This window comes from Synechococcus sp. JA-2-3B'a(2-13), from assembly GCF_000013225.1.
GTDB lineage: Bacteria > Cyanobacteriota > Cyanobacteriia > Thermostichales > Thermostichaceae > Thermostichus.
This window is the reverse complement of sequence record NC_007776.1, coordinates 1796838-1853851: the sequence shown is the minus strand read 5'-3', so window position 1 is coordinate 1853851 and position 57014 is coordinate 1796838. Positions and strand designations below refer to the sequence as shown.

General features: G+C 56.9%; 53 protein-coding genes and 1 tRNA gene. 31 read left to right on the top strand and 23 right to left on the bottom strand.

Annotation, left to right across the window (positions count from 1 at the left end; translation table 11 throughout):
• Positions 1-88 precede the first annotated feature (88 nt).
• Positions 89-319, top strand: coding sequence for a DUF2555 domain-containing protein (locus CYB_RS08425; RefSeq protein ID WP_011433368.1), 231 nt, complete (start codon positions 89-91; stop codon positions 317-319).
• A gap of 35 nt (positions 320-354) precedes the next feature.
• Here the strand turns inward: CYB_RS08425 and CYB_RS08420 are convergent, their stop codons facing one another.
• From CYB_RS08420 to pdxA, 3 genes are all read right to left on the bottom strand, one after another.
• The gene (locus tag CYB_RS08420; protein ID WP_011433367.1) at positions 355-1161 is read right to left on the bottom strand and encodes a hypothetical protein; all 807 of its coding nucleotides are present in this window, start codon (positions 1159-1161) and stop codon (positions 355-357) included.
• Between the two features lie 87 nt (positions 1162-1248).
• Positions 1249-2364, bottom strand: coding sequence for an aldo/keto reductase (locus CYB_RS08415; protein ID WP_011433366.1), 1116 nt, complete (start codon positions 2362-2364; stop codon positions 1249-1251).
• Positions 2365-2454: 90 nt separating this feature from the next.
• A complete protein-coding gene (gene pdxA / locus CYB_RS08410) occupies positions 2455-3477 on the bottom strand; it encodes a 4-hydroxythreonine-4-phosphate dehydrogenase PdxA (protein ID WP_011433365.1) in 1023 nt (340 codons plus the stop codon).
• 183 nt (positions 3478-3660) lie between these two features.
• Here pdxA and CYB_RS08405 point away from each other — a divergent pair, with 183 nt between their 5' ends.
• The 5 genes from CYB_RS08405 (at position 3661) to chlP (ending at position 9055) form a co-directional block, all read left to right on the top strand.
• Positions 3661-4641: an alpha-ketoacid dehydrogenase subunit beta gene (locus tag CYB_RS08405; RefSeq protein WP_011433364.1), complete on the top strand. Its 981-nt coding sequence runs from the start codon at positions 3661-3663 to the stop codon at positions 4639-4641.
• A 105-nt stretch (positions 4642-4746) separates the two neighbouring features.
• Positions 4747-6126: a DUF3084 domain-containing protein gene (locus tag CYB_RS08400; protein WP_011433363.1), complete on the top strand. Its 1380-nt coding sequence runs from the start codon at positions 4747-4749 to the stop codon at positions 6124-6126.
• Positions 6123-6587, top strand: a complete 465-nt coding sequence (ruvX, locus tag CYB_RS08395) for a Holliday junction resolvase RuvX (RefSeq protein WP_011433362.1) — start codon at positions 6123-6125, stop codon at positions 6585-6587. The genes CYB_RS08400 and ruvX (CYB_RS08395) overlap by 4 nt, the downstream gene beginning before the upstream one ends.
• Complete coding sequence (locus tag CYB_RS08390) at positions 6559-7710, top strand: extracellular solute-binding protein (protein ID WP_011433361.1); 1152 nt, start codon at positions 6559-6561, stop codon at positions 7708-7710. The genes ruvX (CYB_RS08395) and CYB_RS08390 overlap by 29 nt, the downstream gene beginning before the upstream one ends.
• Positions 7711-7834: 124 nt before the next feature.
• Positions 7835-9055: a geranylgeranyl reductase gene (gene chlP, locus CYB_RS08385; protein ID WP_011433360.1), complete on the top strand. Its 1221-nt coding sequence runs from the start codon at positions 7835-7837 to the stop codon at positions 9053-9055.
• Between the two features lie 7 nt (positions 9056-9062).
• Here chlP and CYB_RS08380 read toward each other — a convergent pair whose 3' ends face one another.
• Complete coding sequence (locus tag CYB_RS08380) at positions 9063-9911, bottom strand: hypothetical protein (RefSeq protein ID WP_041436575.1); 849 nt, start codon at positions 9909-9911, stop codon at positions 9063-9065.
• 391 nt (positions 9912-10302) lie between these two features.
• On the opposite strand from CYB_RS08380, the gene CYB_RS08375 reads away from it, so the two are divergent.
• From CYB_RS08375 to CYB_RS14530, 4 genes are all read left to right on the top strand, one after another.
• A complete protein-coding gene (locus CYB_RS08375; protein ID WP_011433358.1) occupies positions 10303-11529 on the top strand; it encodes an RNA-guided endonuclease InsQ/TnpB family protein in 1227 nt (408 codons plus the stop codon).
• Positions 11530-11607: 78 nt separating this feature from the next.
• Positions 11608-12954: a protein translocase subunit SecD gene (secD, locus tag CYB_RS08370; RefSeq protein ID WP_011433357.1), complete on the top strand. Its 1347-nt coding sequence runs from the start codon at positions 11608-11610 to the stop codon at positions 12952-12954.
• Positions 12951-13952: a protein translocase subunit SecF gene (gene secF / locus CYB_RS08365; protein ID WP_011433356.1), complete on the top strand. Its 1002-nt coding sequence runs from the start codon at positions 12951-12953 to the stop codon at positions 13950-13952. The genes secD and secF overlap by 4 nt, the downstream gene beginning before the upstream one ends.
• A 52-nt stretch (positions 13953-14004) precedes the next feature.
• A protein-coding gene (locus CYB_RS14530) for an IS5-like element ISSoc13 family transposase (RefSeq protein ID WP_148202736.1) occupies positions 14005-14747 on the top strand; the annotation gives its coding sequence in 2 pieces (ribosomal slippage) (positions 14005-14323 and positions 14323-14747; 744 coding nt in all).
• 91 nt (positions 14748-14838) lie between these two features.
• Here CYB_RS14530 and CYB_RS08350 read toward each other — a convergent pair.
• The gene (locus CYB_RS08350; RefSeq protein ID WP_238376728.1) at positions 14839-16767 is read right to left on the bottom strand and encodes an FAD-dependent oxidoreductase; all 1929 of its coding nucleotides are present in this window, start codon (positions 16765-16767) and stop codon (positions 14839-14841) included.
• 140 nt (positions 16768-16907) lie between these two features.
• Here CYB_RS08350 and CYB_RS08345 point away from each other — a divergent pair, with 140 nt between their 5' ends.
• Both CYB_RS08345 and CYB_RS14105 read left to right on the top strand, forming a co-directional pair.
• A complete protein-coding gene (locus CYB_RS08345; RefSeq protein WP_011433352.1) occupies positions 16908-18110 on the top strand; it encodes an argininosuccinate synthase in 1203 nt (400 codons plus the stop codon).
• A 101-nt stretch (positions 18111-18211) separates the two neighbouring features.
• Positions 18212-18691 (top strand): hypothetical protein, encoded by a 480-nt coding sequence (locus CYB_RS14105; protein WP_148202735.1) that lies wholly within the window; start codon positions 18212-18214, stop codon positions 18689-18691.
• Between the two features lie 15 nt (positions 18692-18706).
• On the opposite strand, the gene ahcY is transcribed toward CYB_RS14105, so the two are convergent.
• Positions 18707-19987 (bottom strand): adenosylhomocysteinase, encoded by a 1281-nt coding sequence (gene ahcY / locus CYB_RS08335; protein ID WP_011433351.1) that lies wholly within the window; start codon positions 19985-19987, stop codon positions 18707-18709.
• A gap of 94 nt (positions 19988-20081) precedes the next feature.
• Between ahcY and ruvX (CYB_RS08330) the strand changes: the two genes are divergently transcribed.
• Together ruvX (CYB_RS08330) and CYB_RS08325 are read left to right on the top strand one after the other, a co-directional pair.
• Positions 20082-20594, top strand: a complete 513-nt coding sequence (ruvX, locus tag CYB_RS08330) for a Holliday junction resolvase RuvX (protein WP_011433350.1) — start codon at positions 20082-20084, stop codon at positions 20592-20594.
• 140 nt (positions 20595-20734) lie between these two features.
• Positions 20735-21952: an NAD(P)/FAD-dependent oxidoreductase gene (locus tag CYB_RS08325; protein ID WP_011433349.1), complete on the top strand. Its 1218-nt coding sequence runs from the start codon at positions 20735-20737 to the stop codon at positions 21950-21952.
• Here CYB_RS08325 and proC read toward each other — a convergent pair.
• The 5 genes from proC to speB form a co-directional block, all read right to left on the bottom strand.
• A complete protein-coding gene (proC, locus tag CYB_RS08320) occupies positions 21949-22752 on the bottom strand; it encodes a pyrroline-5-carboxylate reductase (RefSeq protein ID WP_011433348.1) in 804 nt (267 codons plus the stop codon). The genes CYB_RS08325 and proC overlap by 4 nt on opposite strands.
• Before the next feature lie 5 nt (positions 22753-22757).
• On the bottom strand, positions 22758-23333 hold the full coding sequence (locus CYB_RS08315; protein ID WP_011433347.1) for a cell division protein SepF: 576 nt from the start codon (positions 23331-23333) through the stop codon (positions 22758-22760).
• Between the two features lie 578 nt (positions 23334-23911).
• The gene (locus tag CYB_RS08310; protein ID WP_011433346.1) at positions 23912-24595 is read right to left on the bottom strand and encodes a YggS family pyridoxal phosphate-dependent enzyme; all 684 of its coding nucleotides are present in this window, start codon (positions 24593-24595) and stop codon (positions 23912-23914) included.
• Positions 24596-24698: 103 nt separating this feature from the next.
• Entirely contained in the window at positions 24699-25547 is an 849-nt protein-coding gene (locus CYB_RS08305) for a prohibitin family protein (protein WP_011433345.1), read from the bottom strand.
• Positions 25548-25619: 72 nt separating this feature from the next.
• On the bottom strand, positions 25620-26543 hold the full coding sequence (gene speB / locus CYB_RS08300; protein ID WP_011433344.1) for an agmatinase: 924 nt from the start codon (positions 26541-26543) through the stop codon (positions 25620-25622).
• Positions 26544-26737: 194 nt separating this feature from the next.
• On the opposite strand from speB, the gene CYB_RS08295 reads away from it, so the two are divergent.
• From CYB_RS08295 to CYB_RS08260, 7 genes are all read left to right on the top strand, one after another.
• Positions 26738-27490: a DUF561 domain-containing protein gene (locus CYB_RS08295; RefSeq protein ID WP_011433343.1), complete on the top strand. Its 753-nt coding sequence runs from the start codon at positions 26738-26740 to the stop codon at positions 27488-27490.
• A gap of 255 nt (positions 27491-27745) precedes the next feature.
• Positions 27746-28900, top strand: coding sequence for an RNA-guided endonuclease InsQ/TnpB family protein (locus CYB_RS08290; RefSeq protein ID WP_011433342.1), 1155 nt, complete (start codon positions 27746-27748; stop codon positions 28898-28900).
• A gap of 223 nt (positions 28901-29123) precedes the next feature.
• Positions 29124-29858, top strand: coding sequence for a ribonuclease PH (gene rph, locus CYB_RS08285; RefSeq protein ID WP_011433341.1), 735 nt, complete (start codon positions 29124-29126; stop codon positions 29856-29858).
• Positions 29859-30104: 246 nt separating this feature from the next.
• Complete coding sequence (locus CYB_RS08280) at positions 30105-31346, top strand: response regulator (protein ID WP_011433340.1); 1242 nt, start codon at positions 30105-30107, stop codon at positions 31344-31346.
• Positions 31347-31950: 604 nt separating this feature from the next.
• Complete coding sequence (locus tag CYB_RS08270; RefSeq protein WP_011433339.1) at positions 31951-33648, top strand: ABC transporter ATP-binding protein; 1698 nt, start codon at positions 31951-31953, stop codon at positions 33646-33648.
• 12 nt (positions 33649-33660) lie between these two features.
• The gene (locus CYB_RS08265) at positions 33661-34299 is read left to right on the top strand and encodes a riboflavin synthase (RefSeq protein ID WP_011433338.1); all 639 of its coding nucleotides are present in this window, start codon (positions 33661-33663) and stop codon (positions 34297-34299) included.
• An 11-nt stretch (positions 34300-34310) separates the two neighbouring features.
• A complete protein-coding gene (locus CYB_RS08260) occupies positions 34311-34874 on the top strand; it encodes a shikimate kinase (RefSeq protein WP_011433337.1) in 564 nt (187 codons plus the stop codon).
• A 119-nt stretch (positions 34875-34993) separates the two neighbouring features.
• Here CYB_RS08260 and psbD read toward each other — a convergent pair whose 3' ends face one another.
• Positions 34994-36052, bottom strand: a complete 1059-nt coding sequence (psbD, locus tag CYB_RS08255; RefSeq protein ID WP_011432491.1) for a photosystem II D2 protein (photosystem q(a) protein) — start codon at positions 36050-36052, stop codon at positions 34994-34996.
• A gap of 255 nt (positions 36053-36307) precedes the next feature.
• Between psbD and glgA the strand changes: the two genes are divergently transcribed.
• Positions 36308-37849, top strand: coding sequence for a glycogen synthase GlgA (gene glgA, locus CYB_RS08250; RefSeq protein WP_011433335.1), 1542 nt, complete (start codon positions 36308-36310; stop codon positions 37847-37849).
• 45 nt (positions 37850-37894) lie between these two features.
• Positions 37895-38515: a hypothetical protein gene (locus CYB_RS08245; RefSeq protein ID WP_011433334.1), complete on the top strand. Its 621-nt coding sequence runs from the start codon at positions 37895-37897 to the stop codon at positions 38513-38515.
• On the opposite strand, the gene rsmD is transcribed toward CYB_RS08245, so the two are convergent.
• From rsmD to CYB_RS08230, 3 genes are read right to left on the bottom strand one after another with little or no spacing between them, the layout of a single operon-like run.
• Positions 38512-39063, bottom strand: a complete 552-nt coding sequence (gene rsmD / locus CYB_RS08240; protein ID WP_011433333.1) for a 16S rRNA (guanine(966)-N(2))-methyltransferase RsmD — start codon at positions 39061-39063, stop codon at positions 38512-38514. The genes CYB_RS08245 and rsmD overlap by 4 nt on opposite strands.
• A gap of 9 nt (positions 39064-39072) precedes the next feature.
• Positions 39073-39960: a Sll0314/Alr1548 family TPR repeat-containing protein gene (locus CYB_RS08235; protein WP_148202734.1), complete on the bottom strand. Its 888-nt coding sequence runs from the start codon at positions 39958-39960 to the stop codon at positions 39073-39075.
• Between the two features lie 39 nt (positions 39961-39999).
• The gene (locus CYB_RS08230; protein ID WP_238376727.1) at positions 40000-40761 is read right to left on the bottom strand and encodes a HEAT repeat domain-containing protein; all 762 of its coding nucleotides are present in this window, start codon (positions 40759-40761) and stop codon (positions 40000-40002) included.
• A 362-nt stretch (positions 40762-41123) separates the two neighbouring features.
• Between CYB_RS08230 and CYB_RS08225 the strand changes: the two genes are divergently transcribed.
• Both CYB_RS08225 and CYB_RS08220 read left to right on the top strand, forming a co-directional pair.
• Positions 41124-41738, top strand: coding sequence for a Uma2 family endonuclease (locus tag CYB_RS08225; protein ID WP_011433330.1), 615 nt, complete (start codon positions 41124-41126; stop codon positions 41736-41738).
• Between the two features lie 194 nt (positions 41739-41932).
• The gene (locus CYB_RS08220; RefSeq protein ID WP_011433329.1) at positions 41933-42547 is read left to right on the top strand and encodes a Uma2 family endonuclease; all 615 of its coding nucleotides are present in this window, start codon (positions 41933-41935) and stop codon (positions 42545-42547) included.
• A gap of 94 nt (positions 42548-42641) precedes the next feature.
• Here the strand turns inward: CYB_RS08220 and CYB_RS08215 are convergent, their stop codons facing one another.
• On the bottom strand, positions 42642-45353 hold the full coding sequence (locus CYB_RS08215; protein ID WP_011433328.1) for a phospholipase D-like domain-containing anti-phage protein: 2712 nt from the start codon (positions 45351-45353) through the stop codon (positions 42642-42644).
• Positions 45354-45455: 102 nt separating this feature from the next.
• Here CYB_RS08215 and CYB_RS08210 point away from each other — a divergent pair, with 102 nt between their 5' ends.
• Positions 45456-45971, top strand: coding sequence for a nucleotidyltransferase domain-containing protein (locus tag CYB_RS08210; RefSeq protein WP_041436565.1), 516 nt, complete (start codon positions 45456-45458; stop codon positions 45969-45971).
• Positions 45931-46380, top strand: a complete 450-nt coding sequence (locus CYB_RS08205; RefSeq protein WP_011433327.1) for a HEPN domain-containing protein — start codon at positions 45931-45933, stop codon at positions 46378-46380. Before CYB_RS08210 ends, CYB_RS08205 begins: the two co-directional genes overlap by 41 nt.
• 21 nt (positions 46381-46401) lie before the next feature.
• On the opposite strand, the gene CYB_RS08200 is transcribed toward CYB_RS08205, so the two are convergent.
• A complete protein-coding gene (locus tag CYB_RS08200) occupies positions 46402-49200 on the bottom strand; it encodes an anti-phage-associated DUF1156 domain-containing protein (protein ID WP_011433326.1) in 2799 nt (932 codons plus the stop codon).
• A gap of 52 nt (positions 49201-49252) precedes the next feature.
• Here CYB_RS08200 and CYB_RS14370 point away from each other — a divergent pair, with 52 nt between their 5' ends.
• The 3 genes from CYB_RS14370 to CYB_RS15160 all read left to right on the top strand — a co-directional run bounded on the left by CYB_RS14370 (position 49253) and on the right by CYB_RS15160 (position 50958).
• Positions 49253-49492, top strand: a complete 240-nt coding sequence (locus tag CYB_RS14370) for a DUF433 domain-containing protein (RefSeq protein ID WP_011433325.1) — start codon at positions 49253-49255, stop codon at positions 49490-49492.
• Positions 49493-49568: 76 nt separating this feature from the next.
• Positions 49569-50762 (top strand): RNA-guided endonuclease InsQ/TnpB family protein, encoded by a 1194-nt coding sequence (locus CYB_RS08195; protein ID WP_011433324.1) that lies wholly within the window; start codon positions 49569-49571, stop codon positions 50760-50762.
• A 25-nt stretch (positions 50763-50787) separates the two neighbouring features.
• Positions 50788-50958 carry a DUF5615 family PIN-like protein gene (locus CYB_RS15160; RefSeq protein ID WP_187147225.1) on the top strand — a complete coding sequence of 57 codons (171 nt, stop codon included), beginning with the start codon at positions 50788-50790 and terminating at the stop codon, positions 50956-50958.
• Positions 50959-51047: 89 nt separating this feature from the next.
• Here the strand turns inward: CYB_RS15160 and CYB_RS08190 are convergent, their stop codons facing one another.
• From CYB_RS08190 to CYB_RS08165, 6 genes are all read right to left on the bottom strand, one after another.
• Positions 51048-51269 (bottom strand): hypothetical protein, encoded by a 222-nt coding sequence (locus CYB_RS08190; RefSeq protein WP_011433323.1) that lies wholly within the window; start codon positions 51267-51269, stop codon positions 51048-51050.
• 38 nt (positions 51270-51307) lie between these two features.
• Positions 51308-51985 carry an anti-phage-associated DUF3780 domain-containing protein gene (locus CYB_RS08185; RefSeq protein ID WP_083757646.1) on the bottom strand — a complete coding sequence of 226 codons (678 nt, stop codon included), beginning with the start codon at positions 51983-51985 and terminating at the stop codon, positions 51308-51310.
• Positions 51982-55062 carry an anti-phage-associated DUF499 domain-containing protein gene (locus CYB_RS08180; RefSeq protein WP_011433321.1) on the bottom strand — a complete coding sequence of 1027 codons (3081 nt, stop codon included), beginning with the start codon at positions 55060-55062 and terminating at the stop codon, positions 51982-51984. Before CYB_RS08180 ends, CYB_RS08185 begins: the two co-directional genes overlap by 4 nt.
• 145 nt (positions 55063-55207) lie before the next feature.
• Positions 55208-55402 carry a hypothetical protein gene (locus CYB_RS08175; protein WP_011433320.1) on the bottom strand — a complete coding sequence of 65 codons (195 nt, stop codon included), beginning with the start codon at positions 55400-55402 and terminating at the stop codon, positions 55208-55210.
• A 70-nt stretch (positions 55403-55472) separates the two neighbouring features.
• Positions 55473-55557, bottom strand: a tRNA-Ser gene (locus CYB_RS08170).
• Between the two features lie 86 nt (positions 55558-55643).
• A complete protein-coding gene (locus CYB_RS08165) occupies positions 55644-56114 on the bottom strand; it encodes a tetratricopeptide repeat protein (RefSeq protein ID WP_238376725.1) in 471 nt (156 codons plus the stop codon).
• Positions 56115-56351: 237 nt separating this feature from the next.
• On the opposite strand from CYB_RS08165, the gene CYB_RS08160 reads away from it, so the two are divergent.
• On the top strand, positions 56352-56984 hold the full coding sequence (locus tag CYB_RS08160) for a DUF4384 domain-containing protein (protein ID WP_011433318.1): 633 nt from the start codon (positions 56352-56354) through the stop codon (positions 56982-56984).
• Positions 56985-57014: the final 30 nt, after the last annotated feature.

Sequence of the window (57014 nt, the reverse complement as noted above, 5' to 3'; positions counted from 1 at the left end):
TTTTCTCCCTTTGGGACAGGGAGTATTCAAGTTTTTGGCCAGCGAAAAGAAGAGGCTAAGATCGGCTTGTAGCGTGTTCAGGCTGCCTATGTCTGCCCGATCCAAGTCCAAAGTGGAGGCCCCTACCAAGGGGATGGATCCCCGCCAGTTTACTGAAGCTGATGTGGCGGCAATTGCAGAGCGGTTGGAGCGCAATGAGTATCCGACCGTCTTTGGCTGCTTGGAAGACTGGCATGCCCTTCGAGCCGTTGCCTTTTATGCTCCCCACTTAGTGGCTCCCTATGCACACCTGTTGGAGTGGGAAGTGGATGAAGATTAGGGCTGTCCTTGCAGTTCTTAAAGGGATCCCAGTGCTCAGGGCAACGAGGGGGGAGGATTTCCGTCAGAGCCTTGCCGGCGAATCAGGTAGCGCACTTCTTCAAGGAGAACGTTGAACCTCTGATCCGTTTCCGCCTGCCGTTGGTTGATGGCCTGGATGGCGCGTTCGTGCTCTCGTTGTAGAGCGGTGAGGGTAACCAGAGCTTGAGTCACTTCCTCTGCCCACTCGGCAAGGTGAGCTAAGTCAGAGCGGGTCTCGCTGACAACTTGCTGTAGCTCTCGCAGGCCTTGAGCTTGGGCAGCAGCTTGTTCGGCAAATTCGGCGCGGCTTTCTTGGATGGACTGACGCAGCTCCTCGATTTCCCGCAGACGGGCGGCGTTCTCCTCGGCAGACTGGGTGCGGCTTTCTTGGATGGACTGACGCAGCTCCTCGATTTCCCGCAGACGGGCGGCGTTCTCCTCGGCAGACTGGGCGCGGCTTTCTTGGATGGACTGACGCAGCTCCTCGATTTCCCGCAGACGGGCGGCGTTCTCCTCGGCAGACTGGGCGCGGCTTTCTTGGATGGACTGACGCAGCTCCTCGATTTCCCGCAGACGGGCGGCGTTCTCCTCGGCAGACTGGGCGCGGCTTTCTTGGATGGACTGACGCAGCTCCTCGATTTCCCGCAGACGGGCGGCGTTCTCCTCGGCAGACTGGGCGCGGCTTTCTTGGATGGACTGACGCAGCTCCTGGATGGATTGGCAGAGCTCCCGGATTTCTCGGCTGTTGGCAGCAGTCTGTTCAGCCGTCCAAGCCAGCAGTTGTTCCACCCGGTCTAAGCGGTCTTGGCTCTGACTATTCACTCCGATGCCTCGCCTTGTGAGTCTCTTGACAAACTGCAACCGATCATAAACGAAGTAGAGCTCTGCCAAACAGGATAGGGGGAATGGTCATTCCCAGAGCCGCCGGATTGGAGAGCGATGCAGCAACTGGTGGGCTTCGGCCAGCAACTCCGGGATAGGCAGATGTTCTGGGCAGCGGGGTAAGCAGTCACCGCATTCGGTACAGCGGTCGGCAAGTGACCCCGGAAACCAATGCCCAGCTTGGCCGAACATGTTGTAGCGGTACTGGGCAAACTCCGTCATCTCGTGGGCAATGGCCAAGTTGCGCAAACGCAGCACTTCGGGAATGTGGATCCCTTCTGGGCAGGGCAGGCAGGCGTAGCACTGGGTGCAGCGGCTGGATCCCAAGCGTTCCTGCTCGGCTTGGCGCAACCGCTCCTGAATCTGAGGGCCATCCACCCACCAACGGTCGGGATCCTGTAAAGCCGACAAGGCCACCTGTAGCTCCTCAGGATGAGTGATGCCCAGGCTGAGGGTGTGAACACGGGGATCCGCCAGCAAAAAACGATAGGCAAACTCCAAGGGGCTGAAAGGTGCACAGCACTCCTGCAGGTGTTGGGGCGGGCGATAGAGCATTCCCCCTTTATCGGCAGGAGAAATGATGAACACGCCCATATCTTGCTGGGCAGCCGCTTCTAGGGCCGGTGCATTGCGCTGTTGGAAAAAGTGATGGTGCAAATTAACAAAGTCAAAGCATCCTGTCTGGATGGCCTGCAAAATTAACTCCAGGGATCCATGGGTGGAAAACCCAATGTGGCGCACCCAGCCTTCCTGCTGGAGCTGCTGGAGAATCGGCAGCCCTTTCTGCAGCACCCACTCCAGGTGTTCCGGCAGGTTGATGCCATGAAAGGCAAATTGATCCAAGTAATCCACCCGCAGACGGCGCAGGGATCCCTGAAGCCGCTCTCGCAACCCATCTGTGGGAGTGAGTTTGCTGGTCAGAATCAACCGATGGCGTGAAAAGGGCAGGGTTTGCAAAATCTCGCCCAAGAGCACCTCGGCATGGCCATAAGCCTGAGCCGTTTCGATGTGGTTGATCCCTGCGGCTAGGGCTGCCTCAACGGTTGCCTGAGCTTGATCCCTGGGCACATTGACCAAGCGCATGCTGCCCAGAGAAAAAACCGAGACCAGCTGTTGGGTGCGCCCAAAGCGACGGTAAAGCATTCCGGTTGAGGTGATGCCAGCAACTCCCATCAAATCACCCCCCAGAGGCGGGAGACAGCTTCAGATGGCCGGGCACAGGCATGGTTTCCCTCAGGAGGGGTTTTTGCCCAGCAGTTCTGCCGCCAGCAGGATCGCCTGCTTGAGGCTCTCGCATCGGGCCACCCCTTGGCCGGCAATGTCGAAGGCGGTGCCATGATCGGGAGAGGTGCGAACAAAAGGCAACCCAGTTGTCAGGTTGACTGCCCGGTCAAAAGCCAGCATCTTCACCGGGATCAAACCTTGATCATGATAGAGAGCCAAGTAGGCATCTGCCACGGCTGGAGATCCCTGGCCATGCCAGGCTTGCGCGGGAGCCAGCCACATGGTGTCGGGGGGAAGCGGCCCCCAAATTTGGGCGTGGGCATAGGTGCGCAGCAGCTCGGTCAGCCATTCTTTTTCCTCCGATCCCAGTTGCCCCTGTTCGCCGGCATGGGGATTCAGGCCGGCTACTGCAATCACAGGATCCGGGATCCCAAAGGTGTGGCGCAGGGATCCCACCAGCAAATCCAGCGCTGTCCGCACCCGCTCTGGGGTCAGCACGGTGGGCACCTGGCCGAGGGGAATATGGGTGGTGGCCAGCAAAACCCGCATCTGCCAACCGCTGTGGGGGGAACGGGCAACAAACATCATCCCGTAGTGCTCAGACCGACTCAGCTGGGCCAAAACTTCTGTTTGACCAGGGAACCGATGGCCGGCTCGATGCCAGAGATACTTGGCGATGGGCGCTGTCACGATCCCCTGAAACTCCCCCTGCAACGTCCGTTCGACCGCCGTTCTCAGGTAAGCAAAACTAACCGCACCACTGTCGGCATCCCCTTGACCAATACAGCCAGGCTGTAACCGAAAGCCTGTGTCGCATTCCAGCATCGGGATCCCTGCCGGATGGGCCAATGGAGCCGGCGACCGATCTCTCAGCAGGCGATAGGTGGCTTCTAGAACCTGCCGATCCCCTACAACCGTGATGTGGGCGCAAGACTGCACCTCAGGATCCGCCAGCGCCTTGAGCACAATTTCCGGCCCAATTCCCGCGGGATCCCCCAAGGTCAGGGCCAGTTTGGGCCGTGGAATGCTCATGGTGTCTTTTCTTGAGAAGACGGACGATCCCCATGTTCCAGGGGAAAGAGAGTGCTGAGGAAAGCTGTGGGGAAGGTCGCCATCCCTTTGAGCAAGAATTCTGAGCTCAGCCTATCAAGTCAGCTGCAAGGGGATCCATGCCGGCAAAATGGTTTAATGAGGGTTTAGCGATATTGAACCTCTATGGCCGAGACATTCCTTTACAACGCCTTGCGTGCTGCCCTCGACGAAGAAATGGCCCGGGATCCCAACGTATTTGTTTTGGGAGAAGATGTCGGCCATTACGGCGGCTCCTACAAAGTCACCAAAGACCTGTATCGCAAGTACGGGGAGATGCGCCTGCTGGATACCCCCATTTGCGAGAACAGCTTCACCGGCCTGGCCATCGGGGCAGCCATGACCGGCTTGCGCCCGGTGGTGGAAGGGATGAACATGGGCTTTCTGCTGCTGGCCTTCAACCAAATTGCCAACAATGCCGGTATGCTGCGCTACACTTCCGGGGGCAATTTCAAGATCCCGATGGTCATCCGCGGGCCGGGCGGGGTGGGTCGTCAGTTGGGAGCAGAACACTCGCAGCGGCTAGAGGCCTACTTCCAAGCGGTGCCCGGGCTTAAGATCGTGGCCTGTTCAACTCCCTATAATGCCAAGGGCTTGCTCAAGTCCGCCATCCGCGACGACAACCCCGTTCTCTTTTTCGAGCATGTGCTCCTGTACAACTTGAAAGAAGATCTGCCAGAAGAGGAATACCTTTTGCCTCTGGACAAAGCCGAAATCGTCCGATCCGGCTCCGATGTTACCCTGCTCACCTACTCCCGCATGCGCTACCACGTGCTCAAGGCCGTGGACACTTTGGTGCAGCAGGAGATCGACCCTGAGGTGATCGATTTAATCTCGCTGAAACCTTTAGATATGGGAACCATTGCCGCTTCGGTGCGCAAAACCCATCGGGTGATCATTGTTGAGGAAGACATGAAATCGGGTGGCATTGGGGCGGAACTGACAGCTCGCATCATGGAAGAACTGTTCGATGAGCTGGATGCGCCGGTGATACGTTTGGCTTCGCAGGACATTCCCACCCCCTACAACGGCACGCTGGAGGCGGCCACCATCGTGCAACCTGCAGATATTGTGGCGGCGGTGGAGCGGCTCCTCTACGCGGATTAGAACCCCCAAAAATCCCTACAAAACAGCGCCGAAATCTATCTCCCAGCAACTTGCAAAATCCTCAGGGCAACCTTGCTAAGATTTCCATGGCAGGGATCCGCGAATATGCAAGGCGTACTGCTGATCCTCTACATGTTGGTTGTCAGTGGCCTGATTGCCGTTGTTGGGGATCGGGTGGGCTACCGCATTGGCAAAAAGCGCCTTACCTGGTTTAACCTGCGCCCCCGCCATACCGCCATTCTGGTGGCCGTGGTGACCGGCGTGAGCATCTCCGCCCTGACTTTGGGCACACTGCTGCTCCTCAACCGCTCTCTGTCGGAGGCCCTGTTCAGCTACACCAACCAAATTGCCCAGGCGGAGCAAGAGCTGCGGGCCCTCAACCGCCAAAAAGCCCTCTTGGAAGCGGAAAATGCCGCTCTCAGGGTTGAGCGAGACCACCTCAAGATGGATCTCGACCAATTTCGCAGCCAGCAGTCGGCAGCCCAAACCCGCCTGAGCGAAGTGCGCGATCAGCTGGCAGTGGCGCTGCAGGAGCGGCAGGAGGCGGAGGCCAAGCTGGCGGCAGCCAACGAGCAACTGGCCAAGGTGCAGCCCAGTTTGGATCGAGCCCATGCCGAGTTGGAGGCAGTGAAGGCAGAGGTGGAGTCGGCCCGCCAGGTGATCGCCACCCTGGAGTCGCAAAAACAAGCCCTGCAACTGGATCGGGATCAGCTGGAGCGCTCCCTGGATGTGGTGCAGGCGGCCTTAACCCAACTGGAGAACCAGAAAAACCAGCTTGAGCAGGAGATCGAGCAGCTCAACCAATTGGCGGTGCGGCTGCGGCGGGGGGAACTGGCCATCTTGGCGGGGGAAGTTTTGGCAACAGGAGTTGTGGAGGCTCCAAGAGGGGCAAAACCAGAGGCGATCCGGCGGCAGTTTGAGCACCTTTTGGCCCAGGCGGAACAGCGGGCCCTTGCCCTTGGATCCCAGCCCATGCCCCCTCTGGAAAACGCGATCTTGATCCGCCGCGAGGATGCCGATCAAGCCTTGGAGAAGTTGCAAGAGCCCGGTAGCTGGGCGGTGCGCATTCTCTCTGTTACCAACCGGCTCAAGGGGGAGCCTGTGCCTGTGCTCGTGCAGATTTACCCCAACCAGCGGATTTTCGCCAAGGGATCCGTGCTGGCCCACGGGGTGATTCAACCGGGTTTGAGCGAAAATCAGATCCAACAGCAACTGCTGGGGCTGCTGAACCAGGCCAATCAGCGCTCGCAAGAGGAGGGGCTTCTCTCCGATCCCATCACCGGCACTGTGGGGGAGTTCTCCCAGGTCAAGTTTCTGGAGGTTGTGCAGCATCTCCGCCAGAGCACCACCCCTCTGGATGTGAAGCTAGTTGCCGACACCGACATCTACACGGCAGGACCGTTGCGGGTGAGTTTTCTGATGGCGGAAGCTTCTGGTCAACCCGGCTCTTCTGGGGCTCAGCAGGCGGGGCGTCCTGAGGGATGACGGATTCACTCCATTCGGCAAGGCTGAAGAGCGAACGAGTGCTGATCGGTTTCGACCCAGGGCGCGACAAATGCGGCATTGCTGTGGTGCAGGTGTTTACGCAAACGGAGCTGAAGGTTTTACACCGGGAGGTGGTCCCTTCCGCGGCAGCGCTGTCTAGACTACAAACGCTCCGGCAACAGTTTCAGGCGGAGCAAGTGATCCTGGGCAATCAGACGACGGCCCAAGCCTGGAAGTCTCAACTGGAATCCATTCTCCCCCCGCAGCAGATTGTCCTGGTGGATGAGCGGCACAGCTCCCAAGAGGCCCGTCAGCGCTACTGGGATTTTCACCCACCGCAGGGATGGGAGCGGCTGTTGCCCAAGGGGATGCGGGTGCCCGCCAAGGCTTACGATGATCTGGTGGCTCTCATTCTGGTGGAGCGGTACTGTCGTGGGCGAGATACGGCTGAGCCGACGTGAGCTTCTACAGGGGATCCTGCTGGGGCTAATGGCGGCAGGATGTGGGGGGCCGGATGCACACCTGCCTCTTGTCGTGGCGCTCAAGCAAGGGATCCCCGCCAGTTTGCTCAACGAGTTTCGCCGCCGCACCCAGGCCCGCTTTCGGCTGCAACTGTTGGATGAGCGGGATCAGTTGTTGGCCTATCTGCAGCAAAGCGTCCAGCCGGCTGATGCAGCCTGGTGGGATCCGGGGGGATGGTTCCGGCGGCGGCTGCCGGTGGCGGCTTTGAGTTTGTTGGGGGCCGACGCTTTGGATCGGGCCATAGCTGCCGGTTGGCTGGCTCCTCTGCCGGCAAGCCTGTTGGGAGAACGATGGCAGAATCTGGATCCCCGTTGGCAAGCTGCGGCACTCCGGGAGGGGCAGATTTGGGGTGTGCCCTGGCGCTGGGGGGTAACGGCCATTGCCTACCGCCGGGATCGGGTGAGGGAGCCCATCCGGGACTGGGCGGATCTGTGGCGGCCTGAGCTGGCCGGCAAACTGACTCTGCCGGATCATCCGCGGGAGGTGATTGGGCTAACCCTAAAGAAAATGGGCCGCTCCTACAACGATCCCCTCAACCCTGAGGATGTGGAATTACGGCAAGAGCTGGGATCCCTGCACCGCCAGGTTTTAACTTACACCTCTTCCGACTACCTGCCCATCTTGCGCTTGGCCGATAGCTGGGTGGCCGTGGGCTGGTCGCAGGATCTCTACGCCACCCAAGCCAACTACCCTGAGCTGGCAGTGGTGATCCCGGCCTCCGGATCCGCCATCTGGTGGGATGTCTGGGTGCGACCCCACGTCGAAGACCATGCCCACGAAGACAATGCCCACACAGAATCAACCCAGACAGATTCCGGATCCCTGTTGGCTGACTGGCTTGATTTTGTCTTGAATCCTGAATTTGCCCCCCGCTTGGTCAATCTGAGCGGGATCCCTTCGGTTTTGCCGCTGGATTTGGCTCAACTTGCCCCACGCCTGCAACGCAGAGCCGACTTGCAAATCTCCACTTGGCAACGCTCGGAGATCTGGCGCCCCCTGAGCTCAGCCGAAGCCGAGTCCTATCTCAACCTCTGGGATCAAATGCGGCGGGGCCTTTTGTAGAAACACAGCGAGCGCGAGCCCTCCACTCTGCAACACTTCGTCAAGGTCCGCAATGCTTCTGAGGAGCTGTGGTAGGATGCCTGCTGTCTGATGAGCCAGTCGCATTTGCATCGAGGAGAGCACCTTGAGTCTGAGAGTTGCTGTTGTGGGGGGCGGCCCAGCCGGAGCCTCTGCTGCCGAAGTTCTGGCCCAAGCTGGAATCGAGACCTTTTTGTTTGAGCGGAAGCTCGACAACGCCAAGCCCTGCGGGGGCGCCATTCCCCTCTGTATGGTCTCCGAGTTCGACCTCCCCGAGGGGATCATCGACCGCAAAGTGCGCAAGATGAAGATGATCTCCCCTTCCAACTATGAGGTGGATATCGCCCTCGAAAAAGAAAACGAGTACATCGGCATGTGTCGCCGCGAGATCTTGGATGCCTTCTTGCGCAATCGTGCCCACCAAAAAGGGGCGGAGCTGATCAACGGCAAGGTAATGCATCTGGAAATCCCCCAGAATGGCCGGGATCCCTACATCCTGCACTACAACGATTTCTCTGACGGATCGAGGCAAGGGGTGCCGCGTTCTTTGGCTGTGGATGTGGTGATCGGGGCGGATGGGTTCCACTCCAAGGTGGCAGAAGCCATTGGTGCTGGCGACTACAACTATGCGCTGGCCTTTCAGGAGCGCATCCGGCTCCCGGACGACAAAATGGCCTACTACGCAGAGCGGGCAGAAATGTATGTGGGGGACGATGTTTCTCCAGACTTTTATGCCTGGGTGTTTCCCAAGTCCAACCATGTAGCCGTGGGCACCGGCACCATGAGGGCAAACCAAGCCCACATCCAAAAGTTGCAAGCTGGGATCCGCGCCCGTGCTGCCGAGCGGATTCGAGGAGGCCAGGTGATCAAGGTGGAAGCCCATCCGATCCCAGAGCATCCCCGCCCGCGCCGCGTGGTGGGCCGTGCTGCTTTGGTGGGAGATGCGGCGGGATACGTAACCAAATCCAGCGGCGAAGGGATCTATTTTGCCGCCAAGTCAGGCCGCATGTGCGCCGAGACCATCGTCGAGACCTCCAACGGCGGCAAGCGCATTCCCACAGAGGAGGATCTAAAACTGTATCTCAAGCGCTGGGATCGCCAATACGGCCTGACCTACAAGGTCTTGGACATCCTGCAGCGGGTGTTCTACCGTTCCAATGCCACCCGCGAAGCCTTTGTGGAGATGTGCGCCGACCGGGACGTGCAGAGGATGACCTTTGACAGCTACCTCTACAAGACGGTAGTGCCCATGAGCCCTTGGGTGCAGTTCAAGATCACGGTCAAAACCCTGGGCAGCCTGATTCGCGGCAACGCTTTAGCCCCCTGAGACAACCCTACTGCCACTGGAAGGTCACCGTGACGCGATCCCAATTGGCCTCGGTTTTCAGCACACTGGCGGAGGCCCTTTGTCCGGGGGGCACGTCGCTGGGCTCAAATGCTGCCACTCGCGTATCGACAACTTCTTCTCCCCGATAGAAGGTGAAACGAGCACGGGCGTTGAGAACCGTGCGGGTGCTGCGGTTGATCGCTTCCACGCTTAGGCGGCTACCGGCCCCCACTCGTTCTTCCCGAATGGATCCCACGATTACAAAATCTCCTGGGCTAGCGGCAGACTCGGCTGGGGTGGCGGTCGGAACTGGGGTGCCAGGCTGTGGGGCCGTCTCGCTTTGCTTGGGATCCGACTGCCTCAGCAGCTCCAAAACACGGGCCAACTCCTGCTGAAAGAAAACAAAGGCTTCCCGCGATTGGTTGGCCACCTGGGCCAAGATCAGTCGATCCGACTCCTCTACCGGAATTTCCAGGAGGGGAGCTGGCCCTTTTAGGGTGACTCGGATGCTGGCGACTTCTTGGTTGATGAACTTATCCAGGTAGGGAAAGATGTTGAGAATGCAATCTTGGAAGGATCCCATCGGCATGATGCGATTGTTGGTCAGCACTAAGTCGGCCCGCTCACAGCTAGTCCGATCCTCCATATCAATTTCCAAGGGCACCCGAAAGGAGCCGAGGCTGGTGTTGGTGATGGTAACCCCAATGCCGTACACCTCCTGCCGCCAGCCGTGAATGATCTCCAGGCTGGGGCTGGTGACTTCCTCGGTGAAATACTCTCCGGCCCAGGTCGGGGATCCCCACAGAGGCAGGGCCAATAGCAGCACAGGGAAATGGCAGGTCAGTCTCCCCTTCACCTCAACCTTCCTTGACTCAACTCGCCGACTTCGGGGCAGAGCAGCGGTGTTTCCTGCTCTCCCGAGATGGCAATAGCCTAACCTAGGGCCGGCGAAACCAGCGGGGGCAGTCTTTAGCCACAGAGCGATCTTTTCAACTGCAACACCGACAGCTTGGAACCTCATCCGCTCTGCCCAAAGCGATAATCCGGTGCCTATCTTCATCAAGCTGGGGGTTGCCTTGGCGGTGGATCCCAAGGGCCATTTTGTCGGGGCAGCGCCACGGGCTCTGCTGTTTTCCGCTGGGATCCCGTCTGCGATAGGATCAGAAAGTTCAGCTTACTAGCGCAGGAGCCCCGCCCTCTGTCCGTAGGACGAGGGTCGGGAGGAATGCGGAAGTTACGATAGAACCATGACCCAAGTCCTGACCGTCTCCTGCAAGCTCAAGGTGTCCCAGTCGCAAGCCGCAAAGTTGGATGCGACCTTGGATGCCTTTGTGCAGGCGTTGAACTGGGTCAACCAAAACACACCAGAGAAGGTAGTTAACGCCGTTAAACTTCAATCTCTGTGCTACCGCCAAATCCGGGCCCGGTTCGGCTTGTCCAGTAACTTGGCTCAGCAGGTCTGCAGATGGCTGGCCGGTGCCCGTAAAGTTGCCCGACAGAAAAACCGTCCGGTCAAAGCGTTCAAGAGAGGCTTTGCGACCTACGATGCCCGTATCTTTTCGTTTCGCGAGAAAGACTGGACGGTGTCGCTGAACACCGTTGGGGGTCGAGAGCGCTTTGAGCTGGCGATTGGCCGTTACCAGAGAGAACAGTTGGCAGGCTCCAATCCCAAATCGGCCACTCTGGTCAAGCGCAAAGACGGTTCCTACTCCATTCAAATCTGTGTGGAAACGGAACCGTGCCCACTGCAAGGCACGGATAGAGTGCTGGGCGTGGATTTGGGAAGGACGGATATTGCTCATACATCGGAAGGAGATAACTGGAATGGACAGCAGTTGAACAAAGTCCGAGACCATCACTCGCGGTTGAGGGCGGTACTCCAACGCAAAGCCAGTAAGGGCACCCGCAGTTCGCGGCGCAGATGCAGAGAACTGTTGCAACGGCTGTCTGGCAAGGAAAGACGCTTTCAGTCGCGTCAGCGTTGCGTAGCAAAAACGTGGGTCAATCATCGCATCTCCAAAGCTATTGTCTCTAGGGCAAAGGCGACAAACAGCGCTATTGCTCTGGAAGACTTGACAGGGATTCGGGAAAGGGTCAATCAACAGCCACGCAGCAAAGCCGAACGGCGCAGGGCCAACAGTTGGGCGTTTTATCAACTCCGTCAATTTTTGGAGTACAAGGCTCTGCGTGCGGGGGTTGCTCTGATTCTTGTTCCGCCTGCCTACACGTCGCAGACCTGCCACCGGTGTTTGCACATTCATCCCGACCCTGCGCAATCCTACCGCAGTGGAAAGAAGTTTAAGTGTGGACACTGTGGATGGAAAGGGGATGCGGATTTGAATGGTGCGAATGTGATTGCGCTTTTGGGGGCTGCTGTAAACCAGCCTAGAGGTTCGGGCTTGTTTTGTTCTCTGGTAGAGCATAACAGGCTCAGGGCTACTGAAAGCCCGCGCTACACTGCTAAGGCGGTGTAGGGTCGGGTAGTTTACAAAGTGCCAAAATCCTAAGAGCCTCAGATCGAGTGCGACCGTGTTCCTCACCTTCTCAGCAGTATGGCTAGATCCTCAGCGTCGTGGCTCAGTCGGCTCTCCTTTTTGCGAGGGCTGATCTTCATCTTGGCCGTGGTGGTTGCCCTCGTTTACTTGGGCTTCAGCCGGGAGGTTCGCCTTGGCCTTGACCTCAAGGGAGGAACCCAGCTCACGCTACAAGCTGTGCCCACCGAGGAGGTGCCTGAAATCACCCCCGAAGTGATGCAGGGGGTAGAGGCCGTCATCCAGCAGCGGATCAACGGGTTGGGGGTGGCTGAGCCTCTGGTGCAGATCAGCGGCCAAGACCGCCTGTTCGTGCAGTTGCCGGGGGTGGCGGATCCGGATCGGGCCATTGCTCTCCTTGGAGATACAGCCCAACTGGAGTTTCGCAAGGGCTTGGTTCCCGTCGGCGCGCTGCCCCGCAACGAGCGGGGAGAGATAACAGCGGGGGAGGATCCGGATACTCTGTTTGAGCGGGTCGGCCTCACCGGGGATCTGCTGCGCAATGCCTATCCCCAAGCCCCCCGCCGCGGATCCCAGAGTTGGGAGGTGCTGCTGGAGTTCAAGCCGGAGGGGGCAGAAAAATTTACTCAGCTCACCCGAGATCTGGCCGGAACAGAACGTCCATTGGGCATTTTTCTGGACGACGTGTTGATCAGTGCCCCGATCGTGGGGCCGGAGTTTGCCCGCACCGGCATCACCGGCGGGACGGCGGTGATCACGGGCAATTTTACGGTGGAAACCGCCACTGACTTGGCGGTCAAGCTCAGGGCAGGAGCGCTGCCGGTTCCCATTCAGGTGATTGAAAATCGCACTGTCGGGGCCACTTTGGGGGAAGTGAGCGTGCGCCGCAGCCTCTATGCCGGGATCGGGGGCCTGGTGCTGGTTTTCCTCTTTATGGTGGCCTACTATCGCCTGCCAGGGCTGATTGCGGACATTGCTCTGCTTATCTACGCCCTCTGTACCTTTGCTCTCTTCCAACTGCTGGGGGTAACCATGACTCTGCCGGGGATCGCCGGCTTTATCCTCAGCATCGGCATGGCGGTGGATGCCAATGTGCTGATCTTCGAGCGCATCAAAGAAGAGTTGCGGGCCGGCAAATCCATCTACAAGTCCATTTCGGAAGGGTTTAACCGCGCCTTCAGCAGCATCCTGGACAGCAATGTGACTACCCTTTTGGTCTGTGGCGTGCTTTTCTGGCTGGGGATGGGACTGGTGAAAGGGTTTGCGGTAACCCTGGGCATTGGCATTCTGGTGAGCTTCTTTACGGCCATCACCTGCACCCGTAGCCTGCTCTTGGCGGCAATGGGGATCCCCAGCTTGCGCAAACCTGAGTTTTACGGCGTTCGGATGGAGACAGCTCAATCATGACGGCTCAAGAGCTATCCCCCGTAGATCCCGCCTCTCGGTTGCTCGACTATCGCTTCGACATTGTTGGACGGAGCAAGCTGTGGTTCAGCTTGTCCTTGGCGGTGCTGCTGGTGGGGCTGGTCAGCATGGCCTTTTCCCTAGCTTCTCTGGGAACCCCCCTGCGGCTGGGGTTGGATTTTTCCGGCGGCACTTTGCTGGATCTGAGCTTTGAGCGGCCTGTCACCACCGAGGAGCTGCGGCGGGCGCTGCAGGAACACAACCTGGGGAGCAGCATCATTCAACTGGACACCCAGACGGGCCAGGAAGCCCTGATCCGCATGCCCCCTTTGTCGGAGACGGAGCGCTTGGCCGTGGAAGCCACCCTGCGGCAGGAGGTTGCCCCCTTCCAGCGCAACCTGGTGGAGACAGTGGGCCCGACGGTGGGTCGTCTGCTCCTGCGTTCCGGCATCGTGGCCGTGCTCATCTCTTTCGGGCTCATCGTGCTGTACCTGGCCCTGCGCTTCCAGTGGGATTACGCGGTGTTTGCCATTGTGGCGCTGCTGCACGATGTAGTGTTGACGATAGGGCTATTTGCCCTTTTGGGCCTGACGGTGGGTATGGAGGCGGACAGCCTGTTTGTGGTGGCGCTGCTGACCATCATCGGCTTTTCCGTCAACGACACCGTGGTCATCTACGACCGCATCCGCGAGAATCTGCGTCTGGTGAGCCGCAAGGTCAGCCTGGCCGAGGTGGTAAACCTATCTCTGAACCAGACCTTTGCCCGCTCCCTGAACACCACTCTGACGACGATGCTGCCCCTAGTTGCCATCGCCATTTTCGGGGGAGCTACCTTGAAGGGGTTTGCCATTGCCCTGCTCATTGGCTTTACTTTGGGGGTGTATTCCAGCATTTTTATCGCCAGCCCCCTGTTGGTGTGGTGGCGGCAGCAGCGCTATGGCAAAAGTAGCGAAGATGCCCGCGCAGGCAGGGATCCCGATTCACTTCCCTCTGAGGGCTAGGTCGTGTTGATCTTATGTTAGGATAGAGAGAATAATTTATAGAGGAAAGAGGATGAAGTTGGTTTTTTTAGATGAAAACAAATGGCAGAAGATATTGGCTTTTTTACAGACAGAAGAGAGAGTTAACATTGGGAAAGAAGCAAACTGCAAACAGTTTATTGAAGCAGTTCTTTGGATAGCCCGTTCCGGTGCTCCTTGGCGCTACCTCCCAGAAGGATATGGCAAATGGTACACCATCTATCAAAGATTCCACCGGTGGAGTCGTTTTGGAGTGTGGGAACGGATGTTCAAGTATTTTATTGACGACCCTGATTTAGAGCATCTCATTATTGATTCAACCATGGTTCGAGCGCACTCCTGTGCTGCCGGAAAAAAGGGGAGCAAGCTTTGGGGAGAAGCCGAGGCGGATACAGCACCAAGATTCATGTGAGTGTAGATGGGTTGGGAAATCCGCTGGAATTGAGAATAACTGGCGGGGAAAAGAGCGATATTACTCAAGGGGAAGAATTGATAGAGGGCTGGCAGAGAAAGGATACCAAAGTAATTGGGGATAAAGGATATGATGCGGATAAGTTGATTGAGAAGATAGGGGAAGCTCAAGCGGTTATTCCGCCTAAAAGGAATAGAAAGACGCAGCGGCATTATGACAAGCATCTGTATCAAGAGAGGCATTTAATCGAATGCTTTTTTCATAAGTTAAAGCAGTACCGGCATCTATTTTCTCGTTTTGACAAATTGGCCAGGAACTTCTTGAGTTTTCTCTATCTCGTCAGTGCTCCCTTTTGGCTCAAATGAAAGATCAACACAACCTAGGGCCCCGATATCGGAAAAATTGGGTCGATTGGGTGGGGATCTGTCGTTCGCGCTGAGACGGTGTCCTCTGGGTTCACCATTGCAGTCTTTGCCCATGGGAGATCAGGTAGCGTTGTAAATCGGCCATTTTGCCTTGCGGCACGATCTGAGCTGGGGTCAAGCTGGGATCCTGGCTGTGCAGCCAAGCCACGGTCAGCCCTACCGCCGAGCCGATGGTCCATTCACCGTAATGCACGCGGGTGGCGGCGTTGACAATGTGGCTGACGGCGATCCCTTTGCCGCCGATGAGCAGGTTATCCACCTTCTGCGGGATCAGGGCTTCCAAGGGAATGAGAATGGGACGGACGGAAAACTCGTTGACTGGCGCGGAGCTGGCCGAAAGAGAGGGCTCCCAGTTGCGGTAGCGACAGCCGTGGATATCGATGGCGTAGTGGGTAACCCCCACCACGGTAGGTCTGAAGTCCCGCCCCCCGGCGGTGCCGACGCGAATATCCTGCTCCAACATCAGGAACTCTGCTTGGCCGTAGGCAGCTCGCCCCAGGATGCGCCGACCTTCGCGGATGTAGGGGTAGAGGCTAAGGCCGGAGCGGGTGCCCAGCAAGGACTCTTCGGCAAACACCAAGGACAGGGGATAGCCGCTGCGGGATTGGGTTTCCATCAGCCACTCGGCAAACAGCAGGGCGTGGTTTTCTCCATCTTTGATGGCCGAGACATCCAGGCCCCCCAGCCAGTTGTGGCGCTGCCCCGAGGCCACCAGCCGCTCTTCCGTCAGGATCAGGGGCGGGTTCATGATCCCCCAGTCGTTGCCGCGGTTCCAGTTCACCAGCGTCAGGTCGCCTGGAACAGGCGTGCTGTAGAAGGGATCCCGGCGACCCTTGCTGACGATGCGGCGGTAATTGAAAAAGCTCTGGCCGCTGAAGGTGGGGAAACCTTCCATGTCGAACTCGCGGCGGTGTTCGGCGCGGGAATAGCCTGGTTGCAGTTGGGCCAGCTCGGCGCGGGAGCGACCGCCATCGTCGTGGATGGCCAGCACGAAGGGAAAGGTAAAGGCTTGAGTGCACTCCGGGTTGCTGGCGGGGGCGGCATTGGGCTCGCCGGTCACATCGTGCCCTTCCGAACCCAGCCGATAGGGGATCCCGGCCCAGCCCACCAGCTCTCCGGTATCGGTGGCATCGATCACGAAGAATGGGCGGCCCGGCGGCGCTTGTAGACGCAGCACTCGCTTGGCGAACACCTCCGTTTCCTGCCAACTGTACCAGCTCACCAGCTCCCGCCACAGCCGTCCCGGCGGCACAAAGTTGGGATCCCGGGGTTGCCGCTGCACAGCGTAAATGCTTTCAATCTGGGATCCATCGGCGCTGAAGGTGGCCCCCTTAAAAGCCGTTTGGGTAGCCCAGCGGCTGTTGGGGGCATTTTGAGCTGCCTGTTGCAGCCAGGTTTCCACCGCCTGCAGCCCCGCCTGAGGCGGAAAACACAGCCCTCCCACCCAGCAGCTGTTGATCTCGGATACGCGGGTTCCCGGCGGGATCCCTGTCCAGGCCGGCAGATGCACCGGCTGGCTTTCGATCAAGGCCTTGAACTCCAGCCAGTGGCGGGAAAAATTGCCCCGTTGCCGCATTGGCAGCGATTCATCAATGGCCGATACCCCCTGGGAGGTGATCTGCCCCCCCAGCCAAGGGGTGAGCTCGATGAGACAGGTCTGCACCCCCCCTCGCATGGCATGGCCTGCCGCTGCCACCCCTCCCAGGGATCCGCCCACCACCACCAGCTCGCACTCCCAAATCTCGTCCGGCTGCGGCAAGGGATCCAACAAGGGCCAACCGTGGGCGGTAAAACGGGGCACCTCCGGCTCGGAGACGGCAACAGGGGATCCCACCTCTGGCTGGGAGAGGGCGGCAAACCCCATCCCGGCCACAAAGCTCAGCAGCGACAGGATCCCCAGCCCCACAGTTCGCTTGGGCTCAGATCCCCGGCACGCCGCAGCCGTCTTTTTGCCAGCCATGCTCACTCACACCCCCGGCCTTTCCCCGGCAGGAGAAATCCCCTTGAGAATAGCTGAGGAAACCGACATTGAGGCCAGCCAGGATCCCTGCCACAGGGCATAATGGGCTAGCAACTTTTTAACGGCAACGGCGGGATCCCATGGGACGGGCAAAGAAGGTGGTATTGGCCTATTCAGGCGGGGTGGATACTTCCGTCTGCATTCCCTATCTCAAGCACGAGTGGGGGGTGGAATCGGTGGTGGCCCTGGCAGTCGACTTGGGGCAGGGGGCGGAGCTGGAGGCCATTCAGGCCAAAGCCCTTAGGGCGGGGGCAGAGCAATCTCTGGTGCGGGAGGCTGTCCAGGCCCTCATTACCGACTATGCCTTCCCGGCCATCCAGGCCAACGCCCTCTACGAGCAGCGCTACCCCCTTTCCACGGCCCTGGCCCGACCCCTGATTGCCAAGCTGCTGGTGGAAGTGGCGGAAGAGGTGGGCGCCGATGCGGTGGCCCACGGCTGCACCGGCAAAGGCAACGACCAGGTGCGCTTTGATCTGGCTATTGCTGCTTTAAATCCCCAGCTCAAAGTGTTGGCCCCTGCCCGCGAGTGGGGGATGACCCGCGAGGAGACCATTGCCTATGGGGAGCGCTACGGGATCCCCATGCCCGTGCAGAAGTCCAGCCCCTACAGCATCGACCTCAACATTTTGGGCCGCAGCGCTGAAGCCGGCATCCTAGAAGATGCCGACCGGGAGCCGCCGGAGGAAGTGTATGCCCTCACCCGGCCTATTTCCCAGACACCCGACGAGCCCGCCTACGTGGAGATTGAGTTCGAGCAAGGGATCCCTGTCGGGCTGGATGGGCAGCGCCTTGGCCCCAAAGCCCTCTTCGAGCAGCTCAACTCCTTAGCTGGCCTGCATGGGGTGGGCCGCATCGACATGATTGAAAACCGCCTGGTGGGGATCAAGTCGCGGGAGATCTACGAGTGCCCTGCTCTAATGGTCTTGATCCAAGCCCACCGCGAGCTGGAAAGCCTCACCCTCACCCGCGATGTCATCCATTACAAGTACGGCATCGAGACCACCTACAGCCAGTTGATCTACAACGGCCTTTGGTACTCGCCGCTGCGGGAGGCTCTGGACGCCTTTATCCGCGCCACCCAGAAAAGCGTCACCGGTGTCGTGCGGATGCGGTTGCACAAGGGCCAGGCAGTCTGTGTGGGTCGTCGCTCTCCCTACTCTCTTTACAACCCAGAGCTGGCCACCTACGGGGAAGGGGATCAATTCGACCACCGCGCCGCCGAAGGCTTTATCTACATCTGGGGCCTGCCCACCCGTGTCTGGGCCCAGGTGCACCGGGGCTAGGCTGAAGTGGTGATCCCACTCTCATTCCATTGGATGGATCTCTGGACAACCTGTTGGAGTTACCCAAACGCGCCTCGGCGGAGACAATGAGAGGGGCAGCTATGCCTGAAGCCAACATCCTCATTGACTTCGCCAAGGTTGGGGGGCTGGAATCCTTAGCGAGGTTGGCAAGTCTGGAGGTGCTTGACGTGGTACTGGCAGAAGTCGATGACCCTTGCAAGTCCCAGGTTCTTGCTTTGGGCGTGCAGGTTGTCCAGGTGCAGGAAACGTGGCTTCCAGAGGCAATGGTTCTGAAGAAAAGTGGGTTGTCGATAGCTGACGCATTGTGTCTTCACTACTGCCGTACCAGCAGCTCTACGCTCCTCTCCAACGATGGCCGGTTGCGCAGAGCTTGCGCGGAGAGCGGCGTTGTCGTCCACGGCAGCCTTTGGGTAGTGTGTGAGCTCCATAACCAAAAGGTTTGTCTGTCGGAGGTACTGTGCAACTGGCTGGATCGCTGGGAGAAGGAGTTGAAAGCTCGCCTCCCTGCTGACGAGTTGGCCCAGGTGCGACAGGTTTTAGGATGTATCTCAGGTTCGTAGCGCCAGCACCCACCCTCAAGTCCCGGCAGTCCAGGTGTTGCCGTACTCGATCTGCTCGGGGGTGAGGCTGTCGATTTGGATCCCCATGGCCTTGAGCTTGAGGCGGGCGATGGCCTCGTCCACCTCGAGAGGAATGGGGTGAAGCCCTGGGGCCAAGCGGCCCCGGTTTTTCACCAGGTATTCGCAGGCCAGGGCCTGGTTGGCAAAGCTCATGTCCATGACGCTGGCGGGGTGCCCTTCGGCAGCAGCCAAGTTAATCAGGCGGCCTTCCCCCAGCACCACCACTGACTTGCCCGACTGCAGACGGTATTCTTCCACAAAGGGGCGCACCGTCTGTCGGGAGACGGCCCGCTCCTGCAGCGCCACCAGGTCGATTTCAATGTCAAAGTGGCCGGCGTTGCAGACCATCGCCCCATCCTTCATGCGGTCGAAGTGCTCGCCGCGAATCACGTGCTTGTTGCCGGTGACGGTGATGAAGATGTCCCCCAGAGCAGCGGCTTCTTCCATCGGCATCACCCGGAAGCCGTCCATCACCGCCTCCAGAGCCCGCACCGGGTTGACTTCCGTGACAATCACCTGGGATCCCATGCCGCGGGCCCGCATGGCCACTCCCTTGGCGCACCAGCCGTAGCCAGCCACCACCACCGTCTTCCCGGCCAGAAGGATGTTGGTACAGCGCAGGATCCCGTCCAGGGTGGATTGGCCGGTGCCGTAGCGGTTGTCGAACAGGTGTTTGGTCTCGGCGTCGTTGACGGTCATCACCGGGAAGCTGAGCACCCCCGCCTTGAGCATGGCCCTAAGGCGCACCAGGCCAGTGGTGGTCTCTTCCGTGGTGCCGATGAGCTCCGACAGTTGCTCCTGACGGTGCTGCACCAGCTCCGCCGTCACATCTCCGCCATCGTCGATAATCAGGTTGGGGCGGTGATCTAGGGCAATCTGGACATGGCGGCGGTAGGTGGCCACATCTTCTCCTTTGAGGGCAAACACCGAAATGCCATGGTCCGCCACCAGGCTGGCGGCCACATCGTCTTGGGTGGAAAGGGGATTGCTGGCAATGAGAACGCTATCCGCCCCCCCTGCTTGTAGAGCCAGGGCCAGGTTGGCCGTTTCGGTCGTAATGTGGCAGCAGGCCACCAAGCGCAGCCCGGCAAAGGGCTTTTCTTGAGCAAAGCGCTCCCGGATCTGGGCCAGCACCGGCATCTCCCGCGCCGCCCACTGGATCCGTTGCTTGCCCAGGGGGGCGAGGTTCAGATCTTTCACTTCATGCTTCGGGAGAGACAGGGTAGCGCTGGTCATCGAGTGTTGCTCCAAACAGGGTCATCGAGAGAGGATAGGGGAACGGAAACTGCAAGCCCCAAAGGGGGCCAGGCAGCCATAAAGATCAGCAAGGATGTCGATAAGCCTGAACTATTCTGCCACAAGGGATCCCCTTTCAGCGCTGGGGCTGGATGTAGGCAACCGCCGCATTGGCGTGGCCGGCTCCGACCGGCTGGGGCTGCTGGCTACTGGCCTGGGGGTGATCCAGCGCCGTTCCCTCTCAGAGGATATTGCCCAAGTGCAGGAGTGGATCCGCCGCCGCCAGGCCACCGTGGTGGTGGTGGGGATCCCCCTTCTGGCGGATGGGTCGGTGGGATCCCAGGCCCGCAAAGTCCAGCGGTTCGTGCGCGCTTTGCAGGTGGCCGTGGATCTTCCCATTGTTACCGTCAATGAATACCTGAGCACCGCGCAGGCGGAGTGGGATCTGCGCGAGGCAGGGATCCCGGCCAAAGCCCAGAAGGGCTTAATCGATCAGCAGTCGGCGGCGGTAATTCTCCAAACTTGGCTGGACGAGCGACGGGCTTCCCTGTCAGAAGTGCCGGCTTGGCAAAGCTGGGGCAACAAAGACTACGCTGGAGAAGTCTAGCCGGGAAAGTTTAAATCAATTCAAGCCCAAGGTGGGCCATCCCTCGTTGCCCCTTCTGCATCAGCAGGGTGTGATTGTTAAGTCGGGGCCTTTCGCGCAACTTTGATAACGTCTGATAACGTCACGTGAACCATCCGAGCATGAATCGCATTTGCATTCTTGGGGGCGGCTTTGGCGGGTTGTACACAGCTTTGGAACTGAGCCGGCAACCCTGGCCAGAACCACCCCAGATCACCTTGGTCGATCGGCAGGAGCGGTTCGTCTTTGCCCCCCTGCTTTATGAGCTGCTCACCGGAGAAATGGAAGACTGGGAGGTGGCCCCCCGTTTTCAAGATCTGCTGCCCCCGGGATCGGTGCAGTTTCGCCGCGGATCTGTCCAGGCCATTGACCCTCAAGCCCGCCGCGTGGAGCTGGAAGATGGGCAGAGCTTGGAGTACGACGCGCTGGTGCTGGCGCTGGGGGGAGAAACCCCTCTGGAGAGCGTTCCGGGAGCGGCGGAGTTTGCTTTTCCCTTTCGCACCCTGGCAGATGCTCAGCGGCTGCGCGCCCACCTGAAGGCGTTGGAAGACCGGGATCCGGCTCAGCCTGTGGCTCTGGCCATTGCAGGAGCAGGGGCTAGTGGCGTGGAATTGGCCTGCAAATTGGCGGATCGGCTGGGCTGGCGGGGACGGATCCGCCTCATCGAGTTGGGATCCCAAATCTTGTCCGGCTTTGCTCTCTCCAGCCGGGAGGCGGCCCAAGAGGCGCTGGCCCAACGGCGGGTGCAGGTGGAGTTGCAAACCAAGGTCTTGGGCATCGAGGCCCTTGGCGAGAACGGCGCCCCTCCCTTCCATCTGCAGCTGCAACGGCTGGAGACCCAGGAGATCGCCACAGATCTTGTGGATGCTGTGCTGTGGACTGTCGGAACCCGACCGGCAGCGGTGATTGCCAATTTGGATCTGCCCAAAACGGAGCGGGGACGGCTACAGGTTTTGTCCACCCTACAAACCCCCACCTTCCCAGAGATCTTTGCCTTGGGAGATGCAGCAGCGGTGGTGGATGCGGAGGGCAAGCCGGTGCCGGCCACAGCCCAAGCGGCTTTTCAACAGGCCGGTTATTGCGCCTGGAACCTGTGGGCTTTGCTCACCCAGGAGCGGCCTCTCTTGCCCTTTCGCTACTTTTCTCTGGGGGAAATGCTCAGCCTGGGGGTGGATACGGCGGTGCTTTCTGCCCTTGGCGGCCTCACACTGACCGGCCCCCTGGGCTATTTGGCCCGGCGAACTGCCTATTTGGTGCGCCTGCCCACACTGGAACACCAGCTCAAGGTGGGATGGAATTGGATCACCCGCCCCCTGTGGCAAGGGCTGCTGGCCCGCTAGGATCCCTGTAACTGGCAAGAGCGCTCGTAGGCCGCTCGCACTGCCTGCATCAGGGCTCCCCGCACCCCCGCCTGCTCCAAGGCTTGGATCCCGGCAATGGTCGTCCCCCCTGGACTGGTGACCCGGTCTTTGAGAACGGCAGGGTGCAGATTTTCTTGCTGCAAGAGGGCAGCAGTACCCGCCAAGGTCTGCAGGGCCAACTGGGTAGCAATGGGACGCGGCAGCCCCACCTGTACCCCTCCGTCGATCAGCCCTTCCAGAATCACCGCCAGATACCCCGGCCCGGAACCCGAAAGTGCCGTCACCGCATCCATCTGGCTTTCGGCCACCGTCACCACCTCGCCCACCGCGCGAAACAGCTTCTCCACCTGCTCCACCTGCATAGGCGTCACCCCTGGCCCGTAGCTGATGGCCGTTATGCCCGCCCCCACCAGCGCCGGCGTGTTGGGCATCGTGCGCACCACCTTTTGCTTGGGAAAAGCCTGCTGCAACTGCTGCAAGGGGATCCCGGCCATAATCGAGATCACCAGCTCTGTGGCGGACAGCCGGCCCATCTCAGCCACCACCGTCGGGAAGAGCTGCGGTTTAACGGCCAGAAACAGAATCTCAGACTCTCCCGCCTGGGATGGATCCGCCAACAATCGGATACCCAGCTCCTGCTGCAGGGCCACAGCCTTATCCAGATCAGGCTCCCGCAAGGCCACCTGCGCTGCGGGATAAACTCCCACAGCTACCCAACGCCGCAGCAGGGCGGATCCCATGGCTCCACCCCCGATAACACTTAGCAGTGGCCGCTCCATAGCAACTAGTGCTGACCTACTGCCTGCAGATGCTCATAGGTGCTGGGCCAGAGGGGGGTAGGGCTTTGCAAAGGGCGCTGCAGCGGCTGCACCACTTGGCTACTGGGGGTGGAAACCATCACCGTGCTGGGGGTGAACAAAAAAATGTTCTCTCCGATGCGCTCTTGGTGGCCATCGATGGCGTAGGTGCCGCCGGCAACGAAATCCACAGAGCGCTGCGCCTCAGCGGGATCCATCAGGGTCAAGTTCATGATCACCGTCTTGCGCTCCCGTAGGTACTGGATAACCTGAGCCATCTCATCGAAGCTGCGCGGCTCCATCACCACCACTTCACTGGTGGGTGGGTTTACGCCCGGTAATCCAATCACGTTGCTCCCCATACTGCCCCCTGCTGAGCGATCCCGATGCTGACTGCGCCGATGGCCCCGCGACTCTTCTCGACCGGCAGAGCCCTCCCCCGCTTCCACTCCCCGTTGCCGCCGCCCTCGCGGAAGGGTACTCACTTCCTCCTCTTCGGGGGGAGCAGCCGGTTGGGAACGGCGTCCCTCGTAGAGCAGTTGGTAATCATCCTGCCCTTCCATTTCAGAGTACTCCTCCAGGCCGTCCACGGGATCATTCAGACCCACAAAATCTCTTACCCTGCTCCAGATTCCATTGACATTCATATGCACATCCTCACTACAGGTCATGGGTTTACGGCGAGCGTAGGATTCAGGCTCTTGATTGGATCCTGAGTGGCTCACTCAAGCTAGGGGGCGTCCTTTTATTCTCGGTCAAAGTCTTTCAATAGGCTGAGACAGGGTTTGCTCAGAAAGCTGCCGAAGCGAGTGGGGGCTAACGCAGGTTAACAAAACCCCATTGATTCGACGAGTAGAGTTTACCCAGAAGAAGTGAAGATGTCATCCCGCTTGCCAAGCCGTTGTTTGGCAGGATTGAACTCTGCTCCCCGTCTGGATTGAGCCCACGTTAACGGAAGTAACGCAAATGATTACAAATTTCCCCAAAATTTCCCCAATAGGGCAAATCCTGGGCGGGATCCCCCCACTTTTGATTATCCAAGCCGAACTCTCGCCCCAAAGGTGCCCCGCAGGGCGACTGGGGAGTTGCACGGCTTTACACAAAATTTAATCACAATTTAACGGCTTCACAGAGGTCACATCTATTCCTGCTCGGCGTCGGCAAACAAAGCACGCCCCAGTCGGATCAAGTTAGAGCCTGCTGCCACCGCCAGGAGGTAATCGTCGGACATGCCCATGGAGAGGGTGTGCACCTGCAGATGTTCATAGCCGCTGCGCTGGATGTAATCGGCCAGTTCGGCCAGCTTGCGAAACAGGTCTAGGGCCGCCTCTGAGCTCAAGCCCAAAGGCAAAATGGTCATCAGGCCCACAATTTGCACCTGCAGCAGTTGGTTCAGTTCGGGGAGGCTCTGCAACAGATCGGGGATGAGCCAGCCGAACTTATTGGGATCCGGAGCCAATTTAACCTGCAGGCAAAGCTTGGGGGTGAGGTGCAGCTCCCAGGCTTTTTGGTTGATCAGCTTGGCCAGGCGCAAGCTATCGACGCTGTCGATCCAGGCAAATTGCTTGAGGGCCGGTTTGACTTTGTTGGTCTGCAGATGCCCAATTAAGTGCCAAACAATGCCGGTCAGATCCTGCAGTTGCCCTTGTTTGACGGCGGCTTCTTGCACTCGACTCTCCCCAAAGTGGCGGATCCCAGCCCGATAGGCGGCGCGGATGTGGTCGGCACTGTAGCCTTTGCTCACTGCCATGATCTCCACATGGTCTGGGATCTGGGCTCGGATGGCCTGAATGCGGCTGTGGATGAGCTGCTCGTCAAGGGGCATCGTCAGGTCAGCAGGCCGGGGATCTCTATCCCCATTCTCGTTCCAATTGGCAACAATGCTCTAGGATAGATTTTTGCAGAACCCAGAGCCAACGGGCTGTCCGCTACCGCTGCCAGGGATCCGGTCGGGAGATGATCACGCGGGTGCCGGGCGCCAGTTTGCGCGCGTAGTCCAACTGCACCACTTCTGGGTTTTGCTTCAGGGCTTCCCCCTGGAGGCGAATGGCTTGGGCTTCTCCTTCTGCCAGGATCACCAATCGTTGTTTTTCCAGCTCTGCTTTTTCCACGAGGAAGCGTTCCCGCTCTTTCTCTTGCTCGGCAATTTGCTTTTGCTCGATGGCCGTTTGGAATTGGTCGGAGAAGCGGACATTGCGCAGCAGCACGTTTTGCAAGATCAGGTCATTCTCAGCAAAAATGCTGGAGAGCTGCCGCTCCACATTTTCCTGGATCTGCTCGCGTTCTTCCGAGAAAACGGCGATGGCGCGGTGCAAAGCCAGTTCATTGCGCACCACCGTCCGCACCTCTGGGCGAATCACTTTGTCCACGTAGGAAGGGCCAATGGTCTGGTGCAGGTGGGCCACTTGGTCGGGATCCAAGCGAAAGCGCACCGAGACATCGAGGGAGATCTGCTGGCCGTCGGCGCTGAGCACTTTCAACGCATCATCCCCCTGGTTTTCGGAGCGTTGAGAGGCCATAGTGTAGGTTTGGGTGCGCACGTCGTAGAAGATAGGCGTTTCCACCAGCGGCAGCAGGAGGTGCAGCCCTTCTCCCAGCGGCTGCGGCTTCAGCCCCGTCAGGGAGTTGAACACCACGGCCCGTGTGCCGGCAGGCACCACCACCAAGCACTGCAGCAAGGTGGCCAAGAGGATCAGCAGCAATGCCCCACCCACCAAGGGAATCCAGGACAAAGCGGGAAGTTCAAAAGCAGGACGACGGGGGTGGGCCGATTTCACAGGTGTGTTACCCAAAAACCTAAAGAACTCGAACAGGTGCCCCGGGGATGGCCGGCCAAGCTCTTCTTGAGCTTAACCCAAGGCCGCAGCCAAGATCTGATAGGCCAGTTTGGCGACCGTGAAGGCGCTGCGGCGATCGGTTTCCCGTTCCCCCGTGACCGACAGCTCGACCACATCGGCGCCGACAATTTGCCGTTGCTGTCCTAGCGCCCGGATCAGCTCCACCGTCTCCCACCAGCCCAAGCCGCCGGGTTCGGGGGTACCGGTGGCCGGCACCACAGCGGGATCCAGCCCATCCACATCCACCGTCAGGTAAACCTGGGGGCCCAAGGTGGCGATCACCTCTGGGATCCACTCCTGGGCTGGCTTGGTGTGCAAGCTGTGGGCAAAAAAGGTGTGCAGACGGCGCTCGCGAATGGCCTGGCGGTCTTCGGCGCAGATGGAGCGGATCCCCACTTGGGTGAGGCGGCTGCCCACTTGCTCCACCACGCGGGCCATGGCAGAAGCATGGGAATAGCGGGATCCCTCGTAGCTATCTCTCAGGTCGCAGTGGGCATCGATTTGCAGGACGTGCAGCTCCGGATAATGGGCCAGGTGGGCAGCAATCAGGGGCCCGCTGATGGAGTGCTCCCCACCAATGGAAAGCAGGAACCGCCCCGGTCTCACCCACTCGGCAGCGCGACGCTGGATTTCGGCCATAGCCAGCTCCTGGGCGGAAGATCCCAGACCTTCCAACTCCACCGGGGGGGCCGTCCAGTAGCGGGAGATCTCTTCCGAGAAGTCGGGGTGAAGAGCTGGCTGGCGATCCCGTACCTCGTCGTAGATCTCCACATAGGCAGAAGCCTGCAACAGCGCCTGAGGGCCTTTGGCGGTGCCTTTGCCATAGGAGGTGGTGGCCTCGTAGGGGACGGGCAGGAGAATTGCTTGGGCCATCTCCGGATCCGGCTCAGGCAGGCCCAGGAAGGGGAAGGGAGAGCGATACATGATGGCTTGCAAGAAGGGATCCCTATTCTATTGAATCTATTGAAGAATTGTGGTGAGCCAAAAGGACTGGGATGATGGGGTAAAGAGGGATCCCTTGTGGGATTGAGGCAAACCCTCTAGACTGAGCAAAGGCTTCCCCAAGCCCAGTTTTAGCAGCCATTTGTTTTCACTCCTCTTAGACTGCCTTTCCACAAGCTGACGAGCCTATGACCACTGCCTCTCACGCTGCTCTTTTCGACGCTCTGGCCCAACGTCGGGCCCTCAAGATCATCAGCGGTCTACAAAACTTCGACCTGCAGTCGGTTCTGAGCATCACCCGCGCCGCCCAACAGGGAGGGGCCACTTGGGTGGATATCGCTGCCAGCCCCGAATTGGTGCAGCGGGTACGCGCCCAGATCGATCTGCCCATCTGTGTGTCGGCGGTGGAGCCGCAGCAGTTGGCCGCAGCCGTACAGGCAGGAGCAGACATGGCCGAGATCGGCAATTACGACAGCTTCTACCCTTCAGGCCGCATCTTCTCCGCAGCGGAAGTCCTAGACCTTACCCGCCGAACCCGCTCTCTTCTGCCCCGCACGCTCTTGTCGGTAACCGTTCCCCACACTCTGCCTCTGAATCAACAGGCAGAATTGGCCGAGAAACTGGAGGATCTGGGAGCCGATCTCATCCAAACCGAGGGCAGCACCAGTGCCGAGCCGGTTCACGGGGGATCCCTGGGCCTGATCGAGAAGGCTGCCCCCACCCTGGCCGCCGCCTATGAAATTAGCCGTGTGGTCTCGGTACCGGTTATCTGCGCTTCCGGCCTCTCGACGGTAACAGTGCGCTTGGCCATTGCTGCCGGCGCTTCAGGTGTAGGGGTGGGCAAAGCTGTCAGCCGGCTCCAGGATGAAGTGGCCATGGTGGCTCAAGTGCGGGCATTGGTGGAGGCCTTGGGAGGATCTCGGATCCCTGCCCTTGTCTAGTCGATGTCTGACCGGTAAAAGTTGACCCTCTTGCGCCAGCGTGCGCTGGTGCATTTTTTTTAGATTTTCTTGGACAAGCAGGGAATAAGTAGGTAAGTAGGGCAGCTGAGGGTTGAGATCAGCCGCTAGAAGTTTTGCTGCTCACCAAATTTTCGGGCTGGAGGCCCGCACATAGCCGCAGGCTTGGTGTCGGGAGGAAAGCCCTCCTCCATATAGGTTTGCCGGTCAAAAGTCTGGATAAACTACAATAAGCCCATGAGCCAGACTATCTCTGTACGTTGCAAGCTGATAGTCCCACAAGAGTTGCGTCAAGAAATTGACCGCACTTTGCAGGGCTTTGCGAATGCTTGCAACCAGATTCTCGACACCGCCAAACAAAAGAACTGCTGGAACACCGCCAAGCTGCACCACTTGGTCTATCGACCGGTAAGGGCAGCAACGGGGCTGAAAGCCAACCACGTCTGTCAGGCGCTCCGTCGGGTGATTAGCAATGCCAAGGCGGTGAAGCAAGTCCACAAGTTCCGCCCCACCAGTCTGACTTTGGACGCTCGTACTTTTAAGTACCGAGAGTCCGACCAAGCCGTGGGCGTGACCCTGATGAGCGGACGGGTTTGGCTCAAGCTCAAGATTGGCGGTTATCAAATCGCTTTGCTGCGGGGGCAAACGCCCACCAGCGCTACTCTGTCCAAGACCAAGCAAGGGGACTACTACATCAACATTGCTGTTGAGCTGGATACTCCCCCAACTGGCAAAACTCCAAAGGTAATCGGAGTTGACTTGGGCAGACGGGATATCGCCACCGCCAGCAACGGACGCTCTTGGAGTGGAGAGCACATCCAGGCCGTCCGTGACCGGTTCAGCCGTGTACGCGCCAAGGTTCAATCCAAACGCACTCGCAGCTCTAGGAGGCTGCTGAGAAGGCTCTCTGGGAGAGAACGGCGCTACCAGACATGGCTGAACCATAACATCAGCAAAACCTTGGTCAGGGATGCCCAGGCTATTGGTGCGGCACTGGCTTTTGAGGACTTGACGGGCATTCGAGAGTGCCTGAATCAGAAACCTCGGAGCAAAGCCGAACGGCGCAGGACTAACAACTGGGCGTTCTACCAGCTCAGGATGTTTGTGGCCTACAAGGCTGCCATTGCTGGGGTGCCTGTGGTACTGGTTCCGCCTGCCTATACCAGTCAGACCTGCCACAAATGCCTGCACATCCACCCTGAGCGGGGCAAGTCCTACCGTAATGGTAAGTCGTTCAAGTGTGGACATTGTGGGTGGGAAGGGGACGCTGACCATAATGCTTCTCTTGTAATTGCTGCTCTTGGGGCGACTGTAAACTCGCCTGAAATTCCGAAACTTAGCTGCCCTCTGGGGCCGCTAGGGATTGGGATAAAGCCCGCACCCTGCGCATAGCGCGGGTGTCGGGTAGTTTACAAGTGCTTCACTTTCTTCCGCGTAGAGGTGGCATACCCGGCAATATCCAATTTGCGGCGGTTGCTACACTTGTCGTCCTTGCCTTCCCAGACCAATTCCGTCCGCAGCCATCGCCCCAGTCATGTTCTGCAAAGATTCCAAGTCCTGAGCCGCATTGGGCAGACATGGTTGACAATGCGAGGGATCCCTTTTTGAACTGTCCATGAGCTGGCAACGCCCAGATAATCGCACCGCTGCTCAATTGCGCCCGGTTTCTTTTGAGCGCCACTTTACCCGCTATGCCCCTGGCTCGGTGTTGGTCAAGTTCGGCCATACCCATGTCCTTTGCACCGCCAGTGTGGCCGAAGAAGTTCCCCCTTTTCTGCAGAACACCGGCCAAGGCTGGCTGACGGCTGAGTACCGCATGTTGCCCGGAGCCACGCAACAACGACAGCCGCGGGAAATGTTGAAACTATCGGGCCGTACTGCCGAGATTCAACGGCTCATCGGGCGCAGTCTGCGCGCCGCCTTGGATTTTCGCAAGCTGGGATCCCGTACCATCACCGTCGATGCCGATGTGCTGCAGGCCGATGGCGGCACTCGCACCGCCGCGATCACAGGGGGCTATGTGGCTCTGCACGACGCCATCACTTGGCTGTACAAACAGGGGGCGCTGGATCCGGCCCAGGGATCCCCGCTGCGGCAGCAGGTGGCGGCCCTTTCAGTAGGAATTGTGCAGGGAGAGGTACTTGTGGATCTGTGCTATGAGGAAGACAGCCAAGCCGAGGTGGACATGAACATTGTTATGAACGAGCAGGGATCCTTCATCGAGATCCAGGGCACTGCCGAAGCCGCCTGCTTCAGTCGCCCGCAACTGCTACAAATGTTGGAGATGGCCCAAGCCGGGATCCAAGAATTGCTACAAGCCCAACGGCAGGCTCTCAATTTAGAAAGATAGAGCCATAGCCGGACCCTAGCCTTGCAATGGTAATCCTTCAAGGCACTGCATATGGGATTGCATGGGTGTATATCCTGGTTGGCAAAGCGGTATTCCCTTGCTGTAAAGGAATGGCCGGGAAAGCTAAGATCAGCCAGTTGTTAAAATAAGTGAGCTCTCTGAAGCTCTCCTTTCGACGGTTTGAGCGTGTGGCTGAGGTGAATCGCTGCTCATTTGGCCTGAAGAAGTTGGCCCGGAGAACGCTGCATGTCCCGTTTTGTGTTCGGCTCGGAGGAACTTGCGCCACTGCTCAGGCAGCAAGGTTGGCGGTTTACCACTGGATATCTGCACATTCACCTCAAGGGACTGGATCCCTCTGAGGGTGCGGAACCCTGGGTGTTGACCTACTACCACGGCAGGCTGCTTTTTTCTGCCGATCAACCCCTCAACACGCAAATCCTGCTGAAACGCCTATCCCGCTTTATTCCTCGCCTCAACTTGGAATGGCCACAGCGGGCCATCTCGGTGGTGCAAGAGCGCTTGATGAAAGACCATTCCTTACCTGAGCTGCTGGAGGCTATCACGCAATTGGGCCTGCTCAAGCCGGGGGAGCTGGAAGATGCCCTGTGGCTCAACCTGCTTACCGATTTCGACCGCTACCTATTCGAACGGGCAGGCACCTGTTACTTTGAGGTGCAGGAGCAGGTCGCCCAAGAGGCCCCCATTGGCGGGTTTGAGTTGGAGCCGCTGCTGCAAGAAGCCGCCCGGCGCCACGATCGCTGGGCAGATTTGAAGGTGGCGATCCCAACCCTGTTGGCGGTGCCGGTGGTCAATTGGGAACGGGTCAACCGCTACCGCATCACCGATGAGCAACGACAGAAGCTCCACACCCTCACCAAAGATGGCCAGTCGCTGGAAGCAATCGCCAAGAAGCTGTGCCGGGATCGGCTGGAGGTGGCCAATCTCTTTGCCTCCTGGGCGAAAAAAGGTTTGGTCAGCCTACAAACACCCCAAGAGCTGCTGCAGACCAAGCGCCACAACCCGATAACCATCTTGGCGGTGGACGACAGCGTGGTGATGCAGGAAATCCTACGGCAGTATTTGCCCAACTATCAGGTGATTACAACGGGCAACCCCGCCGAGGTGCTTCCTTTGTTGTTTCAGCATCGGCCCCACCTGTTGTTGATGGATATCGCCATGCCGGGGATCGATGGTCTAGAGCTTTGCCGCATTGTGCGCAGCTTAGAAGAGTTTAAGTCCCTTCCCATCCTGATGGTTACCGCTCGCGATGGTCTGCTGGCCCGCATCCGCGGCAAATGGTCGGGGGCAACCGCCTACTTGACCAAGCCCTTCAACGAAAGTCAGCTTAATGCAGAGGTGAAGCGGCTTCTGGCCCAACAGCCGCCTGCCCACAGACAAAATCCTCTGTCGGTTCAGGGAGGCAGAACAGGTCATCCTGCCCTGTTTCAGGGATCCCCCCGTTCCCTCGAGGATCAAGCCAAGGCGTAGTGTCCTTCTGAGTTGATCCCCGTCGCCATTGGCTTTCCTGTCAAAATCAACAAAGGTTTTATGTTAGATAAGAAGTCAACTCAAGAGACCATAACTTGTCTGGGCTGACTGCTAATGTCAATGGATTGATAGCTCATTAGGACATGCCCAAAAGAGAAAAATAGGTTGCCGGGGATTTCAGAAACAAGAGACGAAGTAAGCATCCCATACACTGAAAACTTATCCGATCAACCTTCCTCATTGTCATCACGACCGGCTACTTCAATCTCTCTCAGGAACTGGCTTTTCCCCGCTGGCATTAGAGGTCGTTTAAGCCTTAGAGAAGCCTCACAAGGCTTCTGGCAAAAGAGTCCATACTAAGGGTACCGACAAACAAGCCCTGAAGACATGAAAAAAGATCGAACAGGGTTCAGCAGGCACTTCTGAAGGCAAACCAGAAATATTAAACGCTGTCGTGGATCCCGGCAAGATCAATGAGAGGGAGAAATCAAGCAGAAACTGCTCAGGATCCATGGACAGGGATCCCAAGAATACGTAAAATCGAGTAAAGAATGTAAAGAAAACGCCACACTTCTCCAATTGGTCCCGATCCCCAAGGAGCATTATGCTGCGACTGGAACACATTAGCAAAATCTATCCCACCGGTGAGGTGCTCAAGGATGTGAACTGGGAAGTTAAGCCTGGGGATCGCGTCGGCCTAGTGGGAGTAAACGGGGCCGGAAAGACCACCCAGCTCAAGATTATCTGCGGGCAAGAAGAACCGACCAGCGGCGAGGTGATCCGCCCCGCCAACCTGCGCATCGCCTATCTCACCCAAGAATTTGGAGTGGATCCCGCCCGAACGGTGCGAGAAGAGTTCTGGACAGTCTTTCAAGAGGAAAACCGCATTCACCAAGAAATTGCCCAAATCACCCAACAGATGGAGCAGGCGGACGCGGACACGTTGGAAACCCTTTTGCGCCGTCTAGATCGTCTACAGCGCCAATTTGAGAGTTTACATGGCTATGAACTGGAGGCGCGTATTGAGAAAATCCTGCCGGAAACGGGGTTTGAGCCGGAGGACGGGGATCGGTTGGTGAGCGCCTTCAGCGGCGGCTGGCAGATGCGCATCAGCCTGGGGAAAATCCTGCTGCAAAAACCCGATTTGATGTTGCTAGACGAGCCGACCAACCACCTAGACTTGGAGACCATTGAGTGGCTGGAAAACTACCTCAAGAGCTTGACGATCCCCATGGTGATTGTTTCTCATGATCGAGAGTTTTTGGATCGGCTTTGCACCCAAATTGTGGAGACGGAGCGAGGAGTTTCTACGACATACTTGGGTAACTATTCTCAATACCTACTCCAAAAAGCTGAACGGCGAGAGGCACAACAAGCTGCCTACGAACGTCAGCAAAAGGAAATTGAAAGGCAACAAACCTTCATCGATCGCTTCCGGGCCAGTGCCACCCGCAGCACTCAGGCCAAAAGCCGCGAAAAACAACTGGAAAAGATCGAGCGGGTCGAAGCGCCCATTGGCGACGTGCGTACCCTCAAGTTTCGCTTTCCCCCTGCTCCCCGCAGTGGTCGCGAGGTGGTGAAGATCGAGAATTTGACGCACATTTATGGAGATAAGATTTTGTTTTTGGGTGCGGAGCTGTTGATCGAGCGTGGGGATCGCGTCGCCTTTCTGGGGCCCAATGGGGCAGGAAAATCCACCCTGCTGCGTCTTATCACCGGCCTAGAGCAACCTACCGAGGGATCTGTGAAATTGGGAGCACACAATGTGATCCCTGCCTACTTCGAGCAAAATCAAGCAGAGGCTTTGGATCTGAGCAAAACCGTCTTGGACACCATCCATGACGAAGTGCCCGACTGGAAAAACGAAGAAGTGCGCACGCTGTTGGGTCGCTTTTTGTTCAGCGGCGACGCCGTTTTTAAGAAAGTAGCGGCTTTGAGCGGGGGAGAAAAAGCCCGCTTGGCGTTGGCGAAAATGCTACTTCAGCCGGCCAACCTACTGATTTTGGATGAGCCCACCAACCACTTAGATATCCCGGCCAAAGAGATGCTGGAAGAAGCTTTACAGCATTACGATGGCACGGTGATCCTTGTTTCTCACGACCGCTACTTTATCTCAAAAGTGGCCAACAAGATTGTAGAGATTCGCAACGGAGAGTTGGTCGCCTACCAGGGCAACTATCACTACTATCTAGAAAAGATCGCTGAAGAGAAAGAGAAAGCCCGACAAGAGCGAATCGCTGCCGAAAAACGAGCCAAAGAGCGAGAAAAACAGAAAGCCAAAAAGGCAGCCGGCAAAACCTAAGGAGCCAAAGCAATGTTTACGGGTCTGGTTCGAAGTTTGGGCACAGCCCAGTTGATCAATTCTTCACAGCTACGGGTTACCTGTCCCCGGTTGCAACCTCAGTTGGCCTATGGAGATAGCGTGGCGGTGGACGGCCTTTGCCTGACGGTGGTGGAGATTCTGCCCGATGGATTTTTGGCCGATGTTTCGCCGGAAACCCTGCGGCGCTCGACTTGGGGCCACGGATCCCCCGGCCCGCGCACAGTCAACCTGGAACCGGCGCTGCGGGTAGGAGACAAGTTAGGGGGGCATTTTGTCAGCGGCCATATCGATGGGGTGGGGCAACTGTGGGATCAAGCCGCCACCGGCAACGCCTGGGAGCTGAGCTTCAAGGTTCCTGAAGAGATCGGGCGTTACATCGTACCCAAGGGCAGCGTGGCGGTGAATGGGGTGAGCTTGACCATTGCTGAGGTGCGCCAAGGGGGCTGCTGGTTCAAGGTGGCTGTGATCCCCCAAACCTACCGCGAGACCAACCTTTCTCAGCTCCAAGTTGGGGATCCCGTCAACATAGAGGCGGATATTTTGGGCAAGTATGTGGAAAAATTGCTGGGCTTGCTGCCCCCCGAGAGCAGCGTTTCTCTGGAGTTTCTGGCCGAGCATGGCTATATCTAGGTACCTTTCCCATGATCCACCCCGAGGAAGTTGAGCGCCTGCGCGGCGTAAATGTTTATCTCATTGGGATGATGGGCAGCGGCAAATCCACCGTGGGATCGGAGCTGGCAGCCCAGTTGCGCTTTCAATTTTTCGACACCGATGGTCTGGTGGAGCAGGTGGGGGGTTCTTCCATCGCTCAGATCTTCGCCGAGCATGGGGAAGCCTACTTCCGGGATCTGGAGACGCAGGTGTTGGCCCAGTTGAGCAGCTACACCCGGCTGGTGATCGCCACAGGCGGCGGCATTGTGTTGCGCCCCAAAAATTGGAGCTACTTGCACCATGGCCTCACCGTTTGGCTGGATGTGGCCCCCGAGCTGATTTGGCAGCGGCTCAAGCGGGATCCCGGCCAACGCCCCCTGCTGCAAACCCCCGACCCCCAAGCTGCCCTGTACAAGCTGATGCAAGAGCGAGAGCCGTTCTACGCCCAAGCCGATGTGCGGGTGCCCATCCGGTCAGAAACTAGCCCGCCCCAGTTGGTTGAACAGATCTGGCAAGCCATTCGCGCCCGCCTGCGAGACGGGATCCCTTCCTAGCCACCTCGCGCCCAACACAAAAAGGGATCCCATGAGGGATCCCTGAACTCTTCAATACTCAAGTGGATTACTTAAGATTCGCCGGGAGCGGATCCCTGACGAGACCAGAACGGCTTCCTTTAGAGCGCATTGCCGCGGGGGAGGACTTCTTCAGGGAACTCAAAGCGCTCATGGGGCTGGTCCTGCGGCGCCATCCACGCCCGAATCCCCTCGTTCAGCAAAATGTTCTTCGTGTAAAACGTCTCAAACTCCGGGTCTTCCGCTGCCCGCACCTCCTGACTGATAAAGTCATACGCCCGCAGGTTCAGCGCCAACCCCACTACCCCAATGCTCGACATCCACAAACCCGTCACCGGCACAAACAACATGAAAAAGTGCAGCCACCGCTTGTTGGAAAACGCTATCCCAAAAATCTGGCTCCAGTACCGGTTGGCCGTCACCATCGAGTAGGTCTCCTCCGACTGCGTCGGCTCAAAAGCCCGAAAGGTGCTGGCCGCCTCCCCATCCTGAAACAGGGTGTTCTCCACCGTCGCCCCATGGATGGCACACAACAGCGCTCCACCCAAAACGCCAGCCACCCCCATCATGTGGAACGGGTTCAGCGTCCAGTTGTGGAACCCCTGGAAAAACAGCAAAAAGCGGAAAATCCCCGCCACCCCAAAGCTGGGCGCAAAAAACCAGCTGCTCTGCCCCAGCGGGTAAATCAAAAACACGCTCACAAACACCGCTATCGGCGCGCTAAACGCAATGGCGTTGTAGGGCCGCACCCCCACCAGCCGGGCAATCTCAAATTGCCGCAGCATAAAGCCAATCAGCCCCAGCGCTCCGTGCAGGGCCACAAAGGTCCACAGCCCCCCAATCTGGCACCAGCGGGTGAAGTCCCCCTGGGCTTCGGGGCCCCACAGCAGCAGCAGGCTGTGCCCCATGCTGTCGGCGGGGGTGGAGACGGCTACGGTCAAAAAGTTGCACCCTTCCAGGTAGGAGCTGGCCAACCCGTGGGTGTACCAGGAAGTTACAAAGGTGGTGCCGGTGAGCCAGCCGCCCAGGGCTAGGTAAGCGCAGGGGAACAGCAGCAGCCCGGACCAGCCGATAAACACGAATCTGTCGCGCTTGAGCCAGTCATCGACGATGTCGAACCATCCTCGCTCCTGACGCACGCGCCCTACCGCTATGGTCATAGGACGTCTCTCCAGAACAATGACGACGAATAAAGTGCAATACAGCAGCGCCCACAACAGTTCTGAGCAGCACTGTCCTTCCATCTTACGAAAAATCAATAAGTTGCAACATAACCTCAAGATGAGGCGCTGCATCAGCTCATCCGGCGCAGGGATCCCTTGTGTTTTAGGATGGGAAGGGTTTTGGCTGAGGGCAACTGAGCCGGGATCCGTTCACGGCGGTGGAGCGGAGCCCACAACAACAGGGAGGGCAGCGTGGTTCAAGCCAAGATTTTGTTCGCAGCGGCAGAGGCAGCACCTTTGGCCAAGGTGGGGGGCATGGCGGATGTGGTGGGATCCCTGCCTGTCGTTTTGCGCAAGCTGGGTCAGGATGTCCGCATCATCATGCCTCTGTATGGCTTTCTCTGGGACAAGTTCGGCCAGGAACCGGGGCAATACCCCCGCTCGAAAGATCCCATCTGGTCTAAACAGGTTATGGGTCAGGTGGCCGATATTTACGAAAGCGTTTTGCCCGGCACCGATGTGCCCCTCTACTTGGTCAGCCACTACTGCTTTGCTCCCCACCGCATCTACTACGGCGAGGACGAGTTCTGGCGCTTCACCTTTTTTGCCAACGCCGTAGCCGAATTTGCCTGGACTTACTACCCCTGGAAACCCAACATCATCCACTGCCACGATTGGCACACCGGCATGATCCCGGCCTGGATGCACCAAGCTCCCGATATTGGCACGGTGTTCACCATCCACAACCTGGCCTACCAAGGGCCCTGGCGCTGGCAACTGGAGCGCATGACCTGGCTGCCCTGGTATTTTTCTGCCCACAACACCATGGCTGCCGGGATCCTCTACGCCGACCAAGTGAACACCGTCTCGCCCACCTATGCGATGGAAATTCGCACCCCTCTGCATGGGGAAGGACTGCAGGACTTGTTGGCCTGGAAAGGGGAACGGTTGCGAGGAATTTTGAATGGGATCGACATCGATAGGTTTGATCCCCGCACCGACCCAGACCTAGAGGCCAATTTCAGCATCGATGATCTCAGCGGGCGGGCGGCCAACAAAGCCACGCTACAGGCCAAGTTGGGCTTGACCGTCAACCCAGATACCTTTCTGATGGGCATGGTGGCCCGTTTGGTGGAGCAAAAAGGGATCGACTTGCTCATCCAAGCCCTGGATCGCTTCCTGGACTACAGCGACGCGCAATTCGTTTTGCTGGGAGGCAGCGGCGAAGCCTACTACGAAGGGCGGATCCGGGAGATGGCCGAGCGGCACCCGGGCAAAATGGCCTACCAAAAAGGCTACCAACCCAAGCTGGCCCAGTTGATCTACGGGGGGGCAGATGCGTTTTTGATGCCCAGCCGCTTTGAACCTTGTGGCATCAGCCAGATGATCGCCATGCGCTATGGGTGTGTGCCCATTGTCCGCCGCACGGGGGGGCTGGTGGATACCGTCAGCCACCACATCCCCAGCAAGGGGATCGGCACCGGCTACTGCTTTGACCGCTACGAAGCCCTGGACTTCTACACCTGTCTGGCGCGGGCTTGGGAAGCCTTCCAGCACAAAGAAACTTGGCAAGCGCTGCAGAAGCGGGGCATGGCCAGCGATTTCAGTTGGCACCGCTCAGCGCTGGAATACCTGCGCATGTATGAGCTGATTCTCAACCTACCGCTGCTGCCGGAAAAGCCTCCAGAGCCACCCAACTCGCCCAGCTCCTCTCCGCCCAAGCTCAAGAAGCCCATCTCCTCCCAGCCTCGCTCCAAAGGGATCCCTGAGCTGCAGCAAAGACCCGAGGAGTAGGGTAGAGTGGAACGGGTCAAAAAAGGTTTTGGGGGTTACCCGCACATGATTGGACGACGTCCTACTGTTGCTTCCCAAGGCTGTCGCCAGGACGCCATCGCCCAGGGGCTCAGCCTTCTGCGCCGTTCTTGGGCGCGGTTGGTTTTCGGCGTATTACTCGGCCTCATCTTGGGCGTGGGCTCCACCTTCTGGGCCACCGCTCAGCAGCTCCCTGCCGGACAGCAGCTTATTCCCAATCCGCAGCAGTTTCGCGCCCTAGAGCAGCCCAGCAGCGCCCTCAGCGCGTTGCGAGCCGAACAACTGGCTGCCGAAGCCAATGCCGCCATCCAAGCGCAAAACTACGACCAGGCTGTCGAGCTGCTGCAGCAGGTGTTCAACGCCTACAACCAGCGCTCCAACTACCACCAAGATCTCTCCCGCGCCTTCGCCGGGATCCAAAACCGCATCTCCGAAGAACAGCGGGAGCTGGCCCGTGTTGCCGCCCAAGCCCGGGATCAAGCTGCCTACGATTTGGCCGTGGTCTACCGCGCCGCCGGGCGACCGGAAGAGGCCGTGGGCTGGCTGATCCAGGTCATCAACAGCCAGAGCCCAACCCGCGAGCTGGGCACCCAAGCCTACCAGCAGCTCTTGGAAATCGGCTTCGTCAGCACTCCCTTCCCCAGCTAGAGCTGCTCTTCCAGATTGCGATAGAAAGCCAGCGCCGTTTGCCCATAGGTTCGTTGGTCAAAGCGCAGCAGGGATCCCACCTGGTCTGGTAGCTTCTGGCCGCTGCGATGCTCGACGATCAAGGTTCCGCCTGGCTTGAGCAAGGGCGGGATCAGGGGCAGGAGCGGGGCGTACAGACCGGCCTCGTAGGGAGGAGCAAAGTACACGTAATCAAATGGCTCCAAGTTCAGGCCGCGGCTGAGCAGCTTGCGGGCATCTCCCTGAATGACCTGGAAAGATTGCCCCAGCTGCGCCACCTTGGCCCAGTTGGCTCGGATGATGCGGCAGGCAGGGGCGGCAATCTCGATCCCGGCCACAAAAGCGGCCCCCTGACACAGAGCTTCTGCTCCCACCGTACCGGCCCCACAGCACAGATCCAGCCAGCGACAGCCTTCCACCTGCCCTTGCAAGATGTTGAACAAGGCCTGCCTCACCCGGCCAGGGGTGGGTCGAGTGCCCAAGCCAGCGGGAGTTTGCAGCGCTCGTTTGCCGCTGATGCGCAGGCTCATGGGATCCCTTCAGGGGTTAGGTGCAGCCGGCAACTGGCCGGTCAACCCACTGCGCTGGGCGGCGCGATCCCGCTCCATCTGGATTTGCTCCACCAAAGGTTGGGGCAGTTGGGCGGAAGCTTGCAGGGCTTGATCGAAAAGGGGGACGGCCTCTCGGTCTTGCCCTTTGGAAACCAAAATTTGCGCCTTGAGGTAATAGAGCTCCGGGTTGTTGCAGGAAGCAGCAATGGCCCGATCTACCGCCTCCAATGCCTCGTCAAAGCGCTGCATATCCCGGTAGGCCAGAGCTTGGCCGCGGTAGGACAGATAGTCAGGCGCTGCCATCCGAAACTGATTCAGAGCCTTCTCCCGGTAGGTCAGCAGCAAATCCATGTAGCCGTTGAGCAGATTGAGCTCCGGATCGCTGCTGTCCACTGCTTGGGCGGCCCGGATGGAGGCAAACAATTGATTGAGGGTGGGCAGAGCCTTGGGCAAACCGATGACCACCCCATCTCGCACCACAATGTTGGCTGCCTCTAGCCCGTAGCCCACGCCCTCATAAAGGTTGCCACGCAAGGGATCCGTCTTTTTCAACTCGGCGGCCACCTGTCGGGTTTGAGTGGCCAACTGGGCAAATGCTTCCAGGTCTCCCTCCTGATAAGCCAGCGCCGCCAACAGGGCATAGACCATCGGCTCTTCGGGGGAGGCCTTCTTGGCCATTTCCAGTTTTTCCCGGCTCTGGCTGTAGCGGCCTGCACAGAAGAACTCTTCAAAAGCTGCCGCCACCTCCGGCCTGATGGGGCGGGCATTGTCCCCGCTGCGGAAGGGATCCTGCGCCCAAACGGGCAGAGCGGATCCCCACACCCAACAAATCACCCCCAGCAGTTTGCCCAGCCTGCTCATTTTGCCGATACTCATCCCCAGTGCCTCAACTCCCACCCCCATCTAACCCTCTCTTCAGCGCAGCAGTTGGGCAATCGAAGCAATAGCGGCATCTTGAACCAACTCATTGGGCTCATAGGCCAGAAGATCGTGCAAGGGACCCAAGGCGCGCGGATCCCCAATTTGGCCGAGGGCACGGGCTGCCGCCTCCCGCACCACCGGTTCATCGTCCGCAAGCTTGGTCAGCAAAGCCGGCACCGCCTCCACCACCCGCATTTGCCCCAACCGGTAAATGGTTTGCAGTTGAGCCTCAAGAGGGGTTGCTGGGAGAGCAGAGCTGTACACAGAAATACCCGCAGAACCGTCGTAGGAATAGCCGCCGTGCGCCATCGAGATAGCCGAGAGAGCCTGCAACGCCTCTAGGGCACGATATCGCTCTGCCCCGCTCATCTGGGGCAATTGGGCCACCAGATCCTCAAAAGCTCGCTGCACAGGATCGGCAGCCGCAGTCTGCTGGGCAATGCGAGTTAATTGGCGATCCGCCTGCACCTGCTGCCAAGACTGAAACGCCGTCAGACCTGCCACTATCAAAGCCGCATCGGCCAGAATGGCCAACAGCGCCATTCCTCCCCAAATCTTGCTGCGACGGCTGAGCCTTTGCATTTGCTTGTCCACATAGACAAAGGCTTGGTGCTGCCGTTCCCAAAAGTCGGGGGCCACCTGCAGAGTTTGGGCGCTCAGATCGGGAGACAGAAGGTTTTCCTCGCGGGCTACCTCCAGGCTCTGTAGCCTTTGATTCAAGCGAGAGAATTGTTTCGTCCAGAGCCAAGTAAACATCAGGTCACGTCCTCTCTGCAAACCTGCCATCGAGAACCAAGTCTTGCTGACACAACATTGTGCAGGACATTGTGCGGGAACATTATGCGGGCTGTGCTGGCGTTCAGTGTCAGGCAAGGTTGGCCCACTTTCCCCTGGGATCCCAGAGGGGGAGCTTATGCGACAGGATAACAAAAGCGTCAGCTCCCCACCACCGGTCTTTACCCTAGAATCGCAGGATGCTTCTCAGTGTAGAGAGGCCGACGAAGGACGCAGAGAGGTTGGCTGCACTTGCGACCGAGAGAACCCGAAGGCCACCGCGTCGAGCTTCTCGACACCCGACTGACCGTTTGAGCCATTCTGCCGCTGCCTGAGGAGATGCCATGACCACTGCCCTCGCCCCCCGTAAAACCCACACTTCAGAGGAATACTTTGCCCTGGAAGCTGAATCAGAGGCCACAGGCGGGATCCGCCGTGAATTTCGCAATGGGGAAATTATTGAGATAACTGGCGGCACACCCATTCATAGCCAACTGATTACCAGTGTCAATGCCCTACTTTGGCTTAAGCTAAGAGGCAAGGGTTTTTCCGTTTTTTCTAGTGATCTCAGACTTTACATACCTGCCTTCGAACAATATGTCTATCCCGATGGTATGGTGATCCAAAACCCAGTTCAGCTTAAAGAAGGGAGCAAGGATACTGTCACTAACCCTATCTTAATTGTGGAAGTGCTCTCGCCTGCCACCGAAAGCTACGATAGAGGAGCGAAGTTTGCTGCCTATCGCTCTCTCCCAACTTTACAGGAGTATCTGCTAATTGACCAAGCTCGAATCAGTGTAGAACACTACCGCCGCCAGGGAAATGTCGAGTGGATCTTCAGGGACTACCATGCCCTGGATGATGTTGTTACGCTGCCATCTGTCAACATCACTTTTTCCCTGGCAGACATTTACGGTGATATTGAATTAGAGCAAGATTCAAATGCAACACGCTCCTGACAAGAACCTACTCCCCCACTTGAAACGTAGATGAGGCAAGTTGGGAATGCCTGAAGTGATTCTGCTAGATATCTACATCCGGCTCTGGCTAGGGTTATACGGCTATGCCATAAAAGACTATTAAAGGATGAGATGGGCGACAATGTTTGCAGAAGTATCTAGGGCGTTTTAACTCATTCAAGGGAGGAAAAACTATGACTGCTACCTATGCTGTGTCTTCTAAGCTAATGACTTTTGCTGAGTTTCTGGAGTGGAAACCTAACAGACGATACGAACTACACAACGGAGTTGCGGTTGAGATGCAACCCACAGGGAAACATGATGAAATCAGTGGTTTTCTTGCCATCGAATTGGCATTAGAAATCCGCAGGTGCAACCTCAACTATTTTCTAGGTCGGGACACCTTGATCAAGGCGCCGGAAGGCGATACTGCCTACGCTCCTGATGGGGTGGTGATTGACCGTACCGCCTTGGCCAGAGAACCCCTGTGGCAGAAATCCTCGACGCTCATCCACGGAACCTCTATTCCTCTTGTCATTGAAATTACCAGCAACAACTGGCGAGATGACTACTGGCATAAGCTGAGTGACTACGAGACGTTAGGTATTGCCGAATACTGGATCGTTGACTACCAAGCGTTGGGGGGTCGTCGGTACATTGGCGAGCCGAAGGTTCCCACAATCTCGGTTTTCCAACTGGTCAATGAGGAATATCAGGCGCAATTATTTCGGGGCAATGACCGGATTCGCTCTAAAGTTTTCCCTGAATTAAACCTCACGGCTGAGCAGATTTTTCGGGCTGGAGCCTAGCATGGTCAAGGCACTTCCGCCCGTATTAACTCGTGGTCAGAGGCAACTTTTTCCAGCCCATTGGCAGAAGCATATCGAATTGGCTGATATATGGCTACCACCCTTCTGAAAGACGTTCCACAATATCCCGACGGGACAACACCTTTTCGCAGGTCTCCCATCTTGGGCCTTTGGGTTCAACTGTGCTTGCGTAGCGCAGCTCAAAAGCGTTGGCCTGTTTCTTGCGCTCTGTAAACTCCTGCAATTTGGCCTCCAGAGTTTCGATATTCTCAATCCACTCATCTTCGATAGTATCGGGCAAAGAACCGAACAAGTCGTAGCGATCTTTCATCCGCTGAGAAAGCACCTCGTATACCTTTTCGTCGTGGGTACCGTGGTACACCAGGTTGAGCATGTCCACACGGTCGCGGGTCTGACCAAAGCGCTTGATCCGCCCGATGCGCTGCTCTAGGCGGGAAGGATTCCAAGGGAGATCAATGTTGATCAGCGTGCCCAAAGTTTGGAGATTCAGACCTTCACAAGCAGCATCGGTGGCCACCACCAGCCGAATGGTACGCTCTCGCACGGCTCTCTTGATATCTTCCCGCTCTGCGCTCCGCCATTCTCCGGCAAAAAACAAACCCGACTTGTGGGCGCCTGCATAGAGAGCCACACTTTCTTGAGGCAGACGTTGGCTCAGGTTGTTGGCCACCCAATGGGCGGTATCAAAATACTGGCTGAAAATGATGCATCCCAAGTCCAGCCAGTGTCGTTCCTGTAGGAAATAGAGGACGGCATCGAGTTTGGGATCCGTGCTCTTTTGGCTCAAGACGCTAACAATGCGCTCCAAATGGGCATATTCTGCCTCTAAAATCTCTGGAAGGTTGTCTAACAGCCAATCTTCTTCTCCGTCCTCCTCAAAAAAACGCCGCTTTTCCAGTAGTTTCTGAGCCGTAGATAGGCCGCTGGCAATACTGGAGCAGATCCGGCTTTGCATGATGCTTTTCATAAACCCAGCGGATTGGGTACGCTGTCTCAAAGCCCTAGCAAAATCTTGGGCAGCTTCATAGGCCACATCAAATTCGGGAGAAGTGAGCAAACCCAGCCCACAGAACATGGGCAATTGCTCTCCCTCGCTCGGCCAAATATCGACGGCAATCCGCTCAAGCAAGCCCAATTCTTCCAAGGTAGAGCGTTTTCGCAATACGGTATGGCGCAGAATTGGGTTGTGTCGCTGGAAAAAAGTCAGCCCCTGTTGGCGCTCTTCCAGGGCATCTCGCAGTTCTTGGCGGGTGAAGTCCTCCAATTCCGTCAGGGGCTTATCTGTGAAGTGTTGACCTTTGAAGAGCTTCAGATCGCTGCGGATGTGGTCAAACAAGGGATCCTCAACAGATGGCGGCAGAGGATTGCGGAGCAAATTCCAGGCAAAATGCTCGTCGGTCACTGCTTGTTGTCCTGTCAAGATGGGCAGGATCCTTTGCGTCTGCTGCCACAACTGCTGATGCCGTCGTCCCAACACATGCTCGGCACCGCTGTTGAGCACTCCCAGCAGATCCCACAGTTCCTCAACATGGGTTTGGATGGGGGTGGCTGTGCCCAAAAGGACGTGCTTGGACTGGGTGGCCGCCTTGCCCATAAAGTCCAAGAGATTGTTGGGTTTGGGATCCCTTACCGTGACACCACGGGTACAGCGGGCGCGGTGGGCCTCATCCAGGACAATCGTGCCAAAGCGTCGTTCCAAAAGGCATTGGGCTTCGGGGGCATTGTGAAAGATGAGACCCGTAGAAACAATACCAATTTGATAGGGGCAACGGCCAATACCTTCAGCACCCTTGGTTTTGATGATGTGCCCATTGGCATCTTGCCATACCTTGCGGTTGGAGAGCCACACAGCAGAGGGAATGCCCAGTTTATCTTTGAGTTCCACTTGCCACTGCTGGCAGAGGGTAGCCGGACAAAGAATTAAGGCTGGCCCATCTTCCAAAAGGCACGCCACCATCGCCGCAACCGCCAAAGACAAGGTTTTACCCAGCCCCACTTCATCTGCCAGAATGAGTCGCACTGCACCATACAGCTCTCGGTGTTCCAGGAACATTTCCACAAACGACTGCTGCCATGGTTTGAGAACCTCACCCCGGCGATAGAGAGGGGCTTCCACCAATGCGGCTCCAGGAACATCGACAGGTTGCAAGTCTTGAAGAAATACCTCTACCTTGCGAGATAATCGCCCCACCTCTTCCACAATCGCTTCTGGCAGAGGAACACTCCGTTCCCACAGGTACTGAAACTCCGCTTCGACCCAAGCAACCCCTTCTGGCGACTGGTCTTCCCAGACAATTTCGTAATGCTCTTGCCATCCCTGCCGCGTTTCGTTGAGGCTGCCGATAAAAGCAGATTTGGTGCCATCTCTTGCCTCAATAACACCTGCTTTGCCGTGGAGAAAGGGGGCATCTGCGGCTGACACCACTCGCACTTCCACTTTGCCGCTTTTGAGGATTTCGTAAAGTTGACGGTAGCGGGGGCGCTGTAATAGGCTGGTGATCAATTCTCCTTTCTCTTCGTTCCATTTTTCTTTGAGCGCCATTTCTCTGGCCTGGCGGGAAGCTTTGCCGATGGCAATATCCCAGGGATCCAAGTCGCTGTTACAGACGATCTGCACCTGCTCGATGTGTGTAATCTCTTCAGTCACCAATTCAAAAATAGAAGAGCGAAAGTACCCAGCAATGCGCTTGTAGGTGCGTGCCTTTGCCAGGCGATCTTTGAGAAAGACATGGCTGAGCCGCTGCTGGCGGGAACTGAAACGGCGTAGGAAAGAAGTGCTGGACATGGCGGGCTGGGGTAAAATTGTAACAATACTCTAGCCTTAAAATGAGCAGCCGAAGGCGCAAGCAGCGTCTTTGCAGAATAAGCTGATCAGCGCAAGGTAGCCATGTCAACCGTACAAGAGTCTGCAGGCTTTCAGGGCAGAGAGAAGCGCAGCATAGGAATATCCGAAGCACAAGCGCGGCTTATTCAAGAGAAAATTCAATCCGTCTTTGGCTCGGATCTGTGGGCTATTGTTGTCTATGGATCCCGCGCCAATAATTCATGGGTTCACGGCTCTGACCTCGATTTATTAGTAATTGCAGAGAATATACCCGATTGCAGAAGCAGAGATGACTTACTGCTTCCTACCTGCAGGGATCTAGAAAAACTTCTTGGCTTGGAGATAAACTTTATCTTGCTAAAGCCCACAGAGCTACGCAGGCCAGCCAGCTTGACTTATGAAGTGGCTACCAACCACCACATCATCTATGAAAAGCAGAACTGCATCACGCAGATCAGGGATATAGTCAATCAACTCATCTGTGACAGTTTAATTACGTATAAAGTATGCCGGGGGATCCCCTATTGGGTGAATAACGATGAGAAAGAAATTAGCAAGAGACTACTATCAAAGGGCTAATTATCGCATCCAAGCGTTGTCATTCTTCTATGAGGTTGGCGATTACGCTGACGTAGTTCGGATGTGCCAAGAAATCATTGAGTTATTCATCAAAGCTTGCCTAATCATTAAGGGAATAAACTACGGCAAAACCCATGACCCTGGTGGCCAAGTAGCAGAAAATAGAGAACGGTTCCCAGAGCTTTCTGACGAGGAAATAGCCTTGCTGGAAAACATATCATTTGAGATGCGCAAAGATAGGGAGTTGGCTTTTTATGGAGCTGTAGATATTGTCCCCTTGGAATACTACAAACAAAAAAATGCGGACAAGGCTATAGCTTATGTTAACCAAATAAAGTCGATTGTTGAGAAATACTTTAACTCATATGCTGAGCTTGAAGGAAGCCCTGACAATACAACTTGTGAGTGAGTTAATCCTATAACTTCTTCTTCAACCCAAGCGTTCATTTCTGATAAGGGCGAGCAAGATCCCGGCGGCTGAGGACTCTTCTGGATAGCGGTGTTCTCGCTTGCGGGCAATGTATTGACAAAAAGCCACCAAATCATCCCGGCGCATGTGGTAGTTGGGCACCAAAGACCGCAGGTGTTCCATCACCTCATCGCTATCCGCCTCTTTCTGCAGTTCGTAGAGAGCAAACAAAACGGCTCGCAGTGCTGAGCGGCCAAATTCGCCCTCAAAGCTGCTCTTCTTGAAGTCTAGAGCATTTTTGAGTCGGGCATTGTTGGGCTGCTGAGAGGCCATCAATTTGCCATAGTCGCCAACTCGAAATGCCTTGGCAAAGTTCTGGTAGTTGTCCAGCTTCTTCAGCCCTACGGCTTCCAGTTCCATCATTTTCAGATAAAAGCGCTCTGCACCACAGCACCCCTCCCACACCCCCTGCGCGATGCCTTCAGGTACAAGATGCTCATTGGCAACCTGCACGGCATAATCAATAATTTCCCGAACGATATCTCTTTCGCCTTTGGGTCGGGGGCGCAGGGCTGCTGCCACCATATCCTGTCCATCAATGCGCCGGTAGCCCGTCAATACCCGCAACGCTGCCGCATAACCTGCCATTTGCAAATCGGCATCTTCAAACAGGTTTTCGGTGCGCCCCTTGCCTTGGGTGCTTTGATTTAGCCCCACCATGGTTTCAATCTGATGGGCAACTTCTTGCCGCACCTCTTCCACCAACTCATCCCGATAGGCAGAAGTATCTTGCAACCGCTTACGCGCCACCAGCAACACCGTGCCTTGCACATAACCGCCCTTTTTGAGTTCAGAAGTGGTTTCGGTGGCAATGTACCAAGCGGCTGTAACTTGCAAGCCCGCCCCCCACATGATGCTGGCCATATCCGACCACACTTCCGCATCCTGATGGGTAAACATCACAATCTGCAACCCGTTGTCGGGCATGTGGTTCGCTAGGGCACTATAGGCGGCAATCATGTCCTGCCGAAACTTTTCGCCTTTGCCCTGAATGGCCAACGCCCGGCGACTGTCCCACACCCAATCGGCAAACTCCTTGGGGGGATTCTTGCGCAACCACGCGATGAAAAATTCCGTGATCTCGTGGTAATGCACCGCATCCGCATACGGTGGATCGGTGATGAAAATGTTGCATTTTTCTTTGTTCTGATTTACCGAAACATGGAATATAGAAGCTTTACATGGTAGGAATACACTTTTAAGGTCTTTTTCATAAAAGACACCCTCCATAAAAGTCCAACCTCTCATTCCATAGTTAAACAGGGGATTCAAGGCTTGATTGGTGAAAACATGACTTGTGCTCTCATATCCAATTTGTCCTTCCCACATACATAGCTTTGAGCTTCTATTTAATGTACGCAATAAAAAAATTTGGCTGGATGCACTTTTGCAAAGCCTTGACAATGTTGACAATAGAATAAGCTGTCGTGCATTAAACAAATGATGCCAATAAGTCCAGCCCCGCGTGCGAATTAGCTCATCGGTTTTTTCTCCAGGTTCAATCGGCATATCGGGTACTAAACCAGCTTCTTGCCAAGCGGCGAGGTTTTCTCTAACGATTTGCTCTACTTTGCGCTCTCGTTCTAGGTCGGCGGGGGTGACGCTGGCAAAAAAGGTTTCTTGACGGCTCTTGCCCAATGTTTCGGCGGTGATCCACTGAATGCAATACAGCCGTTCCTGAAAAATATCGTCGGGGCGAGGCATAAAATCGTGCTTTTCCCAACGGCGCAATTTGTTGCCAGTGGTGCCATCGGGAAGGCGGTAATCGCCTCGGATGGTTTTAATAGGCGTGCGGTACTCTTCTCCATCCAGAACGTAAACCAAATCGCCATCCTGAACGGTGCCCTTGGCAGCGGCTTTCATTTCCGCTTCGCTGACCCCGGATACAATTTCAATTTCAAAACGTTTTTGGTCGTAATTGGGGATTAACTTGGCCACCACATTGCGGGTTTTGCTGATCACCCAACTGGGAGCCATTGGCACCATCCAGCCGGTGTGGGGGCAACGGGTTTCTAGGCAGTATAGGTAGGCTTTGGCGCGGTTGCCGTGCTCATCATGCTCAATGCCTAGAGCAGTAATTTCCCGATCCACCGCCTCAGCCACTGCTTTTTGGGCTGCTTCAATTTCCCGACGGGTGGCTTCATCGGCTCCCACGATATTCAGCGCTCCCCAAGTGAGCATACAGGCAATGGGATTGAGGTCGCTGGCATAGACATCGCATCCCAGCCTTGCCGCCTCAAAGGGAATTTGACCGCTGCCGCAAAAGGTATCCCCTACTCGTGGGCGATGGCCAAACCGCAAAGTCCCCAGTTGTTCCACCAATTCCGGGAAACTGTGGGCATTTGTCCCCAAATGTTGGTTCACCCGATCCCAAATGGGGCCGTAGAGGGTGGCATCGTCGCATTCTTCCGGGCGTTTGCAGAGTTCCAGTTTTTCCAGGTAAGAGCGTTGCGCCAATTTGGGTTTGTCCCGTGGCGATTTCAGACGGCGTTCCAAACTGCTGTCAGCAATGCCCATCAGCAACTCAAACACTTCCAGATCGCCTTCGGGGTTATCCGTTGCAGGTAGCAATGCCCCCAATACGCAAGCTTTGGCCAGGATCAGAGGTTTGCGCCCTTTCCAATAGCTCCCCAACGCCGTGAGGGTTTGGCCAGCCCCAGCTTTGCGTTCCTTTTGCGCTTCGGCGCTGATTTTTTGGGCAGGCAAGAGCCGCTCGATCAAACTCGGCTTATCTTTCCAAGCAAGGGGGATGATGGACAAGGGAGATCTCCGGCGATACCATCGATCATGGTAGCTCTTAGGGCCCTAAGCCGTGAACTGGGAAGACTATATTCATTCGGATCCCGATATTCTCCTGGGTAAGCCAGTTTTCAGAGGAAGTCGCCTATCGGTGGAATTTATTTTGGGGCTATTTTCGGCAGGCTGGACGGAAAAGCAGATTTTGGAAAACTACCCTACGCTGACTCCAGAAGCACTTAGGGCTATGTTTAGCTATATCCAAGAATGTATGCGTGAAATGAACTTCTACAGTTTTTCAGATAAAGTCAGCTAGAAATCGCAGGAGCCCCGCACTGTACCCGTAGGGTCACTGCCGGGAGGAATGCGCTTTGATGAAGTACAATGAACTTATGAGCCAAGCCCTGACCATATCCTGCAAGCTCAAGGTGTCCTCGTCGCAAGCCGCCAAATTGGACGCGACGATGGATGCCTTTGTACAGGCATTGAACTGGGTCAACCAAAACACGCCGGAGAAGATCGTCAACGCGGTCAAGCTGCAATCCCTTTGCTACTACGAGATTCGAGCCCGGTTTGGCTTGTCCAGTAACTTGGCTCAACAGGTGTGCAGACGGGTAGCGGGTTCCCGCAAAGTGGCTAAGCAGAAAAAGCGTCCCGTCAAGGAGTTTAAGAGCGGCTTTGTTACCTACGACGCTCGCATCTTTTCGTTCCGTCAAAAAGACTGGACGGTGTCGCTGACCACGGTGGAAGGGAGAGAACGCTTTGAACTAGCCATTGGCAACTACCAGCGTGGGATGCTGGCTGGTTCTAACCCCAAATCGGCCACCCTAGTCCAGCGGAAGGACGGCTCCTACTACATCCAGATTTGCGTAGAGAAAAAACCACCCAAACAACAAGATACCGACAAGGTGATCGGGGTGGACTTGGGAAGGACAGATATTGCCCATACGTCAGAGGGGGACAACTGGAATGGACAGCAGTTGAACAGAGTCCGAGACCACTACTCCCGGTTGAGGGCGGTACTCCAACGCAAAGCCAGTAAGGGCACACGCAGTTCGCGGCGCAGATGCAGAGAACTGTTGCAACGGCTGTCTGGCAAGGAGAGACGCTTTCAAGTGTGGGTCAATCATCGCATCTCCAAAGCTATTGTCTCTAGGGCAAAAGCTACCAACAGCGCTATTGCTCTGGAAGACCTGACAGGGATCCGGGAAAGGGTCAATCAACAGCCACGCAGCAAAGCCGAGCGGCGTAGGACCAACAGTTGGGCGTTCTACCAGCTACGCCAGTTTCTGGAATACAAGGCGAGAGTTGCAGGGGTTTCTCTGATTCTTGTGCCGCCCGCCTACACGTCGCAGACCTGTCACAAGTGTTTACACATCCATCCCGATCCTGCGCAATCCTACCGCAGTGGGAAGCAGTTCAAGTGTGGGCACTGTGGATGGGAAGGGGATGCGGATTTGAATGGTGCGAATGTGATTGCGCTCTTGGGGGCTGTCGTAAACCAGCCTAGAGGTCCGGGCTTGTTTTGTTCTCTGGTAGAGCAGAGCAGGCTCAGGGCTACTGAAAGCCCGCTCCGTACCGCTTAGCGGTCGGAGCCGGGTAGTTTACTTGATGCAATTTCTCGTCAATGAAAATTTTCCACGCTTAAGTATCTGTCTATTGCGAGATGCTGGCTTAGATGTGGCATCGCTCTCAGAGGAAGCTCCAGGTACTAAAGATTTCGAGGTCTTGGCTAGAGCTGCACAAGAGAAGCGGATTATATTGACTTTTGATCGGGATTAGCGTCCTTTGTAAGTCTAGCTTGTCCAAATCTGGAATGGACTCTGGAAGAGCGTTAAACAACTTGCGAAACTGGGCAGTGGTGCGAGATTTCACAGTGTTTCGGGGTTTAATTCTTCCGTCTTGCCTGCTTGATACTCGGCTATTGCCTCGGCACCGAGTTTTGCTAACATATCTGCTGAAGAGGCAAAGGATTCTTCCCATCGCTGATCGTCTTCTAGCTCATCAAGAATCAGGCTGGCAATTGCATTTTGCTCCTCTGTGGGTAGAGCTTTTAACTTGCTAATCGCTTTCTCCAGCAGTTCTGTCATCATTTGCATTCTCCCAAATAGGCGGTTTTATCTAGTATAACTTAATCTCTTAGCTTTGTCGTGCCAATGGTTGCTTCACTATCCCAAAAGGGCGAGGGATCTTCTTGCAAGCAGGATAACAGGCTGAGTTGATCGGCTTCTACGGCTTCGCTACGCAAGCTATCGGAACAAGCTGGCTGGTATGGGCGCTTGACCGGAGTGGGCACACTCAGTTCCGTCAAGGGATTTTCTGTGAGGGCATAGCGCAGGGCTTTGCGCCAACCGATATTCCCGTGATCGACACCCCCTGTCGCCGCTGCTGTCATGGTGTAAAGCCACCAGCGCTCTTCTGGACGCAGCCCTCTCCAGTTGCGAATGGCATTGGGGATCGCCTCCGGTTTGGCCCGTTCTACTGCCCAAGCCAGCACCAGCAATTCCTTCCCCAGCAGACGTTCTACGAGGTTGCGGCCAGTTGTCCAACGGCTCGGATTCATTTTTTTCGCCCGCAGGCGGTCATTAAACTCTTGTTTGAGATCCTCAGCAATCTGGCTCCAGATAGACCGGCTGAGAACACAGCGCTCCGCAATGTCCGGCTGTCCGTTGATGCCCGCCTTGATGCCATAGACTTCGTAAATCAGCACAGGAGCGGTTCTGCCGGCAGGTATTTCGACCACAAAGTGGTGGGGATCAACGGTTTTGGGACAGCCGAACCCCACCGTCTCCCATTTTTTATCGCTCACTGCTCTACCTCTCCCGGCTCAGGATTGATTTCCAACCGATGCAAAAAGACTTCCAAATCGTGGCCGCTGCTGAAGTGTAGGTCGTCCAAGCGCAGACTCACCTCTGCCGTCTCATTGCCCAAAGCCTGACGTGCTATCGCAATAAACTGCTCAATGTCTTCCGCTTTTACCACCATATCGCTTCCAAACCGGGTGGTGATGGCTCGGTTCCCTTCCCCCACGGTTAGGGAGATCCCACCCGCCAGTCGCACACCCAAAGCCTTGCTCTGATTGATGGCCGTATAACTCGCCTTATTTCCTTGCAGGTTGAGGCGCTTGTGCAGCTTAGCCGGTTTGTTTTTGTCAATCACCGGCCCTTTTTGGTCGAGCGCCGGGATCGTGAATTTGCGAGTGGTGCTCACCCCTTGATCTTCGGCGTAGGCATAGATGGTAACGGCTTCTGATCCCTCTAGTTCGATGGGGCCAGTGTAGAGGGTGCCTTCCCGTGGGTTGATGCCCGTGGTGTTCCAGCGAATTTGACCACGGGGTTTCACGGTTAGCTCTACGGTGCGCTTGCCGCCGCCAATACGAGGCTGGTGGGTGAGGGTCAGCGTATTCTTCCAAGCATAGACATCCCCTGTCTCGTGCCGGCCATCCGGGTCAATGGCGACAAACCACAGGGCAGTGGCATCGGTTGTCCAGATCGTATCGGGCACCACAGGGCTGTTGGCATCCACATTGGGCGTGTAGCTGTAGTGAACACGGCCATTTTTGCCCGCATCTCGAGGCAGAATTTCCAAGGTAGCCGTACCGGTGCGGTCATCGTATTCTCGCTGGGTGATGGCTACGGATGTGCGGGGGGGCGGAAAGGGCCCCTTTTCGATGTATCCATCTTCGGTGTACCGCCAGCGACCTTGGCTGACGGCTATCTGCCGCAGGGTATCCATTCCTTTGGGGGGCAACCAGGGCCAGCGCTCGTTGGTGATGGTGCGGGAAACCACGTCTCGCCAAGGGATACGCCGCTCTCCCCCTGCCGGCCACAACAGGTCTTCTGCTCGCGACAGCAACGCCTCGGCATTGGCTTCCACATCGACATACAGCTTGGATGCACCGACATCGGATAGGGCTTTTTCGATCTGCTCTTCAGCATGGAAGGTATTGCCCGTAAAGGTCATGGAGAGCTTGGTAGGAGTCAGTTTGCCCTTGATGGGGTAATAGACCCGATTGAACAGGCTGACCACAGTGGCGTTAAAGTCGTAGGCGGCTTGTTCGGCCTCTTCCTCCAGTTCTGCTTTGTGGGGGGATTTGTCTCCACCGGTTTCTTCCAGTACTCGGGCAACGGCCCACAAACGACGGGTTTTGTCTTCTAGGCTGGCCAGATTGGAGCCATCTCCGGTAACCACACAAAAGTTGTTCTTCTCGGGAACACTTTCCCAAAACTGCTGGGCCTCTTCTGGGGGTGTTTTGCTGTCTGGGCTGAGTACCAGGCACACCCGCGGGCCATTGAGGCGAATCTCATCAATTTTGGGCAGGGCTTGCACCTCTTGATAGGCAATCCGCCGTTGGGGTCGGAAAATTTCTTCCAGCCGCCGCTTCATTTCCGCATCAATTTTCGGCTGGGGAGCGTTGCGGGCACGGCTATCAATGCGCTTACGCAGGTTCTCGATGTTGGAAAAGTACCAAGCATCGTTTTCTTTGCGGTGCAGGTACCAGGCGTTGGCACGGAACGCTTGAAAAGCATCCTGAAATTCGCTGACATTCCGCTGAGGAGCTACTAGGTATTCCAAAAATTGCCCCTCGGTAAAGCCTTTCACGGCATCAACTGATTCAGACAGAGAGGCAGTCAACAGCAGGGCAGCAATCTGACTGGCAGCATCATGGCCCAGTTTTTGATCCACCAGTTCAGCGACAGCAGTGCCATTGGCCGCAATATCGTGGGCAATCGCTCCCTGTAGATTGCTGATTTTGTTGATCTCTTCCCGCACATCTGGGATGTTGAGGTTCAGATGCTGGCAACCGATCAGGTAGACATCGTTGCTGGGACGCTTCCATACCGACTGGATTATTTTTGAAACAAACTGCATCAAGCCGCGAGTTTGACGGTAGCTTTCGTTTTCCTTAAATAGGGCAATGATGTGCTTAACCGAAGGATGGAAAGGGTAAGAAGCATGAATTTCGGCGGCAATTTGTTCGGCAGTTTTGGCAATTGATTTGGCTCTGGCTGCATCTCCCAGCACTTTTGCGTAGGCAGAAGCAACTGCATCAATGGTTTGTACATTGGGCAGGGAGCTAAATAGCCGCTTGCGGAGAATGTCGTAAATTTCCGATGTGCCCAGGTCTACCGGTGTGATGGATCGCGCTTGGCGGTTGGTTTCTTGAGCGAAGTTACCGATTGCTTTTTGCAGTTCCCGTGAGGCTCCTTCGTAGCTGCCGGATAGGTTGGAAATGACAATGCAGCAGCGCTTTAACTTCAAGGCGGCACTCAGCAGGTTCGATAGGGCGTAGGTTGTCACTTGCGCCAATGTACCTCCGCCCACCATGCGGGTAATGGCGTAGTCGAAGTAGGGCGGCAGCTCGTCCAATAGAATGAGGGTGGGTTCATCTCCAATTAAATCAATCCAATCCTGCTCACTGGGGGCATCTGCTCCGTGCTGCCAAAATTTGACAAAAGCCTCTTCTTTCCCCAGTTGCCGGGCAATCTCTCCCCAAATAAACCGTTGCTCGAACTTGAGGCGTCCATTGATGGCAACCAGTTTAGCGTCGGCAAAAGGAGCATCTTGAGTGATGTCTGGCACAACCTCGGCACGCAAAGCGGCATCCCGCGCCAGCAACCCTAGGGCAATCATGGAGTGGGTTTTACCACCCCCCATCGCCTGTTTGAGTTCAAACACCGCTTGGTCGGAGCGACCTGCCAGCCGTTTGAGCCCCTGACGCAGCAACAGATCCATCCCGCGGGTAATGTGGTTTTTGGCGAAGAATGCCCGGGCATCCTCTGCTGTATGCTCGATAACATTCGACAGATTTTCAATTTGCTCAACTATGGCGTAGTTCAAGGCCATAGGATGAATTTGACAAACGTCTTTGACGGTGGGAATCATTGCGGCTAGCTCCTGCTACCCAAGATGGTGACCCTCTCTTCAACTAAAGGAACTGTGGGGGGTGTTTAGTATTTAGCAGAGCTGACACAGGCAGGCAAGGACGGCTGTTCGATATTCATGTCCCGCCTTGTTTGGGATGCGACGGTCAGGATGGGGATCCCTCTGTGAGGATTTGGTTAACCTTTTCTGTCCACTGGGGATCTTCAGGTGCAATCACTATGCTCTTGGGTCGGGATCCCAGTTCCCGATAGATGGGCTCCACTGCGGGAGTGCCCCGCAACTGCCAAGCTATGTCTTTGAGCTGTTGAGTGGTCAAGGTCGATAAATCAAGGATGGTCATGTGGATAGCTCCCCCTCTGGGCCAGTGAATCTCTGTAGCTTCGACCCGTTGGGCTTTACCTCAAGATAAACGGAGAGGGTGGGATTCGAACCCACGGTGGCGTCAACCACGGCAGTTTTCAAGACTGCTTCCTTAAACCGCTCGGACACCTCTCCAAATTGCCGGGATCCCCAGGCTTTACTTATGTTACGCAATGGGCTTCAGGCTGTGCAATCACCAGCCGACCACAACCTCCACAGATTTACCCGCCACTGCCGCCGGAGACCTGAGTGGACGCCTGATGGTTGCGAATGGCCCGCTTGACCAAATTGAGGAAGGCAAAGGCCCGTTGGTCGGTGGGATCCAAGCGCATCACCGCTTGAAAGGCTGCTTCCGCCTGTTGCAGAACGGCCAGATCGATTTGTCCGTCCTCATCGGCTTCCAGTTGGGCCTTTTGCAAGAGGAGGGCCCCTCGATTGTAATGGGCTGCCACATGGTTGGGATCTGCCGCCAAAACGGCTTCCAGCTCTGTCAGGGCCGGATCCAGATAGCCGCTCATGCCCAGTACCCAGGCCAGCTTGTAACGAGCTTCGGTATGGGTTGGATCGGCAGCAACCGCCTGGCGAAACGCTTGGATGGCAGCCTGGAAATCGCCCGCTTGTACCGCTGCGATGCCTTCTTGGTAGCTGTCGTGAGCCATGAGCAAGTTGGGGGTTGACTGGGAAGCTGGCATGAGGAAGGGATCCCTTACCTGTAGATTAACCCTTGCCAAACGTGTTGCCCCCAATTCCCATCCCAGGTACCGAGAACAGAGCCGTGCCCCCGCTGGTTTACCGTCTTTTCCCTCTTGGGGGTGCCATCTGCAGCAGGAGAAACTGCCGCGGCAAGAGATTGGAGATTGCGCAAAGCCTGACCTGCATAACCTGCGCCCCTTCCTAGGATGAACATAGCCATTGATTGGGTGTGAACCATGAATGCCAAACTGCTTTTCCTACCGCTGGCTTTGGGGCTGTCTGTAGCTCCGGCCACCGCCGTTTTTCCGCAAACCCTGGGCATCTACCCTCCTTTACAGAGGCTGCAACTGGCCGATACCCGTCAGTTGGATGCTGGCACTCGCTCCATCATTGTCAACCCCGTTCCTTCCGACCTGCGGGTGAATCTGGAGCTGGATCGGCACGGGTCTAACCCCATCTACCGGCCTGGCGAGCCGATTGCCATTACCCTGAGCACCAACCGCGATGCCTACGTTTACCTGTTCAGCATCCAAGCCGATGGCCGTACCCATCTGATTTTGCCCAACCGCTTTTCCGGTGGCAACGAGTTTCTGCGGGCCGGAGAAGTGCGCACCTTCCCGCCGCCAGGGGCCAGCTATCGGTTGACCATCGCTCCACCCTTCGGCCAAGCCCAGGTGTTGGCGGTGGCCTCTCCCCGTCCGCTGAACTTCCAGGAGATTGCCTCTTTTGAGCAGAGTGGCTCCTTTGCCGACGTGCGGGTGCGGGGATCCCAACTGGGCAATGCCATTGCCCGCGCCATCATCGTCGAGGGGATCCCTTCGGACCAGTGGGTGACGGCCACTCGGTTCTATCGGGTTGCCCCGCGCTAATCCAAGCTCTGAGACCTCAGGTGGATGGCC

Bases quoted from the DNA above. Each gene is read 5' to 3' on its own strand.
- CYB_RS08425 (WP_011433368.1), top strand. From the start codon at position 89: ATGTCTGCCCGATCCAAGTCCAAAGTGGAGGCCCCTACCAAGGGGATG.
- CYB_RS08415 (WP_011433366.1), bottom strand. From the start codon at position 2,364: ATGCTTTACCGTCGCTTTGGGCGCACCCAACAGCTGGTCTCGGTTTTT.
- pdxA (WP_011433365.1), bottom strand. From the start codon at position 3,477: ATGAGCATTCCACGGCCCAAACTGGCCCTGACCTTGGGGGATCCCGCG.
- CYB_RS08405 (WP_011433364.1), top strand. From the start codon at position 3,661: ATGGCCGAGACATTCCTTTACAACGCCTTGCGTGCTGCCCTCGACGAA.
- CYB_RS08400 (WP_011433363.1), top strand. From the start codon at position 4,747: ATGCAAGGCGTACTGCTGATCCTCTACATGTTGGTTGTCAGTGGCCTG.
- ruvX (WP_011433362.1), top strand. From the start codon at position 6,123: ATGACGGATTCACTCCATTCGGCAAGGCTGAAGAGCGAACGAGTGCTG.
- CYB_RS08375 (WP_011433358.1), top strand. From the start codon at position 10,303: ATGACCCAAGTCCTGACCGTCTCCTGCAAGCTCAAGGTGTCCCAGTCG.
- secD (WP_011433357.1), top strand. From the start codon at position 11,608: ATGGCTAGATCCTCAGCGTCGTGGCTCAGTCGGCTCTCCTTTTTGCGA.
- secF (WP_011433356.1), top strand. From the start codon at position 12,951: ATGACGGCTCAAGAGCTATCCCCCGTAGATCCCGCCTCTCGGTTGCTC.
- CYB_RS08350 (WP_238376728.1), bottom strand. From the start codon at position 16,767: ATGGCTGGCAAAAAGACGGCTGCGGCGTGCCGGGGATCTGAGCCCAAG.
- CYB_RS08345 (WP_011433352.1), top strand. From the start codon at position 16,908: ATGGGACGGGCAAAGAAGGTGGTATTGGCCTATTCAGGCGGGGTGGAT.
- CYB_RS14105 (WP_148202735.1), top strand. From the start codon at position 18,212: ATGCCTGAAGCCAACATCCTCATTGACTTCGCCAAGGTTGGGGGGCTG.
- ahcY (WP_011433351.1), bottom strand. From the start codon at position 19,987: ATGACCAGCGCTACCCTGTCTCTCCCGAAGCATGAAGTGAAAGATCTG.
- ruvX (WP_011433350.1), top strand. From the start codon at position 20,082: ATGTCGATAAGCCTGAACTATTCTGCCACAAGGGATCCCCTTTCAGCG.
- CYB_RS08325 (WP_011433349.1), top strand. From the start codon at position 20,735: ATGAATCGCATTTGCATTCTTGGGGGCGGCTTTGGCGGGTTGTACACA.
- proC (WP_011433348.1), bottom strand. From the start codon at position 22,752: ATGGAGCGGCCACTGCTAAGTGTTATCGGGGGTGGAGCCATGGGATCC.
- CYB_RS08315 (WP_011433347.1), bottom strand. From the start codon at position 23,333: ATGGAAGGGCAGGATGATTACCAACTGCTCTACGAGGGACGCCGTTCC.
- CYB_RS08310 (WP_011433346.1), bottom strand. From the start codon at position 24,595: ATGCCCCTTGACGAGCAGCTCATCCACAGCCGCATTCAGGCCATCCGA.
- CYB_RS08295 (WP_011433343.1), top strand. From the start codon at position 26,738: ATGACCACTGCCTCTCACGCTGCTCTTTTCGACGCTCTGGCCCAACGT.
- CYB_RS08290 (WP_011433342.1), top strand. From the start codon at position 27,746: ATGAGCCAGACTATCTCTGTACGTTGCAAGCTGATAGTCCCACAAGAG.
- rph (WP_011433341.1), top strand. From the start codon at position 29,124: ATGAGCTGGCAACGCCCAGATAATCGCACCGCTGCTCAATTGCGCCCG.
- CYB_RS08280 (WP_011433340.1), top strand. From the start codon at position 30,105: ATGTCCCGTTTTGTGTTCGGCTCGGAGGAACTTGCGCCACTGCTCAGG.
- CYB_RS08270 (WP_011433339.1), top strand. From the start codon at position 31,951: ATGCTGCGACTGGAACACATTAGCAAAATCTATCCCACCGGTGAGGTG.
- CYB_RS08265 (WP_011433338.1), top strand. From the start codon at position 33,661: ATGTTTACGGGTCTGGTTCGAAGTTTGGGCACAGCCCAGTTGATCAAT.
- CYB_RS08260 (WP_011433337.1), top strand. From the start codon at position 34,311: ATGATCCACCCCGAGGAAGTTGAGCGCCTGCGCGGCGTAAATGTTTAT.
- psbD (WP_011432491.1), bottom strand. From the start codon at position 36,052: ATGACCATAGCGGTAGGGCGCGTGCGTCAGGAGCGAGGATGGTTCGAC.
- CYB_RS08245 (WP_011433334.1), top strand. From the start codon at position 37,895: ATGATTGGACGACGTCCTACTGTTGCTTCCCAAGGCTGTCGCCAGGAC.
- rsmD (WP_011433333.1), bottom strand. From the start codon at position 39,063: ATGAGCCTGCGCATCAGCGGCAAACGAGCGCTGCAAACTCCCGCTGGC.
- CYB_RS08235 (WP_148202734.1), bottom strand. From the start codon at position 39,960: ATGAGTATCGGCAAAATGAGCAGGCTGGGCAAACTGCTGGGGGTGATT.
- CYB_RS08230 (WP_238376727.1), bottom strand. From the start codon at position 40,761: ATGTTTACTTGGCTCTGGACGAAACAATTCTCTCGCTTGAATCAAAGG.
- CYB_RS08225 (WP_011433330.1), top strand. From the start codon at position 41,124: ATGACCACTGCCCTCGCCCCCCGTAAAACCCACACTTCAGAGGAATAC.
- CYB_RS08220 (WP_011433329.1), top strand. From the start codon at position 41,933: ATGACTGCTACCTATGCTGTGTCTTCTAAGCTAATGACTTTTGCTGAG.
- CYB_RS08215 (WP_011433328.1), bottom strand. From the start codon at position 45,353: ATGTCCAGCACTTCTTTCCTACGCCGTTTCAGTTCCCGCCAGCAGCGG.
- CYB_RS08210 (WP_041436565.1), top strand. From the start codon at position 45,456: ATGTCAACCGTACAAGAGTCTGCAGGCTTTCAGGGCAGAGAGAAGCGC.
- CYB_RS08205 (WP_011433327.1), top strand. From the start codon at position 45,931: ATGAGAAAGAAATTAGCAAGAGACTACTATCAAAGGGCTAATTATCGC.
- CYB_RS08195 (WP_011433324.1), top strand. From the start codon at position 49,569: ATGAGCCAAGCCCTGACCATATCCTGCAAGCTCAAGGTGTCCTCGTCG.
- CYB_RS15160 (WP_187147225.1), top strand. From the start codon at position 50,788: ATGCAATTTCTCGTCAATGAAAATTTTCCACGCTTAAGTATCTGTCTA.
- CYB_RS08190 (WP_011433323.1), bottom strand. From the start codon at position 51,269: ATGATGACAGAACTGCTGGAGAAAGCGATTAGCAAGTTAAAAGCTCTA.
- CYB_RS08180 (WP_011433321.1), bottom strand. From the start codon at position 55,062: ATGATTCCCACCGTCAAAGACGTTTGTCAAATTCATCCTATGGCCTTG.
- CYB_RS08175 (WP_011433320.1), bottom strand. From the start codon at position 55,402: ATGACCATCCTTGATTTATCGACCTTGACCACTCAACAGCTCAAAGAC.
- CYB_RS08165 (WP_238376725.1), bottom strand. From the start codon at position 56,114: ATGCCAGCTTCCCAGTCAACCCCCAACTTGCTCATGGCTCACGACAGC.
- CYB_RS08160 (WP_011433318.1), top strand. From the start codon at position 56,352: ATGAATGCCAAACTGCTTTTCCTACCGCTGGCTTTGGGGCTGTCTGTA.